General features: G+C 58.8%; 54 protein-coding genes and 1 tRNA gene (1 of these 55 cut by a window edge). 26 read left to right on the top strand and 29 right to left on the bottom strand.

All coding sequences use genetic code 11. The features are described 5' to 3' along the window. A protein-coding gene (locus K7A42_RS02450) for an EAL domain-containing protein (RefSeq protein ID WP_112555475.1) crosses the window boundary here: on the top strand, window positions 1–1224 show its 3' portion. Its footprint begins 372 nt before the window's first position; 1224 of the gene's 1596 nt are visible here — the last part of the coding sequence; its start codon lies beyond the left edge, outside the window; it ends in the stop codon at window positions 1222–1224. A gap of 348 nt (window positions 1225–1572) precedes the next feature. After that, window positions 1573–1887, top strand: coding sequence for a plasmid stabilization protein (locus K7A42_RS02445; RefSeq protein ID WP_112555474.1), 315 nt, complete (start codon window positions 1573–1575; stop codon window positions 1885–1887). A 162-nt stretch (window positions 1888–2049) separates the two neighbouring features. Here the strand turns inward: K7A42_RS02445 and K7A42_RS02440 are convergent, their stop codons facing one another. The 4 genes from K7A42_RS02440 to K7A42_RS02425 form a co-directional block, all read right to left on the bottom strand. Further along, window positions 2050–3831: a thiamine pyrophosphate-binding protein gene (locus K7A42_RS02440; protein ID WP_112555472.1), complete on the bottom strand. Its 1782-nt coding sequence runs from the start codon at window positions 3829–3831 to the stop codon at window positions 2050–2052. Window positions 3832–4012: 181 nt separating this feature from the next. Then, window positions 4013–4870, bottom strand: a complete 858-nt coding sequence (locus K7A42_RS02435) for an SDR family oxidoreductase (protein ID WP_034498416.1) — start codon at window positions 4868–4870, stop codon at window positions 4013–4015. Between the two features lie 78 nt (window positions 4871–4948). Continuing rightward, window positions 4949–5128: a hypothetical protein gene (locus tag K7A42_RS02430; RefSeq protein WP_006698694.1), complete on the bottom strand. Its 180-nt coding sequence runs from the start codon at window positions 5126–5128 to the stop codon at window positions 4949–4951. A gap of 112 nt (window positions 5129–5240) precedes the next feature. Next, window positions 5241–6860 (bottom strand): FAD-dependent oxidoreductase, encoded by a 1620-nt coding sequence (locus tag K7A42_RS02425; RefSeq protein ID WP_112555470.1) that lies wholly within the window; start codon window positions 6858–6860, stop codon window positions 5241–5243. Window positions 6861–7505: 645 nt separating this feature from the next. On the opposite strand from K7A42_RS02425, the gene K7A42_RS02420 reads away from it, so the two are divergent. The 6 genes from K7A42_RS02420 (at window position 7506) to K7A42_RS02395 (ending at window position 13326) form a co-directional block, all read left to right on the top strand. After that, on the top strand, window positions 7506–8618 hold the full coding sequence (locus K7A42_RS02420; protein ID WP_112555468.1) for an ABC transporter ATP-binding protein: 1113 nt from the start codon (window positions 7506–7508) through the stop codon (window positions 8616–8618). Further along, a complete protein-coding gene (locus K7A42_RS02415; protein ID WP_006698697.1) occupies window positions 8615–9265 on the top strand; it encodes an ABC transporter permease in 651 nt (216 codons plus the stop codon). Before K7A42_RS02420 ends, K7A42_RS02415 begins: the two co-directional genes overlap by 4 nt. After that, on the top strand, window positions 9262–9933 hold the full coding sequence (locus tag K7A42_RS02410; RefSeq protein WP_004438136.1) for an ABC transporter permease: 672 nt from the start codon (window positions 9262–9264) through the stop codon (window positions 9931–9933). Before K7A42_RS02415 ends, K7A42_RS02410 begins: the two co-directional genes overlap by 4 nt. 61 nt (window positions 9934–9994) lie before the next feature. Beyond that, the gene (locus K7A42_RS02405; RefSeq protein ID WP_022563532.1) at window positions 9995–10909 is read left to right on the top strand and encodes an ABC transporter substrate-binding protein; all 915 of its coding nucleotides are present in this window, start codon (window positions 9995–9997) and stop codon (window positions 10907–10909) included. 100 nt (window positions 10910–11009) lie between these two features. Continuing rightward, window positions 11010–11750: a histidine utilization repressor gene (gene hutC / locus K7A42_RS02400; RefSeq protein WP_034498429.1), complete on the top strand. Its 741-nt coding sequence runs from the start codon at window positions 11010–11012 to the stop codon at window positions 11748–11750. Window positions 11751–11838: 88 nt separating this feature from the next. Further along, the gene (locus tag K7A42_RS02395; RefSeq protein WP_112555466.1) at window positions 11839–13326 is read left to right on the top strand and encodes an HAL/PAL/TAL family ammonia-lyase; all 1488 of its coding nucleotides are present in this window, start codon (window positions 11839–11841) and stop codon (window positions 13324–13326) included. A 64-nt stretch (window positions 13327–13390) separates the two neighbouring features. On the opposite strand, the gene K7A42_RS02390 is transcribed toward K7A42_RS02395, so the two are convergent. Together K7A42_RS02390 and K7A42_RS02385 are read right to left on the bottom strand one after the other, a co-directional pair. After that, on the bottom strand, window positions 13391–14137 hold the full coding sequence (locus K7A42_RS02390) for a phosphate/phosphite/phosphonate ABC transporter substrate-binding protein (protein ID WP_162719236.1): 747 nt from the start codon (window positions 14135–14137) through the stop codon (window positions 13391–13393). A 20-nt stretch (window positions 14138–14157) separates the two neighbouring features. Next, window positions 14158–15192, bottom strand: a complete 1035-nt coding sequence (locus K7A42_RS02385) for a fatty acid desaturase (RefSeq protein WP_174151626.1) — start codon at window positions 15190–15192, stop codon at window positions 14158–14160. A 134-nt stretch (window positions 15193–15326) separates the two neighbouring features. Between K7A42_RS02385 and K7A42_RS02380 the strand changes: the two genes are divergently transcribed. The 3 genes from K7A42_RS02380 (at window position 15327) to glgX (ending at window position 19029) form a co-directional block, all read left to right on the top strand. Beyond that, a complete protein-coding gene (locus K7A42_RS02380; protein WP_006698704.1) occupies window positions 15327–16163 on the top strand; it encodes a helix-turn-helix domain-containing protein in 837 nt (278 codons plus the stop codon). A gap of 319 nt (window positions 16164–16482) precedes the next feature. Then, on the top strand, window positions 16483–16671 hold the full coding sequence (locus K7A42_RS02375; protein ID WP_004438121.1) for a DUF2934 domain-containing protein: 189 nt from the start codon (window positions 16483–16485) through the stop codon (window positions 16669–16671). 282 nt (window positions 16672–16953) lie between these two features. Further along, window positions 16954–19029, top strand: a complete 2076-nt coding sequence (gene glgX / locus K7A42_RS02370; RefSeq protein WP_112555460.1) for a glycogen debranching protein GlgX — start codon at window positions 16954–16956, stop codon at window positions 19027–19029. A 110-nt stretch (window positions 19030–19139) separates the two neighbouring features. Here glgX and K7A42_RS02365 read toward each other — a convergent pair whose 3' ends face one another. Next, window positions 19140–20378: an amidohydrolase family protein gene (locus tag K7A42_RS02365; RefSeq protein ID WP_174151627.1), complete on the bottom strand. Its 1239-nt coding sequence runs from the start codon at window positions 20376–20378 to the stop codon at window positions 19140–19142. Window positions 20379–20459: 81 nt separating this feature from the next. On the opposite strand from K7A42_RS02365, the gene K7A42_RS02360 reads away from it, so the two are divergent. Then, window positions 20460–20858, top strand: a complete 399-nt coding sequence (locus K7A42_RS02360) for a nuclear transport factor 2 family protein (RefSeq protein ID WP_006698707.1) — start codon at window positions 20460–20462, stop codon at window positions 20856–20858. 23 nt (window positions 20859–20881) lie between these two features. Here the strand turns inward: K7A42_RS02360 and K7A42_RS02355 are convergent, their stop codons facing one another. Further along, on the bottom strand, window positions 20882–21586 hold the full coding sequence (locus tag K7A42_RS02355) for a GntR family transcriptional regulator (protein ID WP_037090971.1): 705 nt from the start codon (window positions 21584–21586) through the stop codon (window positions 20882–20884). 231 nt (window positions 21587–21817) lie between these two features. Between K7A42_RS02355 and K7A42_RS02350 the strand changes: the two genes are divergently transcribed. The 6 genes from K7A42_RS02350 (at window position 21818) to K7A42_RS02325 (ending at window position 28321) form a co-directional block, all read left to right on the top strand. Further along, window positions 21818–22657, top strand: a complete 840-nt coding sequence (locus tag K7A42_RS02350) for an ABC transporter ATP-binding protein (protein ID WP_006698709.1) — start codon at window positions 21818–21820, stop codon at window positions 22655–22657. Window positions 22658–22660: 3 nt separating this feature from the next. Beyond that, window positions 22661–23434 (top strand): ABC transporter permease, encoded by a 774-nt coding sequence (locus tag K7A42_RS02345; RefSeq protein ID WP_006698710.1) that lies wholly within the window; start codon window positions 22661–22663, stop codon window positions 23432–23434. Window positions 23435–23463: 29 nt separating this feature from the next. Beyond that, complete coding sequence (locus K7A42_RS02340) at window positions 23464–24486, top strand: ABC transporter substrate-binding protein (protein WP_112555614.1); 1023 nt, start codon at window positions 23464–23466, stop codon at window positions 24484–24486. A gap of 99 nt (window positions 24487–24585) precedes the next feature. After that, window positions 24586–26154, top strand: coding sequence for a gamma-glutamyltransferase family protein (locus K7A42_RS02335; RefSeq protein ID WP_174151638.1), 1569 nt, complete (start codon window positions 24586–24588; stop codon window positions 26152–26154). 458 nt (window positions 26155–26612) lie between these two features. Next, window positions 26613–27737 (top strand): zinc-dependent alcohol dehydrogenase family protein, encoded by a 1125-nt coding sequence (locus K7A42_RS02330; protein ID WP_022563521.1) that lies wholly within the window; start codon window positions 26613–26615, stop codon window positions 27735–27737. A gap of 71 nt (window positions 27738–27808) precedes the next feature. Further along, on the top strand, window positions 27809–28321 hold the full coding sequence (locus K7A42_RS02325; protein ID WP_223216989.1) for a 2'-5' RNA ligase family protein: 513 nt from the start codon (window positions 27809–27811) through the stop codon (window positions 28319–28321). A 50-nt stretch (window positions 28322–28371) separates the two neighbouring features. Here the strand turns inward: K7A42_RS02325 and K7A42_RS02320 are convergent, their stop codons facing one another. Next, window positions 28372–29166 carry an SDR family NAD(P)-dependent oxidoreductase gene (locus tag K7A42_RS02320; RefSeq protein WP_022563519.1) on the bottom strand — a complete coding sequence of 265 codons (795 nt, stop codon included), beginning with the start codon at window positions 29164–29166 and terminating at the stop codon, window positions 28372–28374. 121 nt (window positions 29167–29287) lie between these two features. Here K7A42_RS02320 and K7A42_RS02315 point away from each other — a divergent pair, with 121 nt between their 5' ends. Further along, window positions 29288–30229: a GlxA family transcriptional regulator gene (locus K7A42_RS02315; protein ID WP_282454772.1), complete on the top strand. Its 942-nt coding sequence runs from the start codon at window positions 29288–29290 to the stop codon at window positions 30227–30229. Window positions 30230–30298: 69 nt separating this feature from the next. Here the strand turns inward: K7A42_RS02315 and K7A42_RS02310 are convergent, their stop codons facing one another. Genes K7A42_RS02310 through K7A42_RS02300 form a run of 3 tightly spaced genes read right to left on the bottom strand, consistent with a single transcriptional unit; the run spans window position 30299 to window position 34420 of the window. Beyond that, window positions 30299–31366, bottom strand: a complete 1068-nt coding sequence (locus K7A42_RS02310; protein WP_282454771.1) for a lipocalin-like domain-containing protein — start codon at window positions 31364–31366, stop codon at window positions 30299–30301. Beyond that, entirely contained in the window at window positions 31356–33764 is a 2409-nt protein-coding gene (locus K7A42_RS02305; RefSeq protein ID WP_112555452.1) for an FtsX-like permease family protein, read from the bottom strand. The genes K7A42_RS02310 and K7A42_RS02305 overlap by 11 nt, the downstream gene beginning before the upstream one ends. Further along, window positions 33761–34420 carry an ABC transporter ATP-binding protein gene (locus K7A42_RS02300; RefSeq protein ID WP_034498451.1) on the bottom strand — a complete coding sequence of 220 codons (660 nt, stop codon included), beginning with the start codon at window positions 34418–34420 and terminating at the stop codon, window positions 33761–33763. The genes K7A42_RS02305 and K7A42_RS02300 overlap by 4 nt, the downstream gene beginning before the upstream one ends. 325 nt (window positions 34421–34745) lie before the next feature. Here K7A42_RS02300 and K7A42_RS02295 point away from each other — a divergent pair, with 325 nt between their 5' ends. Further along, window positions 34746–35897, top strand: coding sequence for a glucoamylase family protein (locus K7A42_RS02295; RefSeq protein ID WP_112555612.1), 1152 nt, complete (start codon window positions 34746–34748; stop codon window positions 35895–35897). A 104-nt stretch (window positions 35898–36001) separates the two neighbouring features. Here K7A42_RS02295 and K7A42_RS02290 read toward each other — a convergent pair whose 3' ends face one another. The 3 genes from K7A42_RS02290 to K7A42_RS02280 form a co-directional block, all read right to left on the bottom strand. After that, window positions 36002–36703, bottom strand: a complete 702-nt coding sequence (locus tag K7A42_RS02290; RefSeq protein ID WP_162719226.1) for an SDR family NAD(P)-dependent oxidoreductase — start codon at window positions 36701–36703, stop codon at window positions 36002–36004. Window positions 36704–36715: 12 nt separating this feature from the next. Then, window positions 36716–37246, bottom strand: a complete 531-nt coding sequence (locus K7A42_RS02285; protein WP_022563512.1) for a lipocalin family protein — start codon at window positions 37244–37246, stop codon at window positions 36716–36718. 152 nt (window positions 37247–37398) lie between these two features. Continuing rightward, complete coding sequence (locus tag K7A42_RS02280; protein ID WP_006698722.1) at window positions 37399–38331, bottom strand: AraC family transcriptional regulator; 933 nt, start codon at window positions 38329–38331, stop codon at window positions 37399–37401. Window positions 38332–38466: 135 nt separating this feature from the next. Here K7A42_RS02280 and K7A42_RS02275 point away from each other — a divergent pair, with 135 nt between their 5' ends. From K7A42_RS02275 to K7A42_RS02255, 5 genes are all read left to right on the top strand, one after another. Next, on the top strand, window positions 38467–39717 hold the full coding sequence (locus tag K7A42_RS02275; protein WP_112555450.1) for an ABC transporter substrate-binding protein: 1251 nt from the start codon (window positions 38467–38469) through the stop codon (window positions 39715–39717). A gap of 67 nt (window positions 39718–39784) precedes the next feature. Then, window positions 39785–40648 (top strand): carbohydrate ABC transporter permease, encoded by an 864-nt coding sequence (locus tag K7A42_RS02270; RefSeq protein ID WP_004438055.1) that lies wholly within the window; start codon window positions 39785–39787, stop codon window positions 40646–40648. Beyond that, window positions 40645–41463, top strand: coding sequence for a carbohydrate ABC transporter permease (locus tag K7A42_RS02265; protein WP_006698723.1), 819 nt, complete (start codon window positions 40645–40647; stop codon window positions 41461–41463). Before K7A42_RS02270 ends, K7A42_RS02265 begins: the two co-directional genes overlap by 4 nt. 7 nt (window positions 41464–41470) lie before the next feature. Further along, a complete protein-coding gene (locus tag K7A42_RS02260) occupies window positions 41471–42517 on the top strand; it encodes an NAD(P)-dependent alcohol dehydrogenase (protein ID WP_112555449.1) in 1047 nt (348 codons plus the stop codon). Next, window positions 42517–43566 carry an ABC transporter ATP-binding protein gene (locus K7A42_RS02255; RefSeq protein ID WP_112555448.1) on the top strand — a complete coding sequence of 350 codons (1050 nt, stop codon included), beginning with the start codon at window positions 42517–42519 and terminating at the stop codon, window positions 43564–43566. The genes K7A42_RS02260 and K7A42_RS02255 overlap by 1 nt, the downstream gene beginning before the upstream one ends. Window positions 43567–43828: 262 nt before the next feature. On the opposite strand, the gene K7A42_RS02250 is transcribed toward K7A42_RS02255, so the two are convergent. The 6 genes from K7A42_RS02250 to K7A42_RS02225 form a co-directional block, all read right to left on the bottom strand. Continuing rightward, a complete protein-coding gene (locus tag K7A42_RS02250) occupies window positions 43829–44503 on the bottom strand; it encodes a 4-carboxy-4-hydroxy-2-oxoadipate aldolase/oxaloacetate decarboxylase (RefSeq protein WP_004438040.1) in 675 nt (224 codons plus the stop codon). 99 nt (window positions 44504–44602) lie between these two features. Continuing rightward, window positions 44603–45439 carry an ABC transporter substrate-binding protein gene (locus K7A42_RS02245; protein WP_112555447.1) on the bottom strand — a complete coding sequence of 279 codons (837 nt, stop codon included), beginning with the start codon at window positions 45437–45439 and terminating at the stop codon, window positions 44603–44605. Window positions 45440–45470: 31 nt separating this feature from the next. After that, window positions 45471–46232, bottom strand: coding sequence for an amino acid ABC transporter ATP-binding protein (locus K7A42_RS02240; protein ID WP_112555446.1), 762 nt, complete (start codon window positions 46230–46232; stop codon window positions 45471–45473). Continuing rightward, entirely contained in the window at window positions 46229–46987 is a 759-nt protein-coding gene (locus K7A42_RS02235; RefSeq protein ID WP_044459730.1) for an amino acid ABC transporter permease, read from the bottom strand. Before K7A42_RS02235 ends, K7A42_RS02240 begins: the two co-directional genes overlap by 4 nt. Then, window positions 46984–47691, bottom strand: a complete 708-nt coding sequence (locus K7A42_RS02230) for an amino acid ABC transporter permease (protein WP_004438031.1) — start codon at window positions 47689–47691, stop codon at window positions 46984–46986. Before K7A42_RS02230 ends, K7A42_RS02235 begins: the two co-directional genes overlap by 4 nt. Next, window positions 47688–48467 (bottom strand): SDR family oxidoreductase, encoded by a 780-nt coding sequence (locus tag K7A42_RS02225; RefSeq protein WP_004438030.1) that lies wholly within the window; start codon window positions 48465–48467, stop codon window positions 47688–47690. The genes K7A42_RS02230 and K7A42_RS02225 overlap by 4 nt, the downstream gene beginning before the upstream one ends. Window positions 48468–48694: 227 nt before the next feature. Here K7A42_RS02225 and nac point away from each other — a divergent pair, with 227 nt between their 5' ends. After that, on the top strand, window positions 48695–49600 hold the full coding sequence (gene nac, locus K7A42_RS02220; protein WP_004438029.1) for a nitrogen assimilation transcriptional regulator NAC: 906 nt from the start codon (window positions 48695–48697) through the stop codon (window positions 49598–49600). 44 nt (window positions 49601–49644) lie between these two features. On the opposite strand, the gene K7A42_RS02215 is transcribed toward nac, so the two are convergent. The 8 genes from K7A42_RS02215 to K7A42_RS02180 form a co-directional block, all read right to left on the bottom strand. Next, a complete protein-coding gene (locus K7A42_RS02215) occupies window positions 49645–50850 on the bottom strand; it encodes a pyridoxal phosphate-dependent aminotransferase (protein WP_044459727.1) in 1206 nt (401 codons plus the stop codon). A 48-nt stretch (window positions 50851–50898) separates the two neighbouring features. Beyond that, window positions 50899–51666 carry a 5-oxoprolinase subunit PxpA gene (locus K7A42_RS02210; RefSeq protein ID WP_004438027.1) on the bottom strand — a complete coding sequence of 256 codons (768 nt, stop codon included), beginning with the start codon at window positions 51664–51666 and terminating at the stop codon, window positions 50899–50901. Between the two features lie 19 nt (window positions 51667–51685). Beyond that, on the bottom strand, window positions 51686–52681 hold the full coding sequence (locus K7A42_RS02205) for a biotin-dependent carboxyltransferase family protein (RefSeq protein ID WP_112555444.1): 996 nt from the start codon (window positions 52679–52681) through the stop codon (window positions 51686–51688). Further along, window positions 52678–53385 (bottom strand): 5-oxoprolinase subunit PxpB, encoded by a 708-nt coding sequence (gene pxpB, locus K7A42_RS02200; RefSeq protein WP_044459725.1) that lies wholly within the window; start codon window positions 53383–53385, stop codon window positions 52678–52680. Before pxpB ends, K7A42_RS02205 begins: the two co-directional genes overlap by 4 nt. Continuing rightward, the gene (locus tag K7A42_RS02195) at window positions 53382–53798 is read right to left on the bottom strand and encodes an acetyl-CoA carboxylase biotin carboxyl carrier protein (RefSeq protein ID WP_022563502.1); all 417 of its coding nucleotides are present in this window, start codon (window positions 53796–53798) and stop codon (window positions 53382–53384) included. The genes pxpB and K7A42_RS02195 overlap by 4 nt, the downstream gene beginning before the upstream one ends. Next, window positions 53795–55177 carry an acetyl-CoA carboxylase biotin carboxylase subunit gene (locus K7A42_RS02190; protein ID WP_174151630.1) on the bottom strand — a complete coding sequence of 461 codons (1383 nt, stop codon included), beginning with the start codon at window positions 55175–55177 and terminating at the stop codon, window positions 53795–53797. Before K7A42_RS02190 ends, K7A42_RS02195 begins: the two co-directional genes overlap by 4 nt. Then, on the bottom strand, window positions 55177–55605 hold the full coding sequence (locus K7A42_RS02185) for an acetyl-CoA carboxylase biotin carboxyl carrier protein (protein ID WP_112555440.1): 429 nt from the start codon (window positions 55603–55605) through the stop codon (window positions 55177–55179). The genes K7A42_RS02190 and K7A42_RS02185 overlap by 1 nt, the downstream gene beginning before the upstream one ends. A 494-nt stretch (window positions 55606–56099) precedes the next feature. Next, window positions 56100–56176, bottom strand: a tRNA-Met gene (locus K7A42_RS02180). Window positions 56177–56236 lie beyond the last annotated feature (60 nt).

The raw sequence follows: 56236 nt of genomic DNA, 5'->3' as shown, positions 1-56236 counted from the left end.
ACGACCGGGCAGGGATTAGAGGTGGCTATTCGCGTGGAGCCAAGCGCCAGTCGCGGCACACGGATGATCGCCCTTCACCACGGCGCGCACGGCGCACTTGTCAAACCCTCGCGTTTTGTCGACATCCTCATGGATGACAGCATGTCCCTGGCTCTTACGAACGACCGGGGCATTTTGATAAATGAACTGAATGCACCTGACCGCGCCCTGGTGCCGGCACCGCTCGGCAAGCCCGAAAAGGGCATGACGGAAGACACCATCTATGCTGTCAGCCGCCGTGACGATCTGGTGGCGATTGCGATGGAGCCACGTTCCAACGTCGCAGAGCAGGTGCGGCGTGAACGGATCTTGTTTCTTCCCGCCGGGGCAATTGTCGCGACCTTTGTGGTCGGCATCGTGGCATGGTTGTCGAAGAGGCGCCTGTCGCCACTCGCGGAGCTCGAGATCGCCGTTCGCAAACGGGAATTCATCGTTCATTACCAGCCGATCGTGGAATTGAAGACGGGCATCTGCGTGGGGGCGGAAGCGCTGGTGCGATGGAGGCGGCCGGACGGTACGCTTGTCCGCCCCGACCTGTTTATCCCCCTGGCGGAAGAAAGCGGCCTGATCATGCCGATCACCGATCAGGTCATCGACGCCGTCATTGCCGATCTTCGCAAGGTGCTTGTCGAGGACCGAACCCTGCACATCGCCATTAATCTCTGCGCCGACGATATCAAGTCTGGGCGTGTTCTCGCGGTCATCGCCAGCAAGCTTCGGCATACGGACATCCGGCCCGAGCAGATCTGGCTTGAGGCCACCGAGCGCGGCTTCATCGACATCAACGCGGCAAAGGTCACTCTTGCCGAGGCGCGCCAGCGCGGCCATTCGGTGGCGATCGACGATTTCGGAACCGGCTACTCCAGCCTTCAATATTTGCAGGGCCTTCCCCTGGACGCGTTGAAGATAGACAAATCCTTTGTCGACACGGTGGGCAAAGACACCGCAACGAGTTCGGTCACATCACACATCATCGGCATGGCGAAAGCGCTTGGCCTGTTCACCGTGGCAGAAGGTATCGAGGCGGAAGACCAGCGGGACTATCTGGAAGGTCAGGGTGTGGATTTCGGTCAAGGATGGCTGTTTGCGAAAGCGCTTCCCGCCAGCGAATTCCTTGCCTACCACCGTCACACGAAGCAGAAATACGGCGCCTCTCCCGAAATCATCAAGGCGGCGGGCAAGTAGGACATGGTCGTGTGCGAGGTCGAATCCCGGGCTGGCAGGCAACACAGGTTGAAACTGCAATATCTCAAAAAGAGACCTCCCCAAAAGCATCTTGGAGGAGGCCAGTTGGGGAGGTCGTCCACGGTGACCAAGCCAGGGGCAGTTTCGGAGCGCTTGGCCACACAGCCCATCGGACGGGCCGCTCTCGAACCGGGCACTGCGGCAATTGTTCCCTGACAGGCGTTTTTTGACTTCATCCGCATCCCAGGGGCAGCAATTGATACCCTGAGAGAAAAGCGCGAACCTCAGCCGGCGGGAACATCATCTGGCGAGGCGGGTTAGGGGCGGTTCAACAACAGGAGAAACGCGATGCCTCGCGGCGACAAATCGTCCTACACGGACAAGCAGAAGCGCAAGGCCGAACATATCGAAGAAGGATATGAGGATCGTGGCGTACCCGAAAAAGAGGCCGAACGCAGGGCCTGGGCCACGGTGAACGAGGAGAGCGGCGGTGGCAAGAAATCCGGCGCCGGCCGCGGACACGCGGAAAACCACGCGCCATCGAAAAAGGGTGGCCGCAAGGGCGGCGAGGCCGCGGCTGCGAGACCCAAGGCCGAACGGTCCGCCTCCGCCAAGAAGGCTGCGGCCACCCGCAAGCGCAATGAACAGCATGCACACCATTGAACCGTAAACCGATCGTGTGTTCGCCAACCAGAGGCGCTGATGACGTCCATGACGTCATGACATCCGATGCGTGCAACATGAATGCCGGGGAAACCGTTCAGGAGGCTTGCGTGGCTGAACAATCAGCCAAGGGCGGTCACCTGCCTTCCCAACCGGCACCGATCAGTCCCCGTCGGTTTCAGCGTTCTCTCCGCCCCGCATCATCGTCAGCAGCGGTTCGCGCGCGATGTTTTCTTCGATCCGCTGATGGCCAGAGGTTTCCGGTAGAGCCTTCTTGAAGTTTGCTGCGTAATCCTTCGGCATTTTCGGTGGCATCATCGGTTCGTATCTATCGACATTGGCCTGGATAATGACCGGTCCTTCCACCGCGAACGCCTCGTCAAGAACCCGCTCGATCTCATCAAATGTGGAGATCGTGAAACCTCTTCCCCCCATTGCATCTGCCGCCGCGGCAAAGTCGATCGGCGCGAGTTCGCAGGCGAATTGCGGGTGGCCGAGGAACATCATCTGCTCCCAGGCGATCTGGTTCAACATTCCATTGCATATGACCAGGATCCTGAGCGGCAGGCGATGCCGCACGGCGGTGGAAAATTCGCCCAGTTGCATTGCAAGGCCGCCGTCGCCCACAACCGCATGCACATGTCGGCCGGGACACGCCAGCCCTGCGGCAATGGCATAGGGCAAACCGGAGGCCATCGAGGCGAGTGCACCCGAAACGGAAAAGGCGTTTGTGGTCCTAAGATCGATGTGGCGCGCCGCCAACTCGGTATTCTGGCCTGAGTCGGTCACGAGCATTGCGTCCGAACCCATGCGTCGCCCAAAGGCATGAGCCACCGGCTGTGGCTTCAATGGGTGCGAGCGGTCCGAGGTGAGAAGCGCCATCTGATCACGCCACCCGCGCATCTGGTCCTGTGCGGCTTCAAGAAAAGACCGGTCGCCCTTTTTGTCCAGCATGGCGTTCAGGCGGCGCAATATGTCGCCCGCATCGCCCACAAGGCCACACTGCACCGGATGACGAAGCCCAATGCGTTGCGGGTCGAGATCGATCTGGACTGCCTTGACTGCCCGGGGATCAGGGTAAAATTCGATATAGGGAAAAGTCGATCCGACAATCAGCAACGTGTCGCAGTTTTTCATGATTTCCTGGGATGGTGCAGTGCCCAGGATACCGATACCGCCGGTGGTGTATGGGTCGTCATCATCCAAGGCCGCCTTGCCGAGAAGCGCCTTCGCCACCGGTGCGCCCAGCAGTTCCGCGCTTTGCTTCAGCTGGTCGCGCGCTTCGATAGCACCGCGCCCGGCCAGGATAGCCACCCTTTTTCCGTCGTTGAGCAAGCCAGCGGCCTCTCGGACAAGATTGTCAGCGGGTTCGTGGCGGTAAGAGAACCATTCATTCGGAACGTGCCTCGGCAGGTTTCGCCGGGATCGGCCTTCCTCTTCGGCCGGCTTCTCCTGCGTGTCGTTGGCGACCGAAAGATGCGCCACACCGCGGCGGGCGAGAGCGGTGCGGCAGGCAAGGCTGGCGACATTTTCCATATGTGCCGCGTCGCTGACAACAGTATTGTAGACGCTGACATCTTCAAAGACCCGTGTCAGGTCAACATCCTGCTGCGTAAAGGTTTCGACTAGGTCATGATATTGCATCCCGGTGATCGCAAGGACAGGAACCTGATCGAGTTTGGCATCATAGAGGCCTGTCAGCAGATTGGTGCCGCCGGGTCCCGAGGTCGCGAGACAGACCCCCAGCTTTCCCGTCCATTTGGCGTAGGCCGTCGCCATGAAGGCCGCAGACTGCTCATGCCGGGTCTGGATAAACCTTACGGCGTCCTGACGCTTGCGCAGCGCTTCCATCACGCCATTGATACCATCGCCCGGAAGACCGAAGACGGTATCGACGTTCCATTCGATCAATGTCTCCACCAGAATATCGGCTGCTGTGGTCATTGTCCGTTCCTCGCTCCTGTCGCACCCCACCGATTGCCGTCGGGATGCTCATTTTCCAAGAGAGTCGTATTCGGCTCCACGATACGACGCTGTCGGGGTCATCGCCGCGGCCGAAGCGAGCCCCAAGGCAGCTGACCCGTCGCCCAGGCACGCGCCCCTCCACACGGCTTGCCCACCGGGTTCAGATGATCGGCTTGCCGCCGGTCACGGCTATGGTTGCGCCGGACACATAGCTCGAAAGAGGATCAGCCAGCATGACATAGGTTGTCGCCAATTCGGCCGGCTGGCCCGGGCGCTTCATCGGCACCTGCTTGCCAAACTCGGCTACTTTTTCCGCGGGCATGGTGGACGGTATGAGGGGTGTCCAGATCGGACCGGGCGCGACCGCATTCGCCCGGATGCCTTTTTCCGCCAGCAGCTGCGCCAGGCCAGCCGTAAAATTCTGGATCGCGCCCTTCGTGGTCGCATAAGCAAGGAGAGTCGGATTGGGACTGTCGGAATTGACGGAGGCGGTGTTGATGATTGCCGCCCCGGCCTTCATATGTGGAACGGCTGCCTTTGTCAGGTAGAACATTGCGTGGATATTGACGGCAAAAGTCATCTCCCACTCGTCGTCACTGATGTCTTCTATTTCGGTGAAGGTGTTTTGATGGGCCGCGTTGTTGACAAGGATGTCGATGCCGCCCAGTTCCGTACGGGCCTTCTCGACAATCTGGCGGCAATGGGAGGATGACTGGATGTCGCCCGCCACCAGAACCGCCCTGCGTCCGGCTTCCTCCACCAGACGCCTCGTTTCTTCAGCGTCATCGTGTTCGTCGAGATACGCTATCAATATATCGGCGCCCTCGCGCGCATAAGCGATGGCGACTGCCCGTCCGATACCGCTGTCGCCGCCGGTAATGATCGCCTTTTTTCCTTCCAGTCGGCCAGACCCGACATAGGTCTTTTCACCATGATCAGGAACAGGTGACATCTCATTGGTACGGCCTGGGATTTTCTGTTGCTGTTCTGGAAAAGGGGGCTGCGGGTAACCGGTCATGGAGCTTTCCTGTCTTTCACAAAATAAACAAAGAAATCCCCGCGGCGTGCGCGGGGATCTTTCGGCTATCGGTAGTCACTAGGAGTTTTTATGGCTCTGCTGGCCGGCCTTCACATGCTGCTCATGCGTGCCGCCGCGGGTTTTGCCGTTGTCACCGCTGCCGGAGGCCGATGCAGACTGCGAACGCTTATCGCTGCCTTTATGGCTCTGCTGGCCTGCTTTCACGTGCTGTTCGTGCGTACCACCCTGATTTGCCATGGTATGTCTCCTCATGTTGGTGATTTATCACTCGCGCGCCTCATGGCCCGCACCAGTCGAACTGCGCGGCCCGAAAGGAGTTCCGAGATTTAACATTTCGTGAGGACGTATTTCAGGGACCGGCGTGGAACGCTGGCTCGCGGCCCTTGAGCTTTTGGCCCAGATGGTCGGCAAGCCGCATGGCAAGCGCCACGGCCGGCAAGGTGGGATTGGCGTGCCCGCCCGTCGGGAACACGCAGCTCCCGGCGACATAGAGATTGGCGATACCGTGGACCTTGCAGTCACTGTCGACCACGCCCGCATCGGCTGTTGCGGCCATCCGGGTCAAGCCGATCTGATGGAACCCGTCATAGGCCTGAACACGAAGAGCCTGCCGCCGCTCCGAAGAGGGGTGTAGAAAGTCGAGCTTCCCTACCCCATTTTCCCGCAGCCACTGATCCAAAAAGGCATGGGATTTTTCGATCGACTCAAGATCTTCCTCGCTGACCCGATAGTCTATCGCAACAGCGGCGGGCCGATCTTCCACGCCGGCGGGAGGCGGCAGAACCGTGCTGGCGTGATCAGGTATCTGCTCTGCGTGATAACGCAGGAGATAGCGCCGTGCCGGATTCACGAGCGGTTTATTGCGATCGCGGCGGCGGAGGAGCTGGCCGACTGTGGCCTGCAGATCGCGAAAAGCCGACAATGTAGGGACCAGATTCCGGAAATGCTCGCGATAACGAACGCCTGTGCTCAGGCGGGACCCTGCGGCCTTGCCCTTGGCCAGCAGACCATAAAGTCCGGTTAATTGCAGGGCGAGAAAGAGGGCGGAAAGACCGGCAGAATGGTGAATCGCGTTCGATATGGAGATGGTATCAAGCCAGAAGACGGAATTGAGCAGACCCAGACGCTGCTGGACATCCCCGGAAAGCTGGAACCTTCGACGGAAAATTCCGCCGGAAGGCGCTCTTTGAAAAGACAGCTGTTCCACCGTGGCGTCATTCTCAAGCTCGATCACGGCAATATAACCGGTGAGATGGCCTTGATAATAATGCCCGAGCGTCGGAGAAATACGCTCGGGCTGTTTCTTGCGTAGTTCGTGAAGCAAGCGGACATTGCCCACGCCGCCGCAGGCCAGCACAAGCATCGTTACCGGAACACGCATGTCGCCATGCCCGTTGCTGAGCCGGACATCCGTAACCGCCCCCGTGGCGTCGACATCGATTGTCGTTGCGGATGTATCCGAAAGAAAATGTATCAAACGGGATTTTTCAATTCGCTCCCGGCATGTCACGCCAAGGTCCGGCTGGCTGCTCCACCACTCGATAGAGTCAAGATGGATATCTCCCGCCGGTGAAGCACCGACGCCCGGCGACAGAGCCGAAGCCCTGACATTCAGAAAGTGCAGGGCATCGGCATAATAGCGGCTTATACTCTCATGACCGATCGGCCACCCGGAATTGGGAACATGCGCACGCTCGAGAAAGTCAATGTCATCGAACGGCACGCAACGCCCGCCCCACAGTGACGTGGTCCCGCCAAGCCCTCCTGCCGTTGAAGAAGCCAGAGGCGCATGGTGGTGGTTTGTAATGCTGGCAAGCCGTCCATCATGACCATTTCGGCCCGCCTCCACCAGCAGAACACTTACGCCCTGTCTTTCGAGGGCAAAGGCAAGCGCGAGCCCGACCGGCCCCGCCCCAATAACGCAAACCTGAAACGATATCGAAGACGCGCCCGGATTGTATTCGACCATCACCCCTCGCTTCCACGGATCATTTCCACACTAACGGAAGGTGGGGGGTGCCTTGCAACGCCAAGTTTTCACCGTTCACTTCGCGCCACTCGCCCCCCGGGCGGGAGCGCCGTACAGGCTAGCCAGAGAGCTCGCGGGACGCAAACCCGAGTGCGAGAGAAGAGCTAATGCGGCAGCGGCTTCGGAACCATGCAGATGAAGAGCAATTTCAAAGCCGCGCCGTTCCAGCCAACGGGCCACGACCCGGGCGCGAGCTTCCAGCGGCTTATCTACGGGAACGGTGCGAGCGGCATCATTCACCGGCAACACACATGTCTGCCGCTGAGTTTCCGAAACGAAGCCAGCGTTAACCGTCGCCCCGCGCTCAGCCCGCGCAGAATTTTTTCTCGACATCGTGATTGCTAACTGGGGCAGCCCCCTTTCCACCGACTTGGGCGAAAGACAGTGCGGGGCGATTTCTCTTTCAATTTCAAACGGTCACGTTCCCCACACCCCACGCAAATCGCCCAAAGAATTATCAAAATCGCGACACGCGAAATCTTTAGGCACACCCGCTTGCGAAATCGAAAGCTTCGTGATTGTATAGACAACTTGAGGGCAGCAATAGAGGGTGGTCAAAAACCCCGGCTACAGAGGATTGTGTGCGTGATAACGTTCGATCAGGTCAGCAAGCATTATCGTGGCGCGACAACGGCTGTAGACAGGTTGTCGCTCACCGCGCCGACAGGAAAATTGACCATTTTCGTTGGCCCCTCAGGCTGCGGCAAGACCACATCGCTGCGCATGATCAACCAGCTGATCACGCCTTCGTCCGGGTCGATCCTTCTTGACGGCGAACCCACGGACAAGATGGACGTAGCGCTGCTGCGGCGTCGGATAGGGTACGTCATCCAGAACGCTGGTCTCTTTCCCCATCGAACGGTGGTGCAGAATATCGCGACGACAGCGCGCCTGAACGGCACCCCCAAGCAGCAGGCGCTTCGCACCGCGCACGATCTGCTGGAGCGCGTAGGACTGTCGGCTGCCTTTGCCGATCGGTACCCGTGGCAGCTATCCGGTGGACAGCAACAGCGTGTTGGCGTTGCCCGGGCTTTGGCGTCGGATCCGAAATTCATGTTGATGGACGAGCCCTTCAGTGCGGTCGATCCGGTCGTTCGCGCGCAGTTACAGGATGAATTCCTGCGTCTTCAGCGCGAAATCGGCAAAACCATCATCATGGTGACACATGATATCGACGAGGCACTGAAACTTGGGGACCAGGTGGCGGTGCTGCGCACCGGCGGTACGCTGGCGCAAATTGCCACGCCACAGGAGTTGCTTGCGCGGCCGGCGGATGAATTCGTCGCAGACTTCATCGGCCGCGATCGCGGCTACCGGATCCTCGGTTTCGCCGAGTTCAAGGAAGGCATTTCTCTCGGCAAGGAGCCGACGGCGCCCCTCGGCACCAGTCCCGAGTCACTCCGTCAGATTGCCACAGACCGTTGGGTCCTGATAACCGACGCCGCAAATCGTCCGCTCGGCTGGGTGGACGTTGAAAGCACCGGAAATACCGTGCGCGAAGGCGACCTTAATCTCAGCGGGACCCTCGCTGTCGAGGGGAGCAGCCTGCGCCACGTCCTCGACGCGGCGCTCAGTTCACCTTCAGGCCGGGGCGTTATTGTGAGGCCGTCCGGCGAACTCGTTGGCACTGTGACCTTGCCTGATGTTGTGGCCGCGATTGAGGCCGCGCGCAACGGCCGTCAGGGGACGAGGTCATGAGGTTCGACTGGTTATACCGCGAATCCGGCCGCATCGCCGAACTGTTCGCCTGGCACGTATGGCTTTCCGTCATCCCCGTTGTGATCGGACTCATCCTGGCGCTGCCCCTCGGATGGCTCGCGCAGCGGGCAGGTCTTTTTCGCTCTGCAATGCTCGGCGCAGCCGGGCTGCTTTACACCATTCCTTCGCTGGCGCTCTTCGTCCTTCTGCCGCTCGTGTTGGGTACACGCATCCTCGATCCTCTGAACGTCGTCGTCGCGCTGACGATCTATGCGCTGGCTCTTCTGGTGCGAACCGTCAGCGACGGACTGGAGTCGGTGTCGCCGGATGTTGTCCAGGCCGCAAATGCCATGGGGTATCGCCCCATGCACCGTCTGCTCTTCGTCGAACTTCCCCTCGCCGTTCCCGTGATTGCAGCGGGCCTGCGCGTAGCCGTGGTTTCGAATGTCAGCATCGTCTCGGTCGCGGCGCTCGTGGGGACACCCCAGCTCGGCCTGCTTTTCACACAGGGACTGCAACTGCGCTTTCTGACACCGATCATTGCAGGCATTATCCTGTGTATTGTTCTGGCGGTCCTTCTGGATGGCATTGTGCTTTTCATCGCGCGTCGTCTCACACCTTGGCAGGCTGGAGGTGCTGAAAGATGATCGACTGGTTTTCAAACCCGGCACACTGGACCGGCAATGACGGTGTCTTCGCGCTTATTGTGCAGCACCTGGTGTATAGTTCCATCGCCCTCTTTTTTGCGTGCCTGATCGGCCTGCCGGTCGGCCTCTATGTCGGACACACCGGCCGTGGCGTTTTCCTGATCGCCGGTCTTGCCAATGCCTTGCGTGCACTTCCGAGCCTTGGCCTGATCGTTCTGCTGGTAATCCTGTTCGGACCCGTCTTTTCGTCAGACATGGCCTTTATTCTCCCCAGCATCGTCGTTCTGGTGCTTCTGGCGGTGCCGCCCATCATGAATGGCACATATGCCGGCGTGGCGGCGGTTGATCCGGCCGCGGTCGATGCGGCGCGCGGCATGGGCAAACGCCCGCTCGACATTCTCTTCGACGTGGAACTGCCATGCGCACTGCCGCTGATCTTTTCCGGTCTGCGCAGCGCGACATTGCAAATCATTTCAACCGCAACGATCGCCGCTTACGTGTCACTCGGCGGACTGGGCCGCTTGATCATCGATGGGCGGGCGCAAAACGACTATTATCAGATGGCAGCGGGCGCCGTGCTTGTTGGCGCTCTGGCGCTGGCCGTCGACCTGACGATAGGCATCATCTCGAAGCTGACGATCTCACCCGGACTGACGCGCCGCCATTAGGCGCGACATGCCCGAAAGACCGACGCATTTTCACCCAGTAAAAAACAAGAGGAGCAGCTGCATGGCATTCAGGATTTTAAAAGCCGCTGGCGCATTGGCCTTCATGGCGCTTTCGGCGACCACATCGTTCGGCCAGACCGACCCGCTGGGCGCGGCTCCGGCGGCGCGAACGGACACCTCGACCATCATCGTCGGCTCTGCCGACTTCCCCGAAAGCCAGCTTCTGGCGACCATCTACGCCAAGGCGCTTGCTGCAAAGGGCATCAAGGTGGAGACGAAACTCAGCATCGGCAGCCGTGAGGTCTACATCCCTGCCCTGCTCGACGGCTCGATCGATCTCCTGCCCGAATATGCGGGTGCGACGCTGAGCTATCTCGACAAAAACGCCACCGCGCACGCACCGGCGGACGTGGCGGCTGCGCTCAAGGCCGCTCTGCCAAAGGGCGTGTCGATGCTGACGCCATCTGAAGCACAGGACTCGGACGGCGTCGCCGTGACACGCGCAACCGCCGAGAAATACAAGCTGAAGACAATTGCCGATCTGGCACCGGTCGCCTCAGAATTGGTGCTCGGCGGTCCGCCGGAATGGAAAACCCGTAAAGAAGGCATCATCGGCCTCAAGGACATTTACGGCCTGGAGTTCAAGTCCTTCAAGTCGCTCGATGTCGGCGGTCCCTTGACGCTGTCTGCGCTGGTGAACGATCAGGTACAGGCGGCAAACCTTTTCTCGACGGATCCCGCCATTGCCGCCAATGATCTCATCATTCTTGAAGATGTGAAGAACCTCTTCCCGGCACAGAACATCGTCCCGGTTATCGCGACGCCAAAAGTCAGCGATGTCGTAACAACGACGCTCAACGCCGTATCCGCAGCCTTGACCACCAAGGATCTCATCGTCATGAACGGTCGACTGGCCAATCATGACAGCTTCGACGTCGTCGCCGAAGAGTGGCTCACGGCCCACAAGTTGAACTGACCATCATTTGCGGGTATGGCACACCCATACCCGCATACATGCATTTCCCTATGTCAGACGCCGAGATTTCGGGCTGTGACGACCAAGCGACTTGGAACCCATGCACACGGTAAAGAAACAGGTCGAAAATCGGCAGGATGAAGCGGCAATTTCCCCGCCGCTTTACGTCAAACTCAAGGACTACGTTCGCAGCCGCGTCGAAACGGGCGAATGGTCGATCGGCCAGCGTGTACCATCGGAGAATGAACTGGTGGACATGCTCGGTGTCAGCCGCATGACCGCCAACCGGGCGCTGCGCGAACTCGCGGACGAAGGATTTCTGGTTCGTGTCCGAGGCAAAGGCTCGTTCGTTGCAAGTAAAAAGCGAACGTCCCAATTCCAAAGTGTTCCCAATATTGCCGACGAGATCAACCAGAATGGCGGCATTCATACGGCAAAGATCGTTCTGCTTCGCATGGAGACATGCGATGCCGAACTCGCCGAAGCGCTCTCTGTCGATGTGGGCGCGACGGTTGCTCATTCGATTATCGTCCACGCGGAAGATTCCGTCCCGATGCAGATCGAAGATCGTTTCGTAAACCACGGGATCGTCCCGGATTACGTCAATCAGGACTTCAGCACCAGAACGCCGAACGGCTATCTCACCGCCGTGGCACCGATCATCAGGGCTGAACAACATATCGAGGCCGTGACGGCGCAGCCTTGGGAATGCAAGCTTTTGGCGATCTCCAAAGCAGAGCCCTGCCTTCTGGTGCGACGCCGGACATGGTCTGACGTTGGCGTCATCTCGTCGGTGCGCCTGCTCTATCCCGGAAGCCGCTACCGCCTGTACAGCACCTGATACACAGGCAGGCGTACAAACCGGATCAGTCAATGGCAACACAATGTCGTCGTCTTCCGTCTAGACGGCGTTCCCCGAGGAGAACCTCATGACGGTCATGCTGGACAAGGCCCTGAGCTGGCACGATGTCGCCCTTGTGAGCCAAGGCGATCATCTCGTCCTTTCGGACGAAGCCTACCGGCGGATCGAAAGGGCAAGCCGAATTGTCGACGGCATCGTTGAAAATGGTATCCGTGCCTATGGCGTCAACACCGGTGTTGGCGCTCTGGCTGACACGGTGGTCGATCGCGCTGCCCAAGGAAAGCTTTCCCGCAGTATCGTTCTCAGTCACGCCTGCGGTGTCGGCCCATTGCTTGGCCGTCACGAGGTACGCGCAATCATTGCCTCACAAATAGCCAATTTCGCCCATGGTTACTCCGGTGTCCGCAGGAAGATCGTTGCCCATCTGACGAGGTTCCTGGAATGCGACTGTATCCCTGATGTGCCCTCAAAAGGGTCAGCCGGATATTTGATACATAATGCCCATATTGCGCTCGTGTTGATTGGCGAAGGCAGGGCAAAGCTCGGTGGCAAATCATTCAGCGGTCGGGACGCTTTGGCGGAAATGGGCCTTCAACCGCTCGTTCTTGGCGCCAAGGAAGGTTTGAGCCTCGTCAATGGCACGTCATGTGCGACGGGCCTCTCCAGTGTCGCTCTGGCACGCGCAGCACGGCTGCTTGATTGGGCGGATGCTATTGCCGCGCTGACGCTGGAAGCGGTCGGTTGCCAGATGTCGGCCTTCGGAGAAGCCGTGCTCTCGCTACGCTCCTCACCGGGCATGGCAACGGTGGGAAAAGCCCTCAGGACGCGTCTTGAAGGCAGCGGTCTCATCGAAGCGTCGCTTGGCAAGCGCACACAGGATGCCCTCAGCCTGCGCGCCGTTCCCCACGCGCATGGCGCCGCACGCGATGTGTTCGATAGCTGCGCGACCATCATCGACCGAGAACTGGCCTCCGTGACAGACAATCCGGCGCTCGCCGGGTCACCGGAAGAGCCCATCGTATGGTCGCAGGCTCACGCGGTGGCCCCGGCCCTTGGACAGGCAGCCGATAGTCTTGCCATCGCACTCTCCCAGATCGCGGCGATGAGCGAACGGCGGATTGACAGGCTCGTCAACCCTCTGGTGAGCGGGCTTCCTCCATTTCTCGCTTCCGATCCCGGCAGCCATTCCGGTTTCATGATCGCGCAATATACCGCAGCTGCGCTGTCCAACGAAAACCGGCGCCTTGCGGCGCCCGCTTCCACCGATGGCGGGCTGACCTCCGCTCTGCAAGAAGACTTCCTGGCCCATCCAACCGCCGCCGCCAACAAGCTCCTCGCAATTATCGAAAATGCCGAATATATCCTGTCGATAGAATGGATGGCGGCGACACAGGCGCATGATTTCATTCAATCCGTTGCGGCAAGGGCGCCCGGTACCGACGCGCTCTACGGCCTGCTCCGCACCCATGTCGCCCCTTACTCGGATGACCGGCCGCCCTCGGCGGACATCGAGGCTATCCGATCCCTTATGTCGCAAAACACGCCGCCAAACTGATATCAGGCGGCGCTACAGGCACATGCAAAACCGATTGACGGCCACACTGTTTCCAGCTTCTCCGTCACATCGCGAGTTTAATATCCATACCCTTAGCGCGGATGAAGGGCAGGCCTCTGCGCCGCGCGGTCCAGCCGACAACGTGAAGGCCTGCTGCTGCCGGCTCATATCGTTGGGCAATCATCCAGGATTTGCAATCAATCGCGGCAATATCGGCATCACCGTGGGCAACGGCAATCACCGAAGCGCGGTGCGAGCCAGTCTCAACCAGTTCCCGGAACATATCGAGGCCTTGACCGGCCGCCTGTAAATCGCGTTTGAGGCTGAGATAACCGGACAGGGACCGGTGCTCATTAAACGCCAGCCTTTTCTGACTGAAAAATCCGAGCGGCAGAATTGCCTCGCCTTCCTCGTACGGGGCGACGTCGTAGCCGCCTTCACCAATCCGGGCGATGAGGGCACTTGAGTAAAATGCACCCGCGCCGCCTGTGATCCCGTCATAATTGCCCTGACCGATGACCTCGACGTGTTCTTCGAGGCCAAGCTCCATAGGACCCCAGCATGTCTGGGAAACGAGAAGGTTTGGATGGCGCCACAAGACTGCGAGATCGAGGGAGAAAGGATCAAGCGTGGCAGGATCCGGAGCGATGACGGATCCTGCCGCATCACGAATGCCACCGGGAACGGGCGGCATATCTGAGTTGCGCCGGACAAGGCGCTCGGGAGCATCGATGCCTTGCGCAAGAAATCTTACGCGCATTCCCGCCCACACGGCATCGGTCTCAGCACGCAATTCCGGCCAGTCATACATCGGCAGCGCCGCTATCAAGGTCACGTCGAGGCGTCCGATCCCAAGAAATTATCGGGCATCACGTAGGCTACGAAATCAGTTGGCACATAGGTCACGGCCGTTGTTGCGGGAACCAATTCGGGCCGTCCCAATACGGGATGCACTACCGGCTCTTTCGCACGGAATGCAAAAGCGCGGAAAACCTCGAAGTAATTGGCAAAAACATAGCCCTCGTTCATCGTCTGCCATTCGGCGCGTCTGGCTTTATAAAGCGATGGCAGCTTATACCACGCCGCAGTCGGCAGCTTGTGATGCACGAAATGCAGGTTGTTGTAGAGAAACAGGGGGGCCAGAACGGAGTTCTCGACGATGATCGTCCGCCCGTCCGGCCGCTCGGCCCACTGGTGCTCACAATAGGAGCGGATGGCGATGATGGAAATGCCGAGATAGGCAGCGACACCGATATATTGCCAGAGCGGAATACCGCACAGCAGGGATATGGCCAGCAACGTGGGAATGAGACCAGCCATATGCAGAACCCAGGCATAGATGACCCGCCGGTCACCTTTGGCGATCTTTCGCCACTCCGATATCGTGAATCCGACGACCATCAGCGGCGGACCGATCAGAAGGCGTCCAATAAGCGTGTTGTTCCATCCGAGCAATGTCTTTAAAAATCCAGGCAAAGTCTCCCAGTCGCCCATGGCGCGGTAATAGCTTTCCGGGTCATCGAACGGGTCCGTCAGCCGCTCATCCGCATGGTGCTGCAGATGTGTCCGCTTGTAGCTGCGGTAGGGATAGAAAATCCCAAGCGGGGCAAACACCAGCGCTTCATTGAGCCTTGCGTTGCGGGTCGGATGCCCATGCAGCACCTCGTGCTGAAGTGATGAATGCAACGCGATAGCGATGCCCATCACGACAAGCGCTGCAAACGGATAAAGCGGATAGAGGACGTAACCAGCGCCGGCCCAGAGACCATAACAGACGATCAGCAATCCTATTGTCGGCCACTCGATCCTGAGCGACTTCGGGCGAGGCCGGCTTACTGCGTTGGATTCACTAGCAATGTCACTCATAATATCCCTCGATTAGAATGTAATGAGAGATTTTCACCCCAGGGCGCGGTACACAACGGGATCATGGTTACCAACCGTTGATTTTGATCACAAAAAGTAGAATATTGTGACAATTGTAAACAATGAGGTGAAAAGTGGACAAGCGCGCGCTTTCCAACCTGTTTCGCATCAGGCTGACGGAGCTGGTTTCCCGCTCTGGATTAAGTCATTCGGCCTTTGCAGCCGAGATCGGGATCGACCGGTCGGCTCTGTCGCAGCTTCTATCAAGCGACTCGGCGCGGCTGCCGCGCGTTGAAACGCTTCTGAATATTGCCGAACGTCATTCCGTTTCACTGGACTGGCTGCTTGGCATTTCGCACGATCCGGGGCTGATGGGCGAACTGCGCCCGAGCTTCGAGATAGAGGAAGGTGGCGAAGACTACACCGACACCCTCCTGATGAAGTGGCATGCAGAGGCCGCGGGCTCCAAGATACGCTACGTGCCGGCCCGTATTCCCGACCTGCTCCGCACGCCACAGATCATCGCATTCGAGGCGAGATCCGCACATCAAAGCGTCAAGGCGCAAGCAAGCGAAACGGCATTCAGGCTCGATTACAATCGTCAACCCGGCACGGACATGGAAGTGTGTATGCCACGCGAGACACTTGAGGCCTTTGCCCAGGGGAGCGGCATGTGGCGGGGACTGAAAAGGGAGATACGTGCGGAGCAGCTTCAGTACATGTCAAACCTGATCAATGAACTCTATCCGTCGTTCAGATTGTTCCTGTTCAATGAGAAAGAACGGTTTTCTGTGCCCTACACGATCTTTGGATCGCAACGCGCTGCGATTTTCGTCGGCGGCATGTATCTCGTGCTGAACAATGCTGAATCCATCCGAAAGATGCAGCGGCACTTCGATGAGTTGATCCGCTTCACGCGTGTTCACGCGCATCAGACTGCCGACTTCGTCAGGACGCTCGAAGTTTCGTGAAGCGAGCCCTCGGCATCCGCCGTCCAGAAATCATCCGACACAAGGTCTGCAACGCCATCTAAATCCGGACTGAGCCGCCGCGTCGTTCACGCTATACCCGCCTTTGGGATCATCCTCATACGCTCCGGCTGCTTCCGCCGTTCCGGGGCTCTTCCTGTTCTCACAATACCGGGCGCGTCATCCGCCTCAGTGAGATCGCCATATTCGCGGACAACAATGGTGACGGTTGCCTGATGCCCACGCGGCGCGACCGGAACTTTCGTTGGTGGCGAAGGTTGGGGCAGGACAATATTGCTTCACACCTCAAAGGGAGAATGAAATGGGCACCGATCGCGAGGAATGGATTTCGAAGCGCGCTTACGAACTGTGGGAGCAGGCCGGTCGTCCGGAAGGTCAGGACGAAGAGCAGTGGCATGCCGCAAGTGCCGAGTGGGAAAGTGAATTCGGTCCGGTCGACGCCCCGGTCCCGGACGGCGCAGCGGAGGAAAACCTGTCACCGCAAACGTAACAGAAGCTCGATTTCACCACAAAACTGCCAGACTGTTCAGGAGCGGCGCAACGTCCTGAACAGTCGCTCATCTCCGGGGCGATAATACCAGCGCCCGTCGGTCTTTGTCTGTTCCGGCCGACATCGGATAACTCACTCGCGAAACCGAATGGCCCATGCCTCTGGCTGCAAGATTGTCGCCATACGGGAGGGAACGTTCCTGACGCATTTGTGTTTCTCATGCGACGAAAACACCGCGTCTCCACTCACCCGCAAGATCCCACCCGTTTTCCAGAGGCATCCATGATCAGCAGAAACTCCCGTATTCTCGCCGGTGACCACCGTCAACTCGGCGCGACTGTGGACCGAGATGGCGTGAATTTCGCGCTGTTCAGCGCCCATGCGGAGCGGGTGGAACTCTGCCTGTTTTCAAGCGATGGGACCGCGGAGATTGAACGCCTCGAGCTTCCAGAATACACCAACGAGGTCTGGCACGGCTATGTACCGGGCCTGAAAGAAGGCGCACTTTACGGTTACCGCGTTTACGGGCCGTTCGAACCCGAAAGCGGGCACCGGTTCAACCCTAACAAGCTTCTGCTCGATCCCTATGCGCGCGAAGTCGTGGGCGACATAGAGTGGGGGCAGCCGCAATTTGCTTACGTGACAGACAGTCCGGACAAGGACTTGTCCTTCGACGACACTGACAGCGCGCCGTTTGTGCCAAAGGCTCGCGTGGTCGCCAGGTCCGACGCGCCGAGGGGTCAACAGCGCCCCGACGTCCCCTGGTCGAAGACAATATTTTATGAGACCCACGTCAAGGGTTTCACGCAGCTTCACCCCGCTGTTCCGGAAGCTCTCCGAGGCACATTTGAGGGCCTTGGGGAGAAAGAGATCGTCGACTACGTCAAAAGTCTGGGGGTTACCTCCATTGAGCTGCTCCCGGTACATTGGTTTCCGGACGACGCCCATTTGCTGGAAAAAGGTCTGAAAAACTATTGGGGATATAATACGCTTGCCTTCTTCGCTCCGGCGAACCGCTACATGGGTCCGCGGGGCATCCAGGGCTTTCGGGACATGGTTCGCGCTTTTCATGGTGCCGGGATCGAGGTCATCCTGGACGTCGTCTACAATCACACCGCCGAAGGCAATGAGATGGGACCAACCCTCTCTTTCAGAGGCATCGACAACTTCTCCTATTATCGCACAATGCCGGACGAGCCGCGCTACTACATCAACGACACCGGCACCGGAAACACGGTAAACACTTCCCACCCGCGCGTTTTGCAGATGGTTACGGACTCGTTGCGCTACTGGGCGCAGGAGATGGAGATCGACGGGTTCCGATTTGATCTCGGCACGATCCTGGGACGCGAGCCGGAAGGGTTCGACCAGCGCGGCGGATTCTTCGATGCCGTCGGGCAGGATCCCGTGCTGTCACGTCTGAAGCTTGTTGGAGAACCATGGGACATTGGGCCAGGCGGCTATCAAGTCGGTGGGTTTCCGCCAGGCTGGGCCGAGTGGAACGACAAGTACCGCGATACCGTGCGGGATTACTGGAGAAACAGGGATGGCACGACCAGGGATTTCGCGGCCCGTATCCTCGGCTCCGGCGATGTTTATGACTTGCGCGGCCGTCGTCCCTGGTCCGGCGTAAATTTCCTGACAGCGCATGACGGCTTCACGCTCAACGACCTCGTTTCATACAACGACAAGCACAATGAGGCGAACGGCGAGGATAACAAGGACGGTCATGGGGACAACCGAAGCTTTAATTTTGGCGTGGAAGGACCATCCGATGACGAGGGAGTGATTACTCTCCGCGACCGTCAGAAGCGAAATTTTCTTGCGACGCTTTTTCTTTCTCATGGAACACCGATGCTTCTGGCTGGCGACGAGTTTGGCCGCAGCCAGATGGGCAACAACAATGCCTACTGCCAGGATAACGAACTGAGCTGGGTGCATTGGGAGGATCTACCCGCAAGCGCCGCACAACTGCGCGATTTCGCCCGCAGATTGATTTCGCTGCGTCACGAACATTCGATTTTGAGGCGCGACGACTGGCGCGACGGAATGGTCATAACGTGGTACAACCCGGCGGCCAGCGAGCAGACCCGGGAGCAATGGGATGATCCCGGCGCCACCACCATCGGGCTGCGTGTTGGCCGCGATCACGATGAGGAAGAAGGTTGGGATGATATCCTCATCCTGTTCAATCCCCATGACGGGTCCGTTCCATTCGCTCTTCCGGAGGTAAGCGGAGGATGGGTGGAAGTCCTCACGACAGTCGATCCCGAAGCGACTGACCGAAAAATCGAAGCCGCCGAATATGTTCTGATCGACCGTAGCCTCGTGCTATTGCGTGCGGGAAAACAACCTTAAAGCGGAATAAGAGCGCTTCGCAGGATAGTATCCTGTTTGGGGCCGGCGCCGGCCCACCGGGACCGCAGGTCGGAGGAGAACCAGAACGACGCAGCGGTGCTCCAAAAATGTCAAGGCCGGAGCACCGTAGCGGCTGGCCTGACAAAACTCTTGCGCCCCCGCTTGAAACCCATGACCGGCTCGCCCAACCCGCCGAAGACCTCGGTCTCGTCTTCGCCTTCCATTACGAGGATGTCGGCCATCGCGCCGACAACCAGCCCGTAACCGTCGATCCGCATCAGCCGGGCTGCATCCTCCGAGACGAGATCCAGGCAGGCCGCGAAATCCTCCGGCCCGAGATGCATCACATTGGCGTAGAGATTGGCCATGCGCAGAAGTGAACAGTCGCCAAAGGGCGTGAACGGGTTGAGTATGTTGTTGCTGGCGATCGATGCCGTGACACCCCGATCCTTGAGGATATGCACGGGTGCTATGCCTCGCACGGCGCGAAAACCGGCTTCCCGGCCGTTCAGATAGAGATCGGTCGAAGGCAGCGCCGTTACCGCGACGCCCGCTTGGAACAACCGCGCGACCCGACGTTCAAATATTGCTTCGTTCATGGTTGCAAGCTTTGTCACGTGGCCGACAGCCACCCGCCCGCCCCAACCGGCCTTTTCCGTCCGATCGCAAATCTCCTCAAGATGCCCCCAGCTTGGATCGAGGTCAAAGTCCAGATGGAAATCCAGGTCCACGTCATGTCGCGCGGCCAAGGCGAAAAGCCGTTCCATCTGGCCGGACGGATCGCTGTCGGTATAGGGGCAGCCGCCGAGAAGGTCCGCACCTTCGACAAGCGCCTGTTCGAGCAATTCCTCCGTGCCCGGATCATTGGTCAGCCCTTCCTGCGGAAACACGCAGATGGAAAGATCAAGTGCAAAAGCATAATCCTGTCTCAACCGCTTCATCGCCTCGAAACTGCGCAAGCCCGCCCGCGGATCAACCTCCACATGGGTGCGCATGTGCATCGTACCCTTGCCAATTGCCATCTCTATCGTCCGGGCTCCGCGGGCATAGACGTCCTCGACCGTATAGTCCCGCTTCAGACGGGCAACCGCGGCAATCGCGCCCTTCAGCCCGCCTCCTGCATCGCTGCAACGGCACAAGAGGCACGACTTGTCGAGATGAACATGGGTATCGACGAAACCCGGCAGCACCAGCCTCCCACCGACTGCCTCATCCTTCCGGCCTGCTCCCGTCGCGATCTGACCAATAGCGGCAATGCGGCCATTGGTGACGCCTATATCCTGCAGCGCGGCGCATCCGTTCACGCGTGCATCGCGCAGCACAAGATCGAAGGATTCTTGAAATGACATATTGCAACTCGACGGGTAGTTTGCGTAACAATAACTGTATGCACTTTTGAAGAAACATTCGCAACAGATTTGGAGGTTCCCATGAACGAGGCAACAGAACGCGATCTGCAATCGGTGAAGGATTATCTCGCTGCTTCAATGGCGCGCGATCCTGCTCGCGCCGCGACCTATGTCGCCCCGGGCTTCATCTGCCGCTTTACCGGCAATCGGCTTTTTGACACACCGAGCGGCCCAACCGACTTCAACGCGGCTCGCTATAAATGGGTGAAGAAGCGTATCGAGCGTTACGACGTCGTGCCTGGCGAAACGGAAACCATCATCTATAGCCTCGGCTATCTCTACGGCGAATGGCCGGACGGCACCCCTTTCGACAACAACCGATATATCGACCGATTCACCGTGCGTGACGGCCTGATCCTGGATACAGACGTCTGGAACGACAGCGCCGAATGGATACTCGACCCATCCGTCGCCCGCTAAACGTCAGAGGAGCCCGGCTCCTTTCAGTCTGCATAAGGCGCCAGGATATCCATCAGGTCGCGTGGCTTGGCGCCTGAGCTTTGCAACAGCGCCCGCGAGGCAACCGCCTCGAGATGCTCGACCATCATCGCCTCAGCCTTCTCCGCCGGCCCGGTGCGGATCACCTCGATCAGGTCAAGATGCTCGCTGACCGCGCAGTCGGAGGAGTGTGGCCGCCCGAAGGCAGCAAGCGACAGGCCTGCACGATAACAGATTTCCGTGACATATCGGATCAGGATAGGCTTGCCGGTCATCTCTGCCAGAAGCACGTGGAAGTCTGTGGCGAGGCGGATCGAAGCGCCTTCAGGCCCGTGCCGGGCCTCATGCTCGGCCTCAACGATTGCCCTCAGCTGCTTGGCCTGCGCGTCCGTCAACTTGCCCGCGAGACGTCTCACCACCTGCTTTTCCAGATCAAGGCGGATGTCAAAAATATCCCGTGCATCCTCGAAGGATGGCGTAGCGACCACGGCGATACGGTTTCGCCGAAGGTCGATGAGACCTTCGGCCGCAAGCTGGCCGAGCGCGTGACGGGCAATAGTGCGACTGACACCGAACCGCTCACCGAGCGCATCCTCCGGCAGCCGGTCACCCGGCTGCAGCGCCCGCTCGATGATGGCACGGCGCAGAGCCGTACAAATCGCTGCGACGCGATCCCCTTCACCTCTTACCGAACGTTTACTGCCGGTCATTGCCAACCCTCTTCTACGGCCAATCGATAAGCGAGGCGACGGGGAAAATCAACTCGGCGCGCTGCCGCATTTAAATGCAAGGCAAATCAAAAATGCCCAAAACACATGCATACAATTAGTGCATTCATTTTACACGCCGGAGATATCGCATGCAGAACAAGACAATTGAACATGCATGTATGTTGGCACGTATATTGCATACAGTTATCGAAACGCTTTCACGGTGACCTAATGCTGACTGTGCCTAAACTGACGACATCCGCCGCTCCCGCCGTGGAGCTCTCGCAAGCCGCGGTTTCCTTCGGCCGCAAGGAACAGGCAGTCGTTGCGCTGCAAGAGACGAATCTGCGCATTGCCGACGGGGAATTTGTGGCACTCGTCGGCCCCTCCGGCTGCGGCAAGTCAACGATCATGCGGCTTACCGCCGGCCTGCTGCAGCCGACCAGGGGCGCGGTCATCGTTGGCGGGCGAGAAGTTGGCGCCAAGGCGCTACGCATCGGCATGGCCTTCCAGAACCCGACCATGCTTCCCTGGCTGACGATAGAGCGCAACGTGATGTTGCCACTCAAGATCGTGAAGCCGTTCCGTGCCGAATACCGAGCGAAGAAAAACGGTGAATTCCGCGACCGGGTCCGCGCCTTGCTTGCAGATGTCGGCCTGGACAAGTTCGCCAGCCATTACCCATGGCAGCTCTCCGGTGGAATGCTCCAGCGCGCCAATCTCTGCCGAGCGCTCGTTCACGAACCCAGCCTGCTTCTGCTCGACGAACCCTTTGGCGCGCTCGATCAATTTACCCGCGAAGAACTATGGGGCACGATGCAGTCGCTCTGGATGAAGCGCAAGCCGACCGTCCTGCTCATCACCCATGACCTGAAGGAAGCAGGTTTCCTGGCATCCCGCATCTGCGTCATGAGTGCGCGGCCCGGTCGCATTATCGATGATAGCCCCGTCGATTTCCGGCGCCCCCGCACAATCGAAATGACCTTCGAGCACGATTTCGTCGCGCTCAACCAGCGCCTGCGCGAACTCATCATCGATGCCCGGTCTGACACCGCCATCCAGGGAGCCTGACCCATGACCTACGAATTGCGCCGCCGCTTCTGGGCCGCCGCTCTCATCCTCGCGTTCTTCGTCCTTTGGGAAATCCTCTGTATCGCCTTGCAGGTGTCCGATCTCGTCGTGCCTCGTCCAAGCCAGGTCTTCCAGACGCTGGTCGAGCGCTTTCCGATCCTCGTGCCACATATAATACAGACACTCTGGACGACGATGGTTGGCTTTGTCCTCGGAGTGGCGGTCGGCGTTGCCATTGGGGCTGCAATCGGCGTGTCGCGCGTGGCTTACGATACGGCTTACCCTTTGTTGATCGGTTTTTCGTCGATCCCCAAGGTAGCGGTTGTGCCAATCTTCGTTCTGTGGTTCGGCTCCGGCTCCGTGCCGGCAATTCTCACTGCGCTCGCCATGTGCTTCTTCCCGATCGTCGTCAACATCGCTACCGGCCTTGCAACGACAGAGCCGGAGCTGGAGGACGTGCTTAAATCGCTGGGCGCAAGCAAGCTCGACATCCTCTGGAATGTCGGACTGCCGCGCACGATGCCCTTCTTTTTCGCCTCGCTGAAGATCGCCGTCACCTTCGCCTTCGTCGGCTCTGTCCTGTCGGAAACCGTGGCCTCCAACCGCGGGATCGGCAATGTCATGATGTCGGCTTCGTCCAATTTCGATGTGCCGCTGGTCTTTGCTGGCCTTTTCATCCTCGCCCTTCTGGGTGTGCTTCTCTACGTCGCCTTCTCCCTTATCGAGGCACGCGTCACGGGCTGGGCCGCCCGCGGCCAGGATTTCACTGCCGCCTGAACATCTACTCAAAACAAATGGAGCCAGACATGCTGAAGAAACTGATCTCGACTCTTGCACTTAGCCTTTGCCTCGGCGGTGTCGCCCGGGCTGACACGGATATCAAGTTCACCCTCGGCTGGAAGACGCAAGGCTCGGACGCCCCCTTCCTGCTCGCCTTGCAGAAGGGCTACTTCAAGGACGAGGGCCTCAATGTCACCATCGATCAGGGCGAGGGTTCGGCGGCAACGGTCACGCGTATCATGTCGGGCGTCTACGATGCCGGCTTCGGCGATATCAATGCCATCATCCAGAATGCCGCCACACGGCCGAACGACGTGCCCGTCATGGTCTACCAGCTTTGGAGCAAGCCGCCCTTCGCCATCGTCAGCAAGAAGGAAACCAACATCACCAAGCCGGCCGATCTGGAAGGCAAGAAGCTGGGCGGTGCGCAGGGCACACCTACAACTCGCCTCGTCAACGTGCTGGGTACGATCAACAAGGTTGACATGACCAAGGTCGCGATCGAGAACATGGGTCCCAACCTGCAGGAGCCGATGCTCATCAAGGGCGATATCGACGGCGCCCTCGTGTTCAACATCACCAGCTGGTTCAACCTCATCAATAATCGCCAGGACCCGGCAAAGGACTATAACTGGCTGTCCTTCGGCGATTATGGCCTTGATCTCTACGCCAACGGCATGATGGTGTCGCAGAAACTCGTCAGGGAAAACCCGAAAGCGGTGGAGGGACTGGTACGCGCGGTGAACAAGGCCACCAGGGAAATCGCCGAAAATTCCAGGGCAGGCATAGAGGCCGTGTTGGCCTACGACAATCTTGCCAAGGAAGAACTCGAACTTGCGCGCATGAAATTCTCCTACGAGAACCTGATCATCTCGCCGGAAGTCGAAAGGCTCGGCCTCGGCGACGTTGATGACGCTCGTCTTGCGCGTTCGATCGATATCGTGGCCGAAGGCTATCAGCTGCCTTCCAAGCCAAAGCCCGAACAGGTATTCACCCGCCAGTTCCTGCCGTCCCTGGACGACCGCCAGCTCGCCTACAAGATCGACTGAGCGAGCCACGATGTGCATCCCTGGCCGGAAGTTTCCGGCCAGTCCGTCAAGAGAGGAAATATCATGTCGCTACCTGTGCCGGAAGCTGCCCTGCCGGGAATGGTCACCAGTCCACATCCCCTGGCTAGCGAAGCCGGCGCAGCGGTACTAAGACGTGGCGGCAATGCTACCGAGGCGGCCGTTGCGATCGCTGCGGCACTTGCGGTGGTGATGCCGCATTTTTGCGGTCTGGGCGGCGATGCCGTATGGCTGGTCGCCGACAAGCAGGGCCTCTGCCGGTCCTTTCTGGGAATAGGTCAGGCCGCGGCGGTCCTTCCCGACTATCAGACGGCAATCCCGCTGCGCGGCCCCTCTTCCATGATAACGACCGCCTGCGCGGTAGATAGCTGGGGTCATGCCCTGGCGTTTGGACAGCAGCATTGGCAAGGCCGCGAGCAGCTTTCCGATCTTCTGATGCCCGCAATAGCTTTTGCGGAAAGCGGATACCAGCCGGGCAACACACAAGATTTCTGGCTTGAATTCAGACGCCCCGAAATAGCCCAATGGCCGGGTTTCGCAGCCGCGTTTGATCATCCAGCAAGCATGGGCATTTTCACGCAACGTCCGCTCGCTCGAACCCTTCGGCACATCGCCGAGCATGGCTATCGGTCGTTTTATGAGGGAGAGTTGGCGCGCCGCCTTGGAGAGGCGATGGCTTCGCTGGGCTCGCCGATCACTGCTGTCGACTTGCAGCTCACCCGCACCCGCGATGCGGAACCCGTGTCGCAGGACTATCGCGGCGTAACGCTTTTCGCCCCGCCCCCGCCGACGCAAGGGGTTTCCACACTTGCAATCCTTGGCATTCTGTCCCGGCTGGATTTGGCGTCACTACCGCCATCAAGCACAGCGCGTTACCATCTTTTGGTTGAAGCCGTGAAACAGGCGTTCCTCGATCGCGAGCACATCGCCGACGCGGATTTCGCCGACGGCCACTCTCCCGGCTTTCTTGACCCAACCCGGCTTGAGAAGAAAGCTCAGGCCATCGACCACGAGCGGGCGCTCGAATGGCCTCATGCTTACCAGCATGGTGACACGGTCTTCTTCGCGGCAACCGACGAGCAGGGGCGCTGTGCAAGCGTGCTTCAGAGCACATATTTCGACTGGGGCAGCGGCGTGGTCGTTGGCGACACCGGCGTCATCTGGCAGAACCGCGGCGCGGCGTTTTCGGTTGCAAGCGGCCATCCGAACGCCATAAAGCCTGGAAAGCGGCCCTTCTATACCCTCAACCCGGGCATCGCGTTCAAGGATGGATCCCCCTATTTGCTTTACGGAACGCAAGGGGCAGATGGCCAGCCGCAAACATTGTCGCTGGTGCTCACAGGCCTGCTCGACTACGGCATGACGCCCGAACAGGCTTTGGCACAACCTCGTTTTCTGCTTGGCAAGACATTTTCCGACGTGCATCACAGCCTGAAAGTCGAGCAGTCGCCTGACGCGAACATTATCGGGGGACTGACTGCGCTTGGGCATGACGTCTTGCCACTGCCGGCACTGTCGCCGATTTTCGGACAGGCGGGCGTCATCTGCATCCAGGATCAAGAAACGATTCTTGGATCCCACGATCCACGTGGTGAAGGCGTTGCCATGTGTGTTTCCACCGATCGAAAATCAGCAACGTGGTTTCCGTGATCAAGCAGCAGCTCTCATGGCGTCCTCCTTGGTCTCAAAGAGTATCGAATGGTTTTCCTGCCCTCGGCGCGATTTTCGTGAAGAGCAAATCCTGATCTTGCCACTGTTCTTCGAAACTCGTGATTGAGCGGGCGCTCATTTCGGGCTCGAGCGCACCCAGTTCTACCGCCGTATCCGTCGATATCGAGCGGAGTGTTCACTGCGTTGCTCCAAAGCAGGTCTGTAGCATCTGGCCATTGCTTTCGCGTCCACGCGCAAAGGCCGCGCGGAGCGCGTTTCGCCGTCGAAACCGTCGCGTTCAGACCGCGCTGGCTATACGGGACAAGACGACGCTCCTCGGCGGTTTTTGCACGCCGGACGAGTTGGTCAATCCAATTCAAAACAGTTTATGCCACTCCTTGCATTACTGGTGGACGGATATCGTGTATTTCTGGGGAAAGTCGGTGAAGGAGGGAATAATGCGGGTCAAAGCAGCTGTGTTGCAGAGGATGAATGTGTCTCCTCCTTACCGCGAAAGCAGGCCTCTTGCGATTGAGGAAATCGAACTTTCGCAGCCCGGCCTCGGCGAAGTCCTCGTTCGCATCCGCGCCGCCGGCCTTTGTCACTCCGATCTTTCCGTCATCAACGGTGACAGGCCCCGGCCAATGCCGATGGCGCTGGGGCACGAGGCAGCCGGCGTTGTCGAGGCCCTTGGGGATGGGGTCCGGGACCTCGAACCGGGTGATCACGTCGTAATGGTCTTCATGCCGAGCTGCGGGCATTGTCTGCCTTGTGCGGAAGGTCGGCCAGCGCTTTGCGAACCGGGTGCTGCGGCCAACGCAGCAGGAACACTTGTCGGCGGCGCGATGAGGCTGAATTATCGCGGTCAAGCCGTCCATCATCATCTCGGGGTATCCGCTTTTGCCGAATATGCCGTCGTTTCGCGCAATTCACTTATCAAGATCGACCGCGACCTGCCATTTGTGGAAGCCGCGCTTTTCGGCTGCGCGGTTCTGACAGGCGTGGGCGCAGTCGTGAATACGGCTGAGATAAAGGCCGGCTCAACCGCCGTCGTCATCGGGCTGGGTGGCGTTGGTCTTGCCGCGGTGCTGGGAGCCCGGGCGGCTGGCGCCAGCAAGATCGTCGCCGTCGATCTTTCAGAGGAAAAGCTGGCGCTTGCTGGTGAACTTGGTGCGACAGCAGTGGTGAACGGACGCGATGAAGATGCCGTCGAACAGGTTCGACAGCTTACCTCCGGCGGCGCTGACTATGCATTCGAGATGGCCGGTTCCATTCCCGCTCTCGAAAATGCCTTCAGGATGACCAAACGCGGCGGCACGACCGTGACCGCAGGCCTGCCGCCGCCGTCCGCGACCCTGCCGGTGAACATCGTGCAACTGGTTGCCGAGGAGAGGACACTCAAAGGCAGCTACATCGGCACCTGTGTGCCCGTCCGCGATATTCCGCGGTTCATCGCGCTTTACCGTGATGGGCGGCTGCCGGTGAACCGTTTGCTCAGTGCAAGGCTCAAGCTCGAGGATATCAACGAAGGTTTCGACCGCCTGCATGACGGAAGCGCCGTACGCCAGGTCATCGAGTTCTAGGAGCTGCGACGGGATGCCACTGCCACCGAGATCGCTTCGGAAACCCGGGCGACAAGCCCGGATCCGCTAATTTGAAGACACGCCATCCGATGATCCTGACAGCCCGCATCGCAGAGCACGATCTCATGCCCTTCGATCTGCTTCGTCAGCAATATTTCCCGCAGGACCGGAATTTCCTGCGGGCGCATCTGACGATGTTTTACCGCCTGCCGGGCGAATATGTTGATGTAATTGGCGAGAGCCTTCGATCCATTGCGAAAGGTACCAGCGTGATTTCGGCCCAAGTCAGCGGTGTCCGTCACCTCGGTGCTGGCGTCGCGTTCACGATCGAAAGCGCGACGCTGAGCTCGGTTCGTGGTGCCCTGCGGAGCGATTTCGTCCAATGGCTTGGCTCTCAAGACATGCAGGCGTGGCGACCGCACATCACGGTTCAAAACAAGGCTTCGCGAGCGAAGGCGAACGAGCTTTATCGCACGCTTGCAGATGGCTTCTCGCCCCACGACATCACGATTGTAGGGCTTGACCTGTGGAGATATCTCGGTGGCCCCTGGGAAAGGGAGGCCACCGTGCCGTTCACCGATTGATACGCTGCGGCGAAGATTCCGATTGTCTCAAACCATAAAGGGCGGACGTTTCAGGCTGCCGCGATCAGACGCGTTGCCGGCCGGGTGGCGGAAAGCTGAGGGCCGAGCGCGAGACGTGCCGCCTCATAGGCGTGCCATAGCTCGACATCCCTGAGCGCGGGAATGGTGCTGGTTTCCCCCTGATCGAGCCCGGCCAACGCGGCATCGACCATATCCTCGGCCTGCATGACGATCTCGTTGGGAAGATGTTCGACCGGCAGGCCTCCGATTGCCCAGAAGTCGGTCCGGGTGGCACCGGGCAGGACGGCCTGCGCCCGGATGCCACGGTCCGCGAGTTCGTGATTGAGCGATGTGGTAAACGCCTGCACAAAAGCCTTGGTACCACCGTAAACGCCGTTGAGCAGTTCTGGCGCAACCGCAACGATCGAAGCGATATTGATCACCGTGCCGCCGCCGCGCGCCACCAGGCCTGGCACTGCCGCGTATGTCAGGCGCATCAAAGCGGTCACGTTGAGCCGGACCATGGCTTCCATGCGATCGACATCGCTTTCCAGCAGCGTCGTGTGGGTGCCGATACCGGCGTTGTTGACCAGCGCCGTGATGTTGGCGTCTTCACGCAGCACTTTTTCAACGCGGGCAAGATCGGCCGTATCGCCCAGATCGGCGGCAAGCACTTTAACCACACGATCCGTCTTGTTCGATATCTCAGAGGCGAGCGACTGCAGCTTGTCCCCGTTTCGGGCTACAAGGATCAGGTCATAACCGCGCGCGGCTAGACGGTCAGCGTAGATCGCGCCGATGCCGGTTGAGGCGCCGGTGATAAGTGCAGTTCCCTTTGTGGTCATTGGTCTGTTCCTTGTTCGGGGGAAAGCGCCATCGCTTTCGACACGGACGTTATGGACCAGATGACATTTGTCCGATATGACGTATAAACTACGTTTTTAAGACACAGGATAGGAGGAACGGGTGCCTCATATTTCCATGGTGCTGACGCCGGGTTTCCAGTTTCTCGCGCTGGGCGTCCAAGCTGCTTTCGAGTTGGCCAATGTGTTGAGGGATGAAGCCTATTATACGCTCTCGATCACCTCGGTCGAAGGTGGCCCTGTCATGTCGTCCAGCGGTTTTTCCGTACCGACCACAAAACTCGATGAGGTGGGACAGGTGGATACACTGCTTCTTCTGGCAGGCCTCCTTCCGCCTCCGCAGCAGGATGAACCAACGCTTGCCACCTTGCGCGCAATGGCCAGGGCATCGCGGCGGGTCGCAGGGCTCTGCACCGGATCGTTTCTGCTTGGGCAAATGGGATTTCTCGACGGACGGCGCGCAACCACCCACTGGTCCTATGCGCAGGAGATGCGCAGGTCCTTCCCAAAGGTGCGCGTTGAAGACGATCGCATCTTCATCAACGAGGGACCGGTCTGGACATCGGCCGGCCTGACCGCCGGCCTGGATCTCGCAGTGGCACTGATCGAAAAAGATCTGGGACGCGATGTGGCAGGCGCGATAGCCCGAAGACTTGTAATGCATCATCGCCGTGCCGGCGGTCAGTCGCAACATTCTGAATTGCTTCAACTTGCACCCAGCAGTGACCGCATCCAGAAGACGCTGATCCATGCGAAGACACATCTTGCCAACCCTTTGACCGTCGAGGAACTGGCTGAGGTCGCGGCACTCTCGCCCCGCCAGTTCAGCCGTGCGTTTCATGCCGAAACCGGCCAGACACCCGCCAAGGCCGTGGAGCAAATCCGCCTTGAGGCAGCTCGCCTGATGATCGAGGAGACCCGGCACCCGATGGATCAGATCGCGCGCGAAAGTGGCTTCGTCGATCTTCGGCGCATGCGCGATGCCTTCATGCGGCAGTATGGACAACCGCCGCAAACCATCAGGCGGCTTGCAAGGACCGCCTGATTAGATAGTCTGAAGAGAGATAAGTGCCCTTTCCCCCCGGGTGAAACCCCGGACGCTTTAGAGCCGAGTTCAATAACCGGTCATTTCCAGGTAGCCTCGTCCCGAGGCCGTTCCCGTAAATTCGACTGGTCCCTCCCAGTAAGGGGTCGAGGTCGCCATCCATGCCTGCTCGTTCAGCGCCGTCGTTTTGATGTCGAGACCCCGGCTTGGAATCTTCAGGTTCCATTCCACCGGAACCGCCTTGCCGTTCACCGTTGCGGTCCGCAAGGGCGAAATCTGTATCTCCCGGGGATCGACCGGCGAGGTCGTGCCATCGGCCGAAATCCAGTTGGCAGACGTATAACCTCCCTCGTCATCTCTCAGCCTGAACGCCATCATCTTTTCGCCGGATGCGAGGTGGAGGGAAAACCAGTCCCATCCCGTCTGATTGGAAGCGAGGGGCTGGGATGACCACTCACGATCGAGCCAGGCTTTGCCTGTCACCTGCAGGAGCCGGCCCTCAAGAACGACGTTGCCGCTGACCTCGTAGAAGGGCTGGGAATAATAATAGCTGGCCTGCCCGGCGGCTGATTTGACCGAAAAGCCCCTGTCCCCCTGAAGAACCAACGGGCCGTTTGCCTGAAGTTTGAGCTGATAATGGAAACCTTTGCCGTTGGCGTTCAAGTCAATTTTATCGAGAGGGTCGGCATGTCCGGTCACTGCCGTCTTCATCTCCCAATTATCTATCCACGCCTTAAAAGGAGCGACCCCGACACCCCCCTGTCCAATGCCGCCGCGCGCCAGTCTTTCGGCAACATAATGGCGGCTGGCGGTTGTCACGGCGGCGTGGCCCAGCCAGATCTGCGGATCCGCCCATCCTGCCCGCTCGCCGGGCTGGAGCGCCGAACGAAAAAGCGTCCATTGAGCCCCTAGCTGCTCACCGTCGGCGGTCTGGAGATTTGCGGTGACGTACCACCATTCGATCCTGAAGTCCGGATGCGGCCCATGCTCCCGTGGAAAAACCAGCGGCACCCCTCGTCGTGGAACGCTGAAGCCTTCCGCATTTGACCCCAGTCCGGCGAAACCCTGCGCTACCGATGCCGCCGGCGCGAGAAGACAACAGACGAAAAAAAGACGAATGATGGGCCTAGCGTTCATTGGCAAATATCCTGAGAAGGTCCGTGGGTGTCGTTTTCGCCAATCGCCGGACCGGGATCAAAACCGACATGATGGCGGCCACGAGGGCGACAAGGCCCAGTTTCAGCCATTCCATCGGGAAGAGGATCATCGGCAGCCGCCATCCGAACGCTTCCACATTGATGATCACGAGGAGAACCCAGGCCAAAACAAGCCCGACGGGAATGGCGGCCACGAAAGTTATGAACCACAAAGCGAGTGTGCGGATAAACTCCAGCCACGCCAGATCACGACGGCGAAGTCCGAGCGCCCAGACCGGGGCCAGTTGCGGCAACCGGAGTGAGGCGAGCGTCAAGAGGCTTGAAAACATCGCAAAACCGGCAACGCCGAGCGTCAGGACGTTCAGGGCGCCCGTCACCGCAAAGGTCTGCTCGAAAATGGCTGCGGATTGCCGCTTAAGAGATGCCTGGTCAACGATATTGGCTTCCGGCAGGCCGAACTCGTCCATCAGGCTGCGTCGAAAATCCGCCACCTCCTCCGGCGCAAGGCGAAGGCCATATCGCAGTTTTTCGACATCCGGATAGTGCTCAACAAGAGTATCAATGCCGATAATCACCTGTCCGGACGGATTGCCGTAATCCGAAAATACGCCGACGACGGTAGCGCTCCAGCCACCTGGCAACTGGACCTTCTGGCCAGGTGAAGCCTTGCCGGTCCGCCACAACTGCTCATTGACGATTGCGCCCCGGCCGCTCGCGATTTCATCCCAGGTCGTGGGCGAGCGAAGGATCAACGGCCAATGATCCCTGTAGGTAGGATCATCGGCGACACCAAAAATCTGCACCTGTTCGCCTGAAACGTCACCACGGCTGCTCCAGATGGGCAGAACCGCGCGCGTATGTTGAGGAAACCACTGGCGTAGCTTCTCGGCTTCCGTCTCGTCTCGCGCTGTCACGTAAACCTCTGCTGCAAGTCGCTGATCGAGCCAACCCAGAAATGTCTCTCGAAAACTCGAGACCATCGTGCCGACGCCGATATTGGCCGATAGCGCAAGCAGCAATGCCATCAAAGCAAGGGAGAGCCCGGGCAATTGCTGACGCGTATCTGCAAAGAACCATCGCACCAGTATGTGTCGGGAAACGTGTTCGCCTGCCTTCATGGCAAAGGAGAGAAAAGGAGGAAGAATGAATGCCGCGCCGAGCAGCAGCGCGGCCAGAACCGCAAATCCGGATAGGAGCCCACTGCCAGTCCAGACAAGCAGGCCGGACAGCACGATCAGAAATGTGCCGATTGTTGCCTGTAGCACCAGCCCCCTGACCGATGCCATTGTCCATGCCCGGCTATGCGCCGCGGACAATATCGGCATCCGCCAGACACGCCATAGATGTTGCAGCGAGGAAAGCCACGTCCCGATCAGCGCCATGCCTAGACCAGCCAGCCACCATTCAGGCCTGATGGAAAGTGAGCCTGAAACGCTCGCCCCGTAAAGCCCACTGAGCGTCGCGGCAACCCCTGGCAGAAGTGCAGAAGCGATGACATAGCCGAGAACGACGCCAAAGGCGCCGGACAAGAGGGCAAAAAGCGTAATTTCAAAAACGAGCATCACCGTGAGTGAGCCGAGCGAGATGCCGAGCGATCTCAAGGTTCTGAAGGTGCCTCGTCTCTGCTCGAATGACAGACCGGTTGCGGAATAGGCGATAAACAGACCAACGACAAAAGCAAGGAAGCCGAATGCCGTGAGGTTGAGATGAAAACTGTCGGTGAGCCGCGCAACGTCCGATCGCCCGCCCGCTTCTCTTATTGTCAGGTCCGGTGCTGCAACCGCGATTGCCTGACGATCAACTGCTTGTGAGGGTGAAATGACGATCCGGCTGAGATCTCCTTTGCGTTCGAGGATGCGGGCGGCAGTGGAAATGTCGACAAAAGCCGCCCCGTCGGGAATATTGGCCGTCGGTCTGACGGCAAGACCCGCCGTATCCTTTAAGGCGCTGGCCGTCGCCGGTGAGACGATCATAACGCCGGGCGCGGTCATGAAGTCTATAAGGCCGGATCGGTCCGAAGGGGGAAGTACCGATCCATCCGAGGGCATCGTCAACGGGTCAATCCCGATCAGCCTGATACGCGTCGTCCCGAACCGGTGTTGACCTTCGATGACCGGAGAGACATCCAAGCCGGCCCGGCGAAGTCTGGCGTAGGTTTCCAAGGCTATCATGCCGCCGTCTTTGGCGACCAGCTGATCCAGCTGGTTTTGAGACAATAGCGAGGCCGCCCTGTCATAGCTGGCACGCGCTTCGGAATTGATGGCCTGTACGGCAGACCATAGCGCTGTCGCGAGCGCCACGCCCATGACGAGCATCAAGAATTGCAGTGGTCTGTAGCGCCAGTGCGAGAGCAGCGCACTGAAGGCGGTCGCGTTCATTGCGACACCTTTCCGCCGCTGAGGGCAATGCGCCGATCAAGTTTTGCGGCGAGCCGGCTGGAATGGGTGACGAGCAGAAGCGCGATTTTCGCTGACGTCGTCAGTCGCAGCATGATGTCGATAACGATATCTGCGGTGTTCTCGTCGAGATTGCCGGTCGGTTCGTCGGCAAGGATCAGCGGCGGCCGGGCCGCAAGCGTCCTTGCGATCGCAACCCGCTGCTGTTGCCCTCCCGAGAGCTGCTCGGGATAACGGTCGAGGAGCGCCGCAATTCCCAGGGCTTCGACCAGTGTCTTTTCCCACGTCCGATCAAAACGGCCCGCGAGCTTTGCGTGGAAAGAGACATTGGAGCCGACATCGAGGCTCGGAATCAGATTGAACTGCTGAAAAATCAAACCGACGTCATGCCGGCGAAATGTTGCGCGGTCTCTGTCGTTAAGATCGGTGATCGTACGGCCGTTCACCCTGACGGTGCCGCTGTCGGGCAGATCAAGGCCGCCAACAAGATGCAGGAGCGTGCTTTTGCCGCTGCCGGATTCTCCCGTCAATGCAAGGCTCTCTCCCGCGTCAACGCTCAGATCAACGCCATTGAGAACCGGTATCGTCCCTTCGGCGGTCTGATAGGTCTTTCTGAGGCCGGAAATTGATAGGATCATGGGAGCTTTGGTCTCTAACTGATCTTATATGATCGGATGTGGTCACAGATTTCAACCAAGCTGACCCGACGATGTTCCCTTGGCGCGAGACAGAAGCCGGCCCCGATTTTGTCTACCAATACGATGTCCACCACTTCCACGGGTATTTGGAATCAATGACCAAGTCGGATAAGCCTGTTTGCGGATGTGGTTGCGATTTGCTGCGGATCATTCGAGGTTTGAGGTGACGGACGAATTTTCTGCTGAACTTGATGACTTGCATCGCACTACCTTCGACTACTTCTGGTCCGGCAGCCATCGTGAGAGCGGACTTCCCAGGGACCGCATGGGATCAGATGGTCAGACGATCCACGAAATCACATCCATATCGGGGGTGGGGTTCGGATTTCTTGCGCTCATTGTCGGCGTTCACCGGTCCTGGATTACGCGGCAGGAGGCGATCGATCGGGCGAACCTTATGCTGCGATCTCTCGGCGCGGTGAAGCGATTTCACGGCGCTTTTCCGCATTTTGTCCACAGCTCCGGCGGAAAGACAATTCCATTTGCGAAGTTCGATGACGGCGGCGATCTCGTTGAGACTGCACTTCTGGTTCAGGCACTGATCTGCGCCCGCGAGTTCTTCGACGAGCCGACATCGACGGAAATGGATCTGCGCCGGTCGGTTACCCACATCGTGGAGGCAGTGGAGTGGAACTGGTTTACACAGGGAAAGCCCGGCCCTCTCTACTGGCATTGGAGCCCCCGCTTCGGCTGGGCGAAGAACCTGCCGATTGCGGGATGGAACGAGGCTCTGGTCACTTACGTTCTTGCGGCAGGATCGGCCGCGCATCCAATAAACCCGGTCTCCTACCACTCCGGCTGGGCGCGCGATGGCGAGATCAGAAACGGCGCGAGATATCTTGGCGTCAGGCTGCCGCTCGGCGAGCCGTATGGAGGTCCGCTCTTCCTGTCGCAATATTCATTCTGCACTCTCGATCCGCGCGGTTTGGGTGATGCCTATTGCAATGATTATCTCGAGCAGGTCCATGCCCATAGCCTCATCAACTATCGGTATTGCAGCACCCGTTATGCGCCGGAAGACGGATGGGGTCTATCGGCCTGCGACGGGCCGAAGGGGTATGCCGTCAATTCTCCAACCGATGACCATGGCATCATTACCACGACGGCTGCGCTCTCTAGCATACCGTTCCTGCCGGTTCGATCGATACGGGCGGCTGTGCGCTTTCTGCAATGGCGTGGCGGCGCACTAAGGGGTCGTTTCGGCCTGATGGATTCCTTCCAGCCGTCCACCGGCTGGGTTTCAAAAACCCATCTCGCCATCGATCAGGGGCCCGTAGTTGCTATGATGGAAAACCATCGCAGCGGCCTGATCTGGGATTTATTCATGAATGCGGCGGAGGTCAGCCGTGGCTTGATAAAGCTGGGCTTTCACACGGACAGGTACCGGGAAACAGATGATCTCCTGGCGTCGCGGTAACGGAGACCTGCCAGTTCCTATGATCGGCTGCAGCGGACCCCGGAAGGTAGAGTTTAATCACTTGACGGAGGTGTTTTGCGCCTCCCTTCGCCGCTGTCACGGCCCTACCACTCTATCCTGCGGCCGTCATAGGCGAAGAACTGCCCTGTCTGGGCGGGCGTAAGTCCATCTATCGTTGCCAGGAGACTTGCTGCGGCGTGTTTCGGTGAAAAGCGCTCCCGGCCCTTTGAAAAGGCCTGCGAGAGATCAGTATCCACCGTGCCCGGATGGAGCGCCACCACGATGGACTGAGGATGGGTACGCGCGATTTCGATCGCCGCGGTTCGGATTATCTGGTTCTGGGCGGCCTTCGATGCCCTGTAGGAAATCCAGCCGCCCAGTCTGTTGTCTCCTATCGATCCGACGCGTGCGGACAGCGAGGCAAAAACGCACCGTTCCTCCCGTTTCAGAAGCGGCGCAAAATGCTTCAGCAGCAGGGCTGGTCCGATCGAATTGACAGCGAACTGTTTGGCCATTTGGGAAGGATCAATCGCCTTGATCGTCTTTTCCGGTCCGACGCCATCGATCGTCAGCGCACCCGTTGCATTAAAGACCAGATCGAACGAGCCGCGCTGATCTGACAGACGGCTGACAGCCCCGGCGACACTCGCCTCGTCGGTGATATCAAGATCACCTCCACTGCGCGAGAGTGGCAGGGCGAGCGCGCAACGAGGATCTGTCTGAAGAAGAGACAGCAAAGCCCCTCCTATGCCGCCGGATGCCCCTATCACGATCGCCCTGTAACCATTTGCGAGGGAATGCAGCATCGTCAGGGTCCTTTAGCGCTGAGCTGGAAACTCAAGCTTGTTGACGTCGTAACCCAGCTTGCGCGTTTCTGCGATCATTCTTTGAAGTTTGCTTTTGGAGGGAACGCTTCTGGCGTAGATCCACACGTCATCCGTGGAGGGATTGGCGCTGATGAACCACGATTTGTCCGGGGATTTATACAGGACCCAATAGTTGAAAGTGATGAGGAGAGGATAGCGAACCCGCATCTTTGCATTCGCAGAACCGAAGTCCTCTATCTTGCCGACGCCCCTGATGGTTTTCAGCCGGCCCTGCGGAGTGTCGACCCGGCAGCCGTCTTCCACCAGAACCTCGTTTGCAGTCCTGCCCTGCCGGTATGTCGAATAGCCGGCGACGCAGCCGTCCGTGAGCAGCATCGGCATACGGCCAATCTCAAGCCACGTGCCGCGGTAATGATCGCTCCCAACCGGCACCGGCTTTGGGCTGGCGGCGGAAGCGGATTGCGCCGATAGCGCAACCGCAAGCGTTAGCGCTCCGATCAGCTGCTTGATACCTGTGTGCATGAACTCCTCCTGTTGATGGCGCCCATAGGTCCAGGTATCCGCCCGCCTTTGCGGCATACCCCACAGCGATGAAAGACGAACGCTGGCGGCATAGAACGCATCCGCGTCAGAAAGCGTTGCACACGCAGGCCCGTTCAGGCCATCGGCAAACCCTATTTCGCTGATGGTCCTGCGATAACGGATTTCGCCCTGATGCGAGCGGCCTTTCTGTAGGCTCGAGGTGTAAGCCCCATCTCCATCCGAAAGTAACGATTGAAGTTCGACAGGTTGTTGAAGCCCGCCTCGAAACAGACATCCGTAATCGATGTCTCGGTCTCCGCAAGCAGGGTTCTCGCGCGCCACACACGCACCGAACGGCTATAGTCGGAGAAGTTCATGCCGGTCAGGCGCCGGAAGGCACGCGAAAATGCGGAGGGCTCGAAGCCGACCAGTTCTGCCACTTCCTGCATTTGCGCGGCAGGATTCGATTGCAGTATCTGGATCGCCTGATCGATCCTGCGATGTCTGCGGTCAGACACCTGATTATAAACGGATATGAAGTGTTCGCTGGCGAGCAGCCGCTTCTCGGCGGCTGTTTCGATATCCTCGAGGATTTCCAGAAAAAGACCCAGTCCGCCGCGGTGTCCTGCCGAATGCAGCCTGAGGATCTTTGCCCCGATAGTGAACGCGTCTTCCCCCAGAACCTCGATCCCGCGTTGCGCCAGGGGTTTCAGTCGGTAGAGCACGTCAAACTCCGGACAGACCGAGCGGACGCCAATCAAGGCATCCGCGTCGAACTGCAGGACCATGTCACGGCCGGGCAAGGCCGGCGCGCCCGGTGTAATCCAGTTATGGGGAAGGTTTGTCCCCGTGAGCACCAGATGCCCCGGACGGAACGAACCGATGTAGTCTCCCACATAAGCGAAGCCGGTAGCATCAGGTATGAAGTGAATTTCCCATTCGGGATGATAGTTCCAGATGCAGATCGGGTTGGGATAGTCGTCCCGGCGGATCAGATAGGAAGCGCCTCTGGGCAAGACGATCTGCTCGCGCGTGGCGGTGAAGGTCTCAGATACTGATTGAGGAAAGTCTGATGCAATACGCATTCATCTGCTCATGTTATGGCGTACAAATGTCAAGATAATACCAGTTCTGTGACTGACGCCAACTAGTTTGCGCCCGTCGCTTGCGCAAATCTGGACGCGTCGATGGCACGGGAGTTGCCACCAAGGGAGGACATCATGACACTCAATGCTCTCCGCGCAGGCTGCGCGGTTGTTGCCCTATTTGCCGCGTCCAGCGCGTTTGCCGCCGCACAATGCACGAGCGACGTGCGCGTTCTGGCACAGCCGCGCGACGGACTGACCCTTCTCGAAAAATATGTCGACGAGTTCGAAGAACTGTCCGGCGCAGGCTTCGAGATCAGCTATCTCAACGAGAATGATCGCCGCGCAAAGTCGCAGGCCGACGCCTCGACAGTCGGTAGCTTCAACGTCTATTACGTTGACGAAGCCAATCTGGCGCTTTTTGCCTCGTCAAAGTGGATCGTTCCGCTCGAAGGCTTTTACCCGGCAGAATACGACTACAAGGACTTCGACGCCGGCATGCGCGCCGCTGCGACCTACGACGGCAAGGAATGGTTTGCACCGGTACAGGGCGGCGGCGACCTGATGGTCTATCGCTCCGACCTTCTGGAAAAGGCGGGCATCGCCCCGCCAAAGACATGGGACGAATATTTTGCCGCCGTGAAGAAGCTGCATGACCCGGCCAATGGCGTCTACGGCACTGCGCTGCGCGGTCAGCGCGGTTCAGGCGCCAATGTCTGGCGCTGGATGCCCTTCTTCAAGGCAAATGGCGGCGAGTGGTTCAAGGATGGCAAGCCTGCCTTCAATTCCGATGCGGCCGTAAAGGCGACCGAGACCTATCTCGAGCTCTTCAAATATTCCGCACCGGGCACGCAGACCGGCTCCTGGGACGAGTCCACCGGCGCTTTCCGCTCCGGCAAGGTGGCGATCATCATCGAATCCGCACCTCTTGGCGGCATGTCCGTCGATAAGGCCCAGAGCCAGGTTGCGGACAAGGTCGCTTTCTCGGTTCCGCCGTCGCCGCTGCCCGGCGCCGGTTACGCCCATGGTTTTGCGATTGCTTCCAAGGCCAACAAGACTGACGAGGAGAAGGCCTGCGCCGGTCTCTTCGTTGCCTGGGCGACATCCAAGGAACAGGAAGCACGCCGCCTCGCCGCCGGCCAGCCGGGCGAACTGACGCGCACCAGCACCTACCAGAGCCCGGAATATGCCAAGACCTTCGGCCAGAACCTTGCCGATGCCATGGCCGCGACCGGTGAAAAGACCACCGTGACCTTCTGGCAGGATGCGCGCTGGCAGGAACTGGGCAACCAGTGGGGCATCATGCTCGAAGAGCTGATCACCGGCAGCCGCACCGATATCAAGGCGACGCTCAACGAACTCGAAGCTTTCGCCGCCAAACTCTGACGCCTCCCAAGCCGTCTGAAGGGCGCGTCCAGTGACGCGCCCCCTTTTCCCCACCCGAGGATCTGCCATGCGCCGCGGCCGCTCGCTGCCTTACGTCTTTCTTGGACCCACTCTCAGCATCCTGATCGTTCTGGCGCTCGTGCCGACGGTCTACGCCATCAACATCTCCCTGCAAAACCGCACGCTGTCTGCGCCCGACGCGGACTACGTCTGGTTTGCCAATTATGCCGCGCTGTTTTCAGATGCACGTTTTCTGAACGCGCTTTGGGTGTCGTTCAAGTGGGAGGTCATCAGCGTCTCAATGACCATGGTGACCGGGCTTGCTCTCGGGATTGCGATGTTCGAGGCCGCAAGCCCTCGCGTACGAAACGTTCTCTGCGTGCTTTTCATCATTCCCGTTCTTTTGCCACGGGTTTGCGCCGCTTTCGTCTGGAAATTCGCCTTTCATCCGCTCTACGGCGCCTTGACCTGGCCGGTCAGGGAACTCACCGGCATTACGCCCGATATTCTGTCGACACCCCTCGGCGCCCTTCTTGCCGTTGCCTTCGTTGATGTCTGGCAGTGGGGTTTGTTCTTTGCAGTCATCATCCTGAAGCTTCTGGAATCCCTGCCGCCGCAGCCGCTGGAAGCCGCACGTATCGATCGCGCGAGCCGCTTCGAAATCCATCGTTTTGTAACGCTTCCGATGCTGAAAGCGCCCTTGATCAGCCTGCTCCTCGTCAAGGCTATCGAGAGCCTGCGTTCCTTCGATCTCGTCTACGTCATGACGCGCGGTGGTCCCGGCATCTCTACCGAGACGCTGGACATGTACGCCTATTCGCAGGGCTTCATCGAAGCCGGCAAGATTTCGTACGCCTCCTCCATGGCTGTCATCATGATGGTCCTGACCATTGTCACCTTTACCTTTACGTGGAAGAGGCTGAACCGATGAAAGTCTCCACTTTCTTCCTCAGGGTGTTGCTGGTTCTGGCCGCCGCACTTGTCGTGCTGCCGCTGCTTTGGACCCTGCTCAACGCTTTCAAGACCAATGCCGACCTGCTGGTATCGACGCCTAAACTCGTCTTCCAGCCTGTCCTCGACAATATGAGCTATGTGCTCAATCGCCGTTCGGTCGCGCGCGCGCTCACCAACTCGTTGATCATCTGCTCGAGTGCGGTCGTCCTCGGCGCAGTACTCGGTGTGCCCGCCGCCTATGTGATTGCCCGATTCAAGAACAGGATCACGGCGGAAGCGCAGTTTTTTGTCCTGTCGCTCCGTTTCCTGCCGCCCGTCGCAATCGCCATTCCCATGCTGGTCATCTGGCTTGGTCTTGATCTCTACGACACGAGACTGTCGCTGATCGTGACCTATCTCATCGTCACTGCTTCAATAACCATATGGCTTTCCGTGCCGGCTTTTGAGCGCGTCAGCCTACACGTTGAAGAGGCTGCCCGGGTGGATGGACTTGGTCCCTATGCGACGTTCTTCCGCATCGCCCTGCCAATTGCCCGTTTCCAGGTCTTTGGCGCGGTCGCCTTCTCATTCGTTCTTGTATGGAACGAGTTCCTGCTTGCCATGATGCTCACGACCTCGAAGGCGAAAACCCTGCCGATCATCGCGTCCGAAATGTCGCAGCTCGGCATGAACGTGCCGTGGGGCATCCTCAACGCCGCCGTCGTCCTCTTGTCGCTGCCGCCACTGATCCTGCTCGGCGTGCTTGCAGGTGGCCTCAATGCCGCATTTTCCAAGAAAACTGATCAAGGTTGACTGACCCATGAAAGCACTTGTCCTCGAACGTGTCGGCGAACTTTCCCTGCGCGACATCGAAATTTCTCAGCAATTGGGGCCGGATGACGTTCGCATTCGTCTGCATACCGTCGGTGTCTGCGGCAGCGACGTGCATTATTATACGCACGGGCGCATCGGTGACTTCGTCGTCAATGAGCCAATGGTGCTCGGCCACGAGGCCGCGGGGACCGTCATCGAGACCGGAGCGAACGTAACGCATTTGAAGCCCGGCGACCGCGTCTGCATGGAGCCCGGCATTCCCGATCCGAAATCTCGCGCGTCGCGGCTCGGCCTCTACAATGTTGATCCCGCTGTCACCTTCTGGGCGACGCCACCGGTGCACGGTGTGCTTTGCCCCGAAACGGTTCATCCGGCGAGTTTCACCTACAAGCTGCCGGACAATGTCTCCTTTGCCGAAGGGGCGATGGTCGAACCATTTGCCGTGGGCATGCAGGCGGCCGCCCGGGCCAACATCACGCCTGGCGATACCGCGGTCGTTACCGGCTGCGGGACGATCGGCATCATGGTGGCGCTCGCCGCTCTGGCCGGTGGCTGCTCTCGGGTGTTCATTTCGGACATTTCCGCGACCAAGCTCAAACTTGCCGAAAGCTATGGTGGCATAACCGGTGTCAACCTGAAGGAGGTTGATCTCGTTCAGACGGTCAATGAGGAAACCGAAGGTTGGGGAGCGGACATAGTCTTCGAATGCTCGGGCGCGCCGGCTGCGGTCCGGGATCTCTTCAAGGTCGTCCGCCCAGGCGGAACGGTTGTTATCGTCGGCCTGCCGCCGGAACCCGTCGCCGTGGACCTTGCAGCAGCCTGCTTCCGCGAATGCCGTATCGAGACGGTTTTCCGCTACGCCAACGTATTCGATCGCGCTTTGGCGCTGATTGCCGCCGGCAAGGTTGACCTGAAACCATTGGTCTCCGGCACCTATGCCTTCGATCAATCGATTGCCGCTTTCGAGAGGGCGGCCGAAGGCCGGCCGGAAGATGTGAAGCTGCAGATCGTGATGAATGGGGAGACGCATTGATGGCCACCGTCGAATGCCGGGGAATCCGGAAAGTCTATGGTTCGCTGGAGGTCATGCGGGATTTTGACCTCAAGATCGATAACCACGAATTCGTCGTCTTTCTCGGACCGTCAGGCTGCGGGAAATCCACCATGCTGCGAATGATTGCCGGGCTTGAGGAAATTTCCGGCGGAGATCTTCTCATCGGCGGCGAGCGGATGAACGACCGCGACCCCGGCGACCGGGGCATCGCCATGGTGTTTCAGAATTATGCGCTGTACCCTCATATGAGCGTACGGGACAACATCACCTTCGGGCTCGAGAGGGCCGGTATTGGAAAGTCCGCAATCGATCAGCGTCTCGCACCCGTGGTCAATGCGCTGGGACTTGGCGTCTACCTTGCGCGCAAGCCCACGGAACTGTCGGGCGGACAGCAACAGCGTGTGGCGATTGCCCGCGCCATGATCAAGACGCCGGAAGTTTTTCTCTTCGACGAGCCGCTTTCGAACCTCGACGCAAAGCTGCGGGGCAGTCTGCGTGTTGAAATCGCACGGCTCCACAAGGACCTGAAAACGACGAGCATCTACGTCACTCATGACCAGCTCGAAGCCATGACGCTTGCCGATCGTATCGTCCTCATGAAAGACGGACGGATCGAGCAGATGGGCACGCCTGAAGAGATTTACCAGACACCACGAACCATCTTTGCCGCAGGCTTCATCGGCACTCCGAACATGAATTTCCTGCAATTGCAGATGACGCCGGAGGGCGTCGGCGACGATCTCGTGAAGTTTGCTGCCCCTGCTGGTCTGCGCTCCGGTGAGGTCACCGTCGGGATCAGGCCGGGATCATTCCGCTTGAACCACGATGCCAAGGCGTTTCGTGGAACCGTTGAGCGCAATGAGTTCCACGGCGAGACACGCCTTATCTGCCTCAAGAATGATCGCCACGAGATCAACATTTCCGTGCCCGCCGAGATACGACCAGCAATTGGCGAAATAATCGGAGTCGAAGTCGCCTCTTCTGATATTCACGTCTTTGATCCCGGATCGGGCCTGAGACTGAATTAACCGTGGTGACACCGGCCCAGGATGGCGGCGTGCCGCGCAATGGAACGCCTGTGATGCAGCTCAGGCGGTCCATCGGGTTCCACTTTCTCCCATCCATCCGTCGGTCGATCACCCGGAAAGCACCCGGATTTCAACGAAGTGACGCAGAAAGAGCGAAAAGCGAAAGCGTCGTCGGAATCTCCGACGTGAAACGGCGCGCTGGTCGCCTGCGCCGTTCAGTTGCTGGAGCTTGGTGCGCTCGTGGCTTTCGTTGCCTTCCCGGTCAGATATCGACGAGAAGACCTTTGGCCTTCAAGACAGGTTCAAGATTACTGACTTCAATAACGGATTTTCCCTGCTTGTAGGCCTCGATATAGCCCGCCTCGGCATCTTCGCGAACCCGGGATAGCCGGGCGGTTTCCTGGGCGTCTTCCCGACGCACGACCACGAGACCATCGGCATCACCGACGATGATGTCTCCGGGATTGATAATCTCACCGCCAACGATGATGCTGTCGTTCACGGCGGCAATGGTTTCCTTTACAGTTCCCTTGATGCAGACGCTGAGCGAGAATACCGGAAAGCCAAGTTCTCTCAATTGCAGGGTATCGCGGACACCGGTGTCGGTAACCAATCCGCCGATCCCCTTTGCCAGGCAGGCATTGGCAAGCACATCGCCGAAAGAACCGGCTTCTTCATACTCGCCTGCGGAAACGACGATGATATCGCCCGGTGTGGCGTAGTTGATAGCAAGCTGCAACATGATGTTGTCGCGGGGGGCGCATTTGACCGTAAATGCGGGTCCGCACAGCTTCATCCGGTGATCAACGGGTTTAAGCCGCGATGACAGCGCGCCCCTGCGTCCCTGCGCCTCATGAATGGTGGCTGGCGAAAACTGCGAAAGTGCTTCGATGTCGGCCTTGCCCGGCCGCTCTGCTATATCTTTTATGTGGATCATAAGACCTCCCACGGTAAGGCCTGCGGCGAGAGCATCCCGCCGCCTGCAATGAATGTTTCGTCTGGTGGAGTTCTTGCCCGAGAGCAACTCGGGGCAGGATCAGGGAATGGGATCGAACTTCAGTTCGGACAGCGGAACGACCTTGTCGGTGCGGGCCATTTTGTATTCAGTATTCGGGCCGAGCCACTTGTCCCAGATCTTGTTGATCTCGCCGTTAGCATCCAGCTTGCGAAGCACTTCATTGACCTTCGCAGTTAGCTTCGGATTATCCTTCGCCATACCGATGCCGATCGGCTGATACAACATCGGCTCCTCGATCATGCGCATTGGCTTACCCTTGGTTTTGGACTCGTTGACGAACTTGGTCGTCGTCATGGTGTTGGCTACCATGCCGCGTGCCTTACCCTGCTGAACGGCGAGGTAGGCGGAGGCTGTGTCCTGGAACGTCAAGGGCTCCGACTTGTTGAGCTTGATCGACATTTCCGAGGTCGAGCCCTTCGTCGAGGCCACACGCTGACCTTCATAATCGGCCTTCTTTTGTCCGGCATCGTCAACGGGAACGATCAGCATTTCCTTGGCGAGGTAATATGGATCGCTAAACTGGATCTGCTCGGCGCGGCTTTGCGTGTAAGCAAGGTTGGCGACGGTAATGTCGACACGCCCGAGCTTGACCTCTGGGACACGCGCCTCGACCGAAACCGGCTTGATTTCAGCCTTCACGCCCAGTTCTCTAGCAATCGCATTGCAGAGGTCGACATCAAATCCGGCCATTTCGCGAGTTTTGGGGTCGGGCGCAGCAAAGGGCACAACGTCCGCAAAAGTGGCGCAACGCAGCACCTTGTTGTTCAAGATGGTGTCCAGCTGGTCGGCTGACGCGGGTGCGGCAAGTGCCGTACCGGCGATGATCGCTGTGAGTGTCAGGCATTTCCAGTTCATGTCTCGTTCTCCTCTTATGGTTGATTATGTATCAGTGACGCAGGTCGGCCAGAAACCGCTGCGCACGCGGATGGCGTGGTGTGGTGAAAAACTCCTGTGGCGTCGTCTTCTCCAGGATTTCACCGGCATCAATGAACCAGATGCGGTCTGCGACATCTCTCGCAAAGCCCATTTCATGGGTGACGCACAGCATGGTCATCCCTTCGGCGGCAAGGCCCTTCATGACGGCCAGTACCTCGCCGACCATTTCGGGGTCGAGTGCACTGGTGGGCTCATCGAACAGCATCACGGGCGGCTCCATGGCAAGAGCGCGAGCAATCGCGACACGCTGCTGCTGGCCGCCGGATAGTTGCCCGGGGTAAGCTCCCGCCTTGTCGGAAAGGCCAACGCGTTCGAGAAGCTGCAACGCCTTGGAGCGGGCAACATCCGCCGCCACGCCTTTGACGCGGATGGGTGAAATTGTGATGTTTTCCAGCACCGAGAGATGCGGGAATAGATTAAAACTCTGAAAAACAAACCCGACGCGGCTGCGCAGCAGATTAAGCTCTCTGGTTTTCGTCGCAGCGTGAATATCCTGGCCATCGAGCGTAATTGAACCGCTATTGATTTCCTCCAACCGGTTGACCGTGCGGATCAGCGTGGATTTGCCAGAACCGGACGGGCCGCAGATAACGACAACTTCGCCCCGAGCGACGTCGGCGTCGATATTCTTCAAAACCTGATAGTCGCCATAGCTTTTGCAGACATTGGCAATGCGGATCGTCTGCTGTGTCGAGGATGCTGAAGTGGTCATGGCTGCTCCGTGATGATTTTGGCTTGAGCCATTGCTGCCTGTTGCGTGCGGGCCACCACGCCGGCGCGGCGTCTGGCGATGCGGCGTTCGACCGAATTGGCGAGATAGGTGAGGCTCCAGCAGATCGCGTAATAAACGACGGCGAGGATCAGGAAGACCTGGAATGGCTGCGTGAGAAGCTGGTTGTTCACCTGGCTTGCCGCGAATGTCAGGTCTGGCACATTGATGACGTAACCCAGCGTCGTGTCTTTGATTGTCGCGACGAAGGTGGAAATCATGCTCGGGATCATGTTGTACAGCGCCTGCGGCAGAATGATGAAGCGCATCGCGCCCATATAACTGTGGCCAAGGGCTCTTGCGGCATCCAACTGGCCTTCGCCCAAGGCTATGATCCCTGCTCTTACGACCTCACTGAGGAACGCTCCCTGATAGACGACCAGCGTCACCAGCATGATCATGAAGCTTGGCACGTCCGCCCCGGTCCAAAGCGGAATAAGGAAGTAGGTCCACAGGATGAGCATCAGCAGCGGTACGCCGCGGGTAACGTAAACGAGCGCCGTGACCGGCCACCGCAACAGACGCCATTTGGACAGACGCGCAAGCGCCATGAGAATGCTGACGGGGAACGCCAGGACGATGGCAAGCGCCGACAGGATGACCGTATTCGCAAGACCGCCCAGCGGACCGTTAGGATACTGGCCGATCAGCAGCAGCAACCAATGATCTTGAATAATGGTAATGATGTCGCCGATCATGCGCGGGCCCTCGTCGCGGGATCGAGCCGCATGGAAAGATAAGCGCCGGCCGCCATGATGAGCAGTGAAATCGCAAGGTAGAGCACCGTCCCGACGAGGTAGATCTCGAACGTCTGGAAACTGAGATTTTCGATTTCCTTGATGGCGTGGGTCAGTTCAGACGCACCGATCACCAATGCCAGACTGCTGTTCTTGAAAAGCGAGACGCTATGATTGATAAGGGGTGGCAAGGCATTCCGCACCCCTTGCGGCATGATGACGAAACGCATCGCAGACAGATAGCTGTGGCCGAGCGCTTTTGCTGCCTCCATCTGGCCGGGGCCGACAGAGCGGAGGCCGGAACGCAAATCTTCGCTGAAATAAGCGGCCTGACAGAGGCCAAGTCCCACAACCGCAAAAATCGACTCTGCATTATGATTTATTAGCCAGTTCGATAGACCCGACGGGAGCAGGGTGAATATGCCGAAGTACCACAGCATGAGCTGCACCAGCGTCGGGACATTGCGGTGATACGACACATAAGCCGCCACGAGGCGGTCACCGAACCGGAAGGGTGAGAACCGGATGCACAGGAGAATAAGCGCCAGGGCCATGGCCAGCGACCACGACCCAAAGAAGATGACAAACGTCATCTCAAGACCGTGCGCCAGCATTCCCAGATATTCGGGATTGCTGAGTATTGCCGAAAGATCAAAGCCGTTCACGGCTTTTGCTCCCCGGCGTTGCAGGCTTCATTGACGTCCTGCGGTCTGGCCGTCTGCAGACCGCCCATCACCTGCAGGGTGGGCGTGATTTCCATATGGCCGATATTGACGGCAACCGGTGCGGCGATAGCAAAAGCAATCGCATCCGCAATGTCTTCCGGCTTTGGCAGTTCGAAACCGTCGATGAAGCGTTCACGCACGCTCGGGTCGTCGCCATGGACATGATTGAAGATATCTGTCGCAACGCGGCCGGGGCAGACTTCTGTTACACGGACGCGTTTGCCGAATGCGTCGATCCGCAACTGGTTCGACAACATGGCAACACCCGCCTTCACCGCATGATAGGTGGAATTGCCGCCGAAATTGTAGTTTCCGGCAATCGAGGAAATATTGATGACGTGCCCGCGGTCACGCTCCACCATGCCGGGCACCACCAGCCGGCAAAGATGCAGGACGGCACGAAGGTTTACATCGACAAGGAGATCGATATCTTCGGCGTCGGCCTGAAGAAATTTTTTGGGCCGATCGACACCGGCATTGTTGACCAGAATGTCAAACTGCATGGTATCGACAAGCGCGCTCATGGCGGCGCGATCGGTGACGTCGATGGCGTGCGCTACACAGCCAGTGCGCTTTGCCAGATCGTGGAGAGCAGCGGCGCTTCGGGCAACCGCGTGAACTTCGATATTTTCCCTGCGAAGTCGTTCAACGACTGCGGCGCCGATACCTGAAGAAGCGCCCGTGATGAGTGCGGTCTTGTAGTCGGAGAAAGGCATTATGATCCCCTTTTTGTTGTCATGGACATTAGCGAAGCTTTTTGTGCTTGCCCAAGACCGATTACTTTTGAGGTAATAAGCAAGTTTTATGGAGTGTCTGAGAGGCCTTCCTGTTTGAAATATAACAACGATCCCGGAGTCTGCGCTCTTTCCTCCGAGGCCGTGGCCACATTGCAAATCAGGGGATTGGATGTAAGCTGCTTCGACAACAATACAGTCGCATCAGCATGGACATCAGACGCTTAAAATCCTTCATCGTAATCGTTGATAGCGGCAGCATCACCCGGGCGGCCGATATCTTGCATCTCGCCCAACCGGCACTTAGCCAGCAGCTTGCGGCGCTGGAGGATCACTTTGGCCAGAAACTGCTGATCCGCAGCCAACAGGGCGTCACCATGACGGATGCGGGTCAGGCCGTGTATCGACATGCACAAATCATCCTGCGCCAGATGGAACAGGCACAGGCTGACGCCGCGGCGGCCGGCACCTCGATTGCCGGACGCGTCTCCGTAGGTCTCGTGCCTTTCAGCAGCGCAGCAACCCTTTCAATTGACCTGCTCGCCGAGACCCGGAAGCGGCATCCGGGCATCCTCATCCACCTGACGGAAAGCGTCGGGCAGGCATATAGCCAAATGATCATGAACGGCCGCCTGGAATTGGCGTTAATCCACGGAACAGGGCCCATCAAGGGGGTAAAGTTCCAGCCCCTTCTCACCGAAGAGTTCTTTCTGGTCGCCCATCGCGATTTTGGATTCGATGCCGATGCAAAGCCGGTGCCCATCGCATCGCTGGACGGTATGCCGATGCTGATGCCACCGATCTACAATTTCGTCCGTCGCGCCGTGGAAACTTCGTTCACACGAAGCAGGATCAATCTCAAGGTCGTCGCCGAAATCGAAACGGTGAGGACGCTGGTCCAGGCTGTCGCCATGGGTCTAGGCGCAAGCATCATGCCCAAGGCGATTGCCGATCGGATTGTTTCCGAAAGCAATCAACCGATCGTCTGCCGGCCATTATCACCGCGGATCGAAGAGACATTGTCGCTCTGCATGTCCGACCAGACCTCGCTGTCGGAGCCCGCCTTCGCCGTGAAGGATATATTGATGGAACTGGCGGAGAAACTGAAGCTCTGACCGCCGGGCTCGTTGCCCCGCAGAGCGGGGCAACGGCATCGTGATTACCGCATGTCGTGGCAAAACTGCGAAATGCGGGCACATCCCTCCTTCAGCATATCCATGCTCGTTGCATAGGAGATGCGGAAATAAGGGCTCATGCCGTAAGCCGCCCCCTGGACAGTGGCAACGTGGTGTTCATCAACCAGTGCCATGACGAAATCGACATCGCTTTCAATCTTTCGGCCACCCTTTGTGGTCTTGCCGATGAGGCCGGCCATGTTCGGATAAAGATAAAAGGCGCCTTCCGGCCTGTGGCACCGGAGACCGTCAATCGCCGCCAGGTTGCTCAACACGAAGTCACGGCGTTCACTATAGATGGCAGCGCGTTCCTTCAGCAGATCCTGCGGGCCGTCCAGTGCGGCAATAGCCGCAGCCTGCGAAACGGTCGCGATACCGCCGCTATTCTGCCCGTTGACATTGCTGATCGCCGAAATCAGCTCCCTGGAGCCGCTGGCGCAATAGCCCAGCCGCCAGCCGGTCATCGCATAGGCTTTAGAAACACCGTTCATCGTCAGAACACGATCGTAAAGGCGGGGCTCTACATCGGCGATGGTACCGAACTCAAACCCGTCATAGACAAGATGCTCGTAGATGTCGTCAGTCAATATCCAAACATGCGGATGCCGCAACATCACATCGGCAATCGCCGCCATCTCGCGCCGGGAGCAGGCCGCACCCGTCGGATTGTTCGGAAAGTTCAGGAGGAGCCATTTGGTCCGGGGAGTGATCGCGGCTTCCAGATCCTCCGGACGAAGCTTGAAACCCGTTGCCTCGACACAGGGAACGGCCACCGGTACGCCGCCTGCAAATTTGACGATGTCCGCGTAGCTGACCCATGACGGGCTTGGGATGACAACCTCGTCGCCGGGATTGCAGGTTGCCAACATCGCATTAAAAATCACCTGCTTACCGCCGCCCGATACAATGATCTGGCTGGCATCATAGATAAGGTTGTTGTCGCGCTTGAACTTGCGGGCAATCGCAGCCTTCAGCTGCGGTGTACCGTCCATTGGCGGGTATTTTGTCTGCCCACTCAGTGCGGCCTCATGCGCCGCCTCGACTGCGTGTGCGGGCGTCGGAAAATCAGGCTCGCCGGAGGAAAGGCTGACCACCTTTATACCCTGCGCCGATAGTTCTCTGGCGCGCTGCGTCATGGCGGCGGAGGCGGAAACGGAAACGTTTTTCAGTCGATCGGCTGTAGAGGGCATCAGGGTGATCTTTCACTGGGATATGGAACCGGGGCCACGTAGAGCCCATTAGGATGCAAGTTCGGAGGCTGGCGCGAGAATGGCGCCAGAGGCGAGGATTTCGCTGCGCACAATACCTGCAAGCTCCAGCGAACCCGGCGTGTCGCTATGGACAAGAATAGAGCGGGCGGGCATGGGGATGATTGCGCCGTCGATTGTTTCGACGGTCTGCTCTTTCAGGAAACGCCGAACGCGGGTACGCACCGAAACCTCATCCTTCACGAGAGCACCAGGAAGCCCGCGCGCGACGAGGCCGCCTTTGGCGTCATAGGCACGGTCAGCAAGAAATAACGCAAGCGTCTTCAGACCGGTGCGCCTGGCAGCGCGATCGATTTCGCTTCCCGGCGTTACGAACACCACGAGCTTCGGGTCTACTGAAAAAACCGCACTCATCATCACATCCGCCAGCACCGGGTCACGATTGACCATGTTTCCCATTGCCGCATGGAAACTGAGATGACCAACGGTCATGCCCTCGCCCCGCGCAATAGCAATGAGCGCGCCAAGCTGGTAAAGCATCTGCTGACGCAGCTCATCCGCCTGGAAAGAGATTTCGCGCCGGCCGAAGCCGGCCCTGTCGGGCAAGCCCGGATGCGCACCGATACCGACCCCGTTCGCCTTCGCCAGTCGAACCATCCGCGCCATGGTATCGTGGTCGCCTGCGTGAAAGCCGCAGGCGATATTTGCCGATGAAACCAGCTTCATCATCGCCTCATCATCGCACAGCCGGTAGGGTCCAAAACCTTCGCCCATATCCGAATTGAGATCGATCTTCATCATGGTTTCTCCGATTTCGTCAGGCCATCGCTTTCAAGGCACGCTTCACCATCGGCGCAGTTTGCCTGATATCCTCGATATACGCGGCAACCGCCTTCTCCACCCTGCGCGCTTCGTCATGGCTCGACCTGACAAATCTGATCGTCGCGCCGGGCCGCGCCTGCCCAAGCCGCCAGAGATCTGCCTCGATCACACCGGCGATTTTCGGGTAGCCACCGGCAGTATTCGCGTCACTCATCTGGATGATCGGCTCACCGCCAGGTGGAACCTGAACGACACCGGGCACCACACCATGCGAGCGCATTTCCACCGTCATAACGGGCTTGATCGGGTCGCCGGTTAGCCGATAGCCGGTACGATCGCTCCGTGAGGAAATACGCCATTCCCGGCCCCAGAAGGCCTCTGCGTCTTCGCCAAAAAGATGGTGCTCGCCGGCGGGGATGGCACGGACCTGCAGCACACCTTCGAGGACGGGGGGAAAGGCATCTGCCATTGCCCGCAAGGGCGTCACCGCAGCAAGTCCATCCGTGGGCAGGGGCAGCCCGTCCCCGTCCACGCCCAACAGCAGAATGTCGCCCGTGGTCAACGATCTGCCTTCGACACCGCCGAAGTTGCCCCGCAAAGCAGTGCTGCGCGACCCCATCAACAGCGGCACGTCCACGCCGCCTGCGAAGGCGATGTAGGCACGCGCCATCTTCGGAGGGTGGCGCAGTTCCAGAACGTCTCCTCCATGGGCCTGCCGGGCAGACCAGGACAACTGCTCTTTTCCGTTCAGCAGATAAACACCGTCTGCCCCGGTGACAGCGAATACGCTCGGTACTGTAAAGCGCAGCTTGAACGGAAAAGTCTGCACCTCGACGGTGGCGGAGCCGGCCGGATTGCCAACGAGGATGTTACCGATGCTGGCAGCGAGTGGATCCATCGCGCCGCCAGCCGAAACGCCGATATCCCGAAAGCCGGGGCGGCCGAGATCCTGTACGGTGTTGAAGGGACCTGTCTCGACAATCTCCATCATAGCTCGATCCTTTCAGGAATGAAGCGAACAATATCGCCAGGGGCGAGCAGTGCCGGGGTTGCCGAAGCCGGATCGAACATCTGCAAGTCGGCATAACCAATGGAATTCCAGCCATTGGGACCCGTAAGCATTGCCACCCCGGTCTGCATGCCCCCTATCGTGACGCAGCCCTTTTCCATTCTGATTGATGGCACCGTCTTTCGCGGCATGTAGATCCGGGCGTCCAGACCATGGAGATAACCAAAACCGGGAGCGCTCCCCAGCGCGAAGACGCGATACGTAGCCTGATGATGAATGCGGACGACCTCCCGGTCACTTAACCCTGAAAAATCGCAGAGGGCCGCGAGGTCGGTCGCATGTTCCCCGCCATAATGAACGGGAATCTCGTGCGTTTTACCCGCGAGATCGAGAGCTGTCGCATTGTCCCACGCATCGAGGAGGCGCTCTACAATGGCCTGCGGATTTTCGGGTGTGTCCTCTAGAATGGTCAACAGGTTGGTCATGCCGGGAATGACCTCAGCCACCTCAGGCCAGACGCCCACCACCCGAGACAACGCCCAGATCAAACGCTGCGCAGGCAGGTCGAATTCACCCGGCGCCTCGAGAAGAAAAGCCCGCGAGCCGATAAACGAAATCCTGGCCTGTCCCGCTGCAAGGGGCCGCACCTCATGGCGCGACGAGAGGTTGTGTGATGGCACGCTCATGACTGAAGCTCAATTTCGAAAAGGGGGTCTCCGAAGCCCACCAGCGCACCATGCTCCGCAAGCTGACGGGTTACGGTACCAGCCCGACCGGTGGTAACGGGAACAAGGATGTGGCCAATGCGGACCGAGCCCAACGCCTGGCCGATTTTTTTGTTGGATATAAATGGATCTTCGCCATCGGCTTCAGATGCGTGAAAATGGCCGGCAATCGGAGCTTTGACGACGGCTCTGGATGGTTCGGTTTTCTGTGAAGGCAACGTCGCTGAAGGCTTTGCCGCCTTGCCGCATGAAGAAACGACAAGGCGAATTTCGCAGCCGGGAGCGCTGATTTCCAAGCCGTCTACCCTGGCATCCGCCAGCATCTCGGTCAGCGCCGCCAGAACAGCCGGATCGGTAAAATCAAGCTTGCTCATGATGCGCTCCAGGCTTCAAGCCATTGCTCAAGATAATGAATGTCCGTTTCCCCTTCTGAAAAACCGGGATCCTGAAAGAGGGATTGAAGAAGAGCTAGATTGCTGGAGATACCGTCCAGGCGCGTCTCGGCCAGCGCATGCCTCATCTTCGCCATGGCCTCGGCGCGGCTCGGTGCATGCACGATCAGTTTTGCGATGAGAGAGTCGTAATAGGGCGAGACGCGGTAGCCGCTGTGGATGTGTGTATCGACCCTGACGCCGTCCCCTTCGGGCCACGAAAGATCGGTGATCACACCGGCGGAAGGGAGAGCTGTCTTTGGGTCCTCCGCGTTGATACGGCACTCGAAGGAGTGCCCTTCGCAAACTATATCTATCTGGCGCAGCGGCAGCCGCTCATCCTGCGCGGACCTAATCTGCGCCTGCACGATATCGATGCCGCTCGTCATCTCAGTGACGGGATGCTCGACCTGAAGGCGCGTATTCATCTCGATAAAGTAGAACTTGCCATCTTCGTAAAGAAACTCGAAGGTGCCGACCCCGCGATAGCCAATTTGTCGACAGGCTTTCACGCAAGCGAGCCCGACGGGCTCGACGATCTCCGCGGTGATGCCCGGCGCAGGCGCCTCCTCCACCACCTTCTGATGGCGGCGTTGCATGGAGCAGTCGCGATGGCCGAGCCATACAGCGTTACCATACCTGTCGCACAATACCTGGATTTCGATATGTCGTGGATGCAGGAGGAATTTTTCCATATAGAGGTCGGCATTACCGAACGCCTGCCGCGCCTCTTCGCGTGTGACGGTGAACGCCTCATTCAACTCACTTGGGCCATGTACCACACGCATTCCCCGCCCGCCGCCGCCACCAGCGGCCTTGATGATGACCGGGTAGCCGATATCCGCAGCAATCTGGGAAACAAGCTCACCGTCATCGGGCAAAGCCGCGTCAGGGCCGGGCACACAGGGAACGCCTGCAGCGATCATTGCACGCTTTGCGGCAATCTTGTCTCCCATCGTCGCAATGGCGCATTCATCGGGGCCAATGAAGACCATTCCCGCATTCTCGACGGCCCGCGAGAAAGCGGCGTTTTCGGAGAGAAATCCATAGCCGGGATGAATCGCGTCCGCGCCGGTAAGGCGGGCCGCGAGGAGGATCGCGTCCCTATTGAGATAGCTCTTGCTCGCATTGGCCGGGCCGATACACAGAAAACCGTCTTCCGTCTCGCTAGAGGAGGCGTTCCTGTCCGCTTCCGAGCAAATTGTGACTGTCTTTAAACCCAAGGCGTGGCAGGCTCGGCGAATCCGAACGGCTATCTCCCCACGATTGGCAATGAGTACTGTATCGAAGAGCGGGCGGGGAACGGCAGAATTCTCGCGCATCAGGCGATCTCCGCCAGAAGTTCATCTACGTCTACCTCGCCACCATCCGTGGCAGTAAGGTAAGTAACGCGACCCGCGCATGGCGCAGCAATCTTATTGAAGACTTTCATCGCTTCGATAATGAAAAGTGTCTGTCCCGCTTCCACCGTGTCGTCATGTTCCACAAAGGGACCTTCGCCTGGAGCGGGAGCGCGGTGGAGAATGCCAAAAACCGGCGCGCGGATTGCCCTGCCCCGAACGGTACGTTCTTCCAACATCTGCGCGATAGACGGTTGCACGTCCTCGTTCTGTCTTTCTGGCGTCGCTTTAGCGACGTCACCTACCGTTTTGAATATGCGAACCGTGACACCGTCTTCGGTCACGAACAGACTACTAACGGGCGACTTTCCAACAAAATCGATCAATGTTTTTATTTTTGGCAGGTCCATTATCATACTCAACAGTGTTGGGAGCCGCTTGAGCGAACCACCGGGCATGGCGGATCGTCATCGGCACACATGCCAACTTACGCGAAGGACACACCGATGGGGTCAAAGGAATTTTTGATGGGTGACAGCAATTCCACGTCGCCGTTCGAGTTGGATCGTAGTCCACCGCGAAGGCGACAGAGGTCTGAGTCATTGCGGGTTGCAGAGCGGAGCCGCTGTCCCGGTCGAAATTTCGGAAGACCCGCGCTTTTTAAGGATTGACGCGGGAGACCGGCCGGATTGCTTGCCGTAAACAATTCAGGTCCTATTTAATACACCATCTCGCCCGCTGCCGCCTACTCATCTGACATCCGCTCGTCCCATTCCGGTGTCGCCGGCGTCTTGATATTAAACTGGTCGCGCGCACAGGCATGCCGGACCATTCGGCCGACAGCATCCACTTTCCGGATGCCGTGAGACTATGCTTTATCTGTTTTGTCTTTGGATTGTTGTTTTGGTTGCGGGGGCAGGATTTGAACCTGCGGCCTTCAGGTTATGAGCCTGACGAGCTACCGGGCTGCTCCACCCCGCGTCCAGCGCATTCGGCAAGGCCGAATGTCGCGGTTACGTCGTTGCTTTAGCGACGACGGAT

The organism is Agrobacterium sp. InxBP2 (assembly GCF_026191755.1).
GTDB lineage: Bacteria > Pseudomonadota > Alphaproteobacteria > Rhizobiales > Rhizobiaceae > Agrobacterium > Agrobacterium pusense.
Note: the sequence above shows the minus strand (reverse complement) of the source record. Positions and strands in the feature narration are given on the sequence as shown.

What these genes read in the sequence shown, in the direction of transcription:
- K7A42_RS02445 (WP_112555474.1), top strand. Translation starts at nt 1,573, where the DNA reads ATGCCTCGCGGCGACAAATCGTCCTACACGGACAAGCAGAAGCGCAAG.
- K7A42_RS02440 (WP_112555472.1), bottom strand. Translation starts at nt 3,831, where the DNA reads ATGACCACAGCAGCCGATATTCTGGTGGAGACATTGATCGAATGGAAC.
- K7A42_RS02435 (WP_034498416.1), bottom strand. Translation starts at nt 4,870, where the DNA reads ATGACCGGTTACCCGCAGCCCCCTTTTCCAGAACAGCAACAGAAAATC.
- K7A42_RS02430 (WP_006698694.1), bottom strand. Translation starts at nt 5,128, where the DNA reads ATGGCAAATCAGGGTGGTACGCACGAACAGCACGTGAAAGCAGGCCAG.
- K7A42_RS02425 (WP_112555470.1), bottom strand. Translation starts at nt 6,860, where the DNA reads ATGGTCGAATACAATCCGGGCGCGTCTTCGATATCGTTTCAGGTTTGC.
- K7A42_RS02415 (WP_006698697.1), top strand. Translation starts at nt 8,615, where the DNA reads ATGAGGTTCGACTGGTTATACCGCGAATCCGGCCGCATCGCCGAACTG.
- K7A42_RS02410 (WP_004438136.1), top strand. Translation starts at nt 9,262, where the DNA reads ATGATCGACTGGTTTTCAAACCCGGCACACTGGACCGGCAATGACGGT.
- K7A42_RS02405 (WP_022563532.1), top strand. Translation starts at nt 9,995, where the DNA reads ATGGCATTCAGGATTTTAAAAGCCGCTGGCGCATTGGCCTTCATGGCG.
- hutC (WP_034498429.1), top strand. Translation starts at nt 11,010, where the DNA reads ATGCACACGGTAAAGAAACAGGTCGAAAATCGGCAGGATGAAGCGGCA.
- K7A42_RS02395 (WP_112555466.1), top strand. Translation starts at nt 11,839, where the DNA reads ATGACGGTCATGCTGGACAAGGCCCTGAGCTGGCACGATGTCGCCCTT.
- K7A42_RS02390 (WP_162719236.1), bottom strand. Translation starts at nt 14,137, where the DNA reads ATGTATGACTGGCCGGAATTGCGTGCTGAGACCGATGCCGTGTGGGCG.
- K7A42_RS02385 (WP_174151626.1), bottom strand. Translation starts at nt 15,192, where the DNA reads ATGAGTGACATTGCTAGTGAATCCAACGCAGTAAGCCGGCCTCGCCCG.
- K7A42_RS02375 (WP_004438121.1), top strand. Translation starts at nt 16,483, where the DNA reads ATGGGCACCGATCGCGAGGAATGGATTTCGAAGCGCGCTTACGAACTG.
- glgX (WP_112555460.1), top strand. Translation starts at nt 16,954, where the DNA reads ATGATCAGCAGAAACTCCCGTATTCTCGCCGGTGACCACCGTCAACTC.
- K7A42_RS02365 (WP_174151627.1), bottom strand. Translation starts at nt 20,378, where the DNA reads ATGTCATTTCAAGAATCCTTCGATCTTGTGCTGCGCGATGCACGCGTG.
- K7A42_RS02360 (WP_006698707.1), top strand. Translation starts at nt 20,460, where the DNA reads ATGAACGAGGCAACAGAACGCGATCTGCAATCGGTGAAGGATTATCTC.
- K7A42_RS02355 (WP_037090971.1), bottom strand. Translation starts at nt 21,586, where the DNA reads ATGACCGGCAGTAAACGTTCGGTAAGAGGTGAAGGGGATCGCGTCGCA.
- K7A42_RS02350 (WP_006698709.1), top strand. Translation starts at nt 21,818, where the DNA reads ATGCTGACTGTGCCTAAACTGACGACATCCGCCGCTCCCGCCGTGGAG.
- K7A42_RS02345 (WP_006698710.1), top strand. Translation starts at nt 22,661, where the DNA reads ATGACCTACGAATTGCGCCGCCGCTTCTGGGCCGCCGCTCTCATCCTC.
- K7A42_RS02340 (WP_112555614.1), top strand. Translation starts at nt 23,464, where the DNA reads ATGCTGAAGAAACTGATCTCGACTCTTGCACTTAGCCTTTGCCTCGGC.
- K7A42_RS02335 (WP_174151638.1), top strand. Translation starts at nt 24,586, where the DNA reads ATGGTCACCAGTCCACATCCCCTGGCTAGCGAAGCCGGCGCAGCGGTA.
- K7A42_RS02330 (WP_022563521.1), top strand. Translation starts at nt 26,613, where the DNA reads ATGCGGGTCAAAGCAGCTGTGTTGCAGAGGATGAATGTGTCTCCTCCT.
- K7A42_RS02320 (WP_022563519.1), bottom strand. Translation starts at nt 29,166, where the DNA reads ATGACCACAAAGGGAACTGCACTTATCACCGGCGCCTCAACCGGCATC.
- K7A42_RS02310 (WP_282454771.1), bottom strand. Translation starts at nt 31,366, where the DNA reads ATGAACGCTAGGCCCATCATTCGTCTTTTTTTCGTCTGTTGTCTTCTC.
- K7A42_RS02305 (WP_112555452.1), bottom strand. Translation starts at nt 33,764, where the DNA reads ATGAACGCGACCGCCTTCAGTGCGCTGCTCTCGCACTGGCGCTACAGA.
- K7A42_RS02300 (WP_034498451.1), bottom strand. Translation starts at nt 34,420, where the DNA reads ATGATCCTATCAATTTCCGGCCTCAGAAAGACCTATCAGACCGCCGAA.
- K7A42_RS02295 (WP_112555612.1), top strand. Translation starts at nt 34,746, where the DNA reads ATGGGATCAGATGGTCAGACGATCCACGAAATCACATCCATATCGGGG.
- K7A42_RS02290 (WP_162719226.1), bottom strand. Translation starts at nt 36,703, where the DNA reads ATGCTGCATTCCCTCGCAAATGGTTACAGGGCGATCGTGATAGGGGCA.
- K7A42_RS02285 (WP_022563512.1), bottom strand. Translation starts at nt 37,246, where the DNA reads ATGCACACAGGTATCAAGCAGCTGATCGGAGCGCTAACGCTTGCGGTT.
- K7A42_RS02280 (WP_006698722.1), bottom strand. Translation starts at nt 38,331, where the DNA reads ATGCGTATTGCATCAGACTTTCCTCAATCAGTATCTGAGACCTTCACC.
- K7A42_RS02275 (WP_112555450.1), top strand. Translation starts at nt 38,467, where the DNA reads ATGACACTCAATGCTCTCCGCGCAGGCTGCGCGGTTGTTGCCCTATTT.
- K7A42_RS02270 (WP_004438055.1), top strand. Translation starts at nt 39,785, where the DNA reads ATGCGCCGCGGCCGCTCGCTGCCTTACGTCTTTCTTGGACCCACTCTC.
- K7A42_RS02265 (WP_006698723.1), top strand. Translation starts at nt 40,645, where the DNA reads ATGAAAGTCTCCACTTTCTTCCTCAGGGTGTTGCTGGTTCTGGCCGCC.
- K7A42_RS02260 (WP_112555449.1), top strand. Translation starts at nt 41,471, where the DNA reads ATGAAAGCACTTGTCCTCGAACGTGTCGGCGAACTTTCCCTGCGCGAC.
- K7A42_RS02255 (WP_112555448.1), top strand. Translation starts at nt 42,517, where the DNA reads ATGGCCACCGTCGAATGCCGGGGAATCCGGAAAGTCTATGGTTCGCTG.
- K7A42_RS02250 (WP_004438040.1), bottom strand. Translation starts at nt 44,503, where the DNA reads ATGATCCACATAAAAGATATAGCAGAGCGGCCGGGCAAGGCCGACATC.
- K7A42_RS02245 (WP_112555447.1), bottom strand. Translation starts at nt 45,439, where the DNA reads ATGAACTGGAAATGCCTGACACTCACAGCGATCATCGCCGGTACGGCA.
- K7A42_RS02240 (WP_112555446.1), bottom strand. Translation starts at nt 46,232, where the DNA reads ATGACCACTTCAGCATCCTCGACACAGCAGACGATCCGCATTGCCAAT.
- K7A42_RS02235 (WP_044459730.1), bottom strand. Translation starts at nt 46,987, where the DNA reads ATGATCGGCGACATCATTACCATTATTCAAGATCATTGGTTGCTGCTG.
- K7A42_RS02225 (WP_004438030.1), bottom strand. Translation starts at nt 48,467, where the DNA reads ATGCCTTTCTCCGACTACAAGACCGCACTCATCACGGGCGCTTCTTCA.
- nac (WP_004438029.1), top strand. Translation starts at nt 48,695, where the DNA reads ATGGACATCAGACGCTTAAAATCCTTCATCGTAATCGTTGATAGCGGC.
- K7A42_RS02215 (WP_044459727.1), bottom strand. Translation starts at nt 50,850, where the DNA reads ATGCCCTCTACAGCCGATCGACTGAAAAACGTTTCCGTTTCCGCCTCC.
- K7A42_RS02210 (WP_004438027.1), bottom strand. Translation starts at nt 51,666, where the DNA reads ATGAAGATCGATCTCAATTCGGATATGGGCGAAGGTTTTGGACCCTAC.
- K7A42_RS02205 (WP_112555444.1), bottom strand. Translation starts at nt 52,681, where the DNA reads ATGATGGAGATTGTCGAGACAGGTCCCTTCAACACCGTACAGGATCTC.
- pxpB (WP_044459725.1), bottom strand. Translation starts at nt 53,385, where the DNA reads ATGAGCGTGCCATCACACAACCTCTCGTCGCGCCATGAGGTGCGGCCC.
- K7A42_RS02195 (WP_022563502.1), bottom strand. Translation starts at nt 53,798, where the DNA reads ATGAGCAAGCTTGATTTTACCGATCCGGCTGTTCTGGCGGCGCTGACC.
- K7A42_RS02190 (WP_174151630.1), bottom strand. Translation starts at nt 55,177, where the DNA reads ATGCGCGAGAATTCTGCCGTTCCCCGCCCGCTCTTCGATACAGTACTC.
- K7A42_RS02185 (WP_112555440.1), bottom strand. Translation starts at nt 55,605, where the DNA reads ATGGACCTGCCAAAAATAAAAACATTGATCGATTTTGTTGGAAAGTCG.